The sequence below is a fragment of the Corynebacterium striatum genome (assembly GCF_016728105.1).
GTDB classification, from domain to species: Bacteria; Actinomycetota; Actinomycetes; order Mycobacteriales; family Mycobacteriaceae; genus Corynebacterium; species Corynebacterium striatum.
On the sequence record NZ_CP068158.1, the window covers coordinates 1,255,758 to 1,311,525 of the forward strand.

The following is a 55,768-nucleotide window of genomic DNA, read 5'->3' on the forward strand; positions in this document are numbered from 1 at the left end:
TCTATTTTTACTTGCGGCGGGTTCTGCTTCCAAAATTCGGTTTCCACTTCGACTGGGGTTCGGTATCCCAAGCTTTGGTGAAGCCTCGTCTCGTTCCACCATGACACCCACTCGAACGTCGCGATTTCTACCTCGACAACGTCATTCCATCTGCGAGCATGGATCAGCTCGTTGGTGTAGGAGCCGTTAACGTTTTCAGCCAGAGCATTGTCATAGGAGTCGCCAACTGTCCCAGTAGAAGCGGCAATCCCGTGCTGGGCAAGGCGCTCGTTGTAGACAACGCTGACGTACTGCGAGCCATGATCCGAATGGTGAATGAGACCTGTTGTTTCCTCAGCACACACGATCGCCTGATTGAGAGCTTGCAGCGGCAACGCTTGAAGTGCGCATGGAGTCTGATAACGCCCACCCAACGATCCGCCGGGAATAAACGTCGGTGACAAACGCGGCATACACAAAGCCTTTTTTCGTGCGCACATACGTAAATGTCAGCCACCCACAACTTGTTCGGACCCTGGGCTTTGAATTCACGCTCGACCAAGTCTGGGCGCAGATCAGGCACGTTAGGCTTACGGGTTGTGATTGGTGACCCGCCTTTGCCTTTGCCAGAAACACCGGCCAAGCGCATTAAACGGGCAGTTTGTTCACGACCGATATCAATTCCGTCACGGTGAAGAGCATGCCACATCTTCCGCACACCGTAGACACCGTAATTATCCCGATGAATAGAACTAATACGTTCAACCAGCACAGCATCGCGAAGGCGACGAGCACTTAACCCACGGGCCTTGGACTGGCGATAACCACGTGAGGTGATGAACCCACCAGCGCGGTTATTCTTCAACGTCTTACAGATGAACTCGACAGAGAAACGATTCCGGTATTTATCAATGAACCGGATCATTTCTTAACGTTTTGGGTCGAGTTCTGACGCGAAAAAAGCTGAGGCCGCCTTCAGCAGCTCATTAGTGTCGCGTAACTCTTGATTTTCACGGCGTAGCCTCGCGTTTTCCGCGGCCAAGTCTTCAGGCACAGGTTCTGGGATGTTTCCCGAACGGCGGGCCTGCTGGGTCCATTGACGAGCTGTGTGCCATGAAACCCCCAGCTTTGGGGCTACTGCCTGGCACGCGGCTTGCATCGACATATTTTCCGCCAAGATGCGGTCCTCAACGAGACGGACCACGCGGTCCTTCGCATCCTGGTTAAATTTTCTTGGCATATTCCAGATTTTTCCATCTACTCAAACGGAACAAAACCTGGGGCACTTCAGTCTTGGTAGCAGATTGTGTTCTATCGAATACCTCTAATGTCTTCAACCGCTGGGCATCCGTGTATCGCACATTAGTCATACGGGAAATCCTCCAAGATTTCGTCCACATCCCCTTTTTTGCTACTTAGCCCCCTACCACCTATCCGGAAAACCCCGACCAACTACGCGGATTGCCCCTGCCAACTACGCCGAAACGGCAGCCCAACGAGTGCAGCAAGGCGGGAGTAGTGGTTGGGCTGTGTCAAGGACCTCAATATCTTGTGCCACGCCCGAACCCCCGGCGAACTAATCAATGCACTCTAAAACCGGAAGAGCCATTTTACAGTGATTTTCCCAATCCTGATTGGATCACCGTGATTGCGAGACTGAGTCTTGAGGTTACGCCGAAACATGCGATGAGATGTGAGACGTGCTTTTTTACTGTCGCTTCGGAATACTTCATCGCAGAAGCTATTTCAGCATTGGATAGCCCTTGGCATATATATTGTAGGACGTGTGTCTCTGCTTTGGTAAGCCTTTCGTACACTGGGGAAAGGTTCGTTTGGGGAAATGCTGGTGTGAGAACTTTCCCCGGTATGTACTTAATGAGTCTGTTTAAGGCCTGCGGGGAAACTGTTGTGCCACCGGTCATCGCCTCTCGGACCGCAGTGATAATTGCCTGTGGCCGTGAGCTTTTAATGATGTAGCCGGCACCGCCACCTGCCAACACCTTGAGCATGGTTTCGTCGCTGTCAAGCGCGGTGATGGCTACGAATACAGGAGGACTCAGTCGACGTTGGACTTCCTGCAGTAACGTTACCCCGTCCATCTCCGGCATGTGGATGTCAGCTAGAACGATATCGACGTTGACACTGTCGATCGCAGTGAGTGCCTCGATTCCATTGTGTGCTTCCGCTACAACACGGATGTCCTCAGTGGTAGCGAAATATTGTCGAAACGAGTGCAGGACCAGCGGGTCATCATCGACAATAAGGACCCGTTTTTCCATGTCATGCTCGCTCATTGTTGGCAACTTGGTTGCACCACGGAAGGGCTGGATGATGTTTGCAAGAAAAGATATCGGTAATACTGCCGAGTGTTGTAATAACGTGACTTTCCGTGTGCGGCTCTTGAACTTGGGGAATCTGCGATATCGGGAAGGTCGGTTCAGCCGTTGCGGAAGGGGCGACTGTCAAAGTTAGGAGCGTCGCCGCTGTGAGGGGGGCAATAAGTTGAAGGTATCGGAAAGGTGACATTTCCTGTCCTCTTCTATATCTAGGGGCCATCTCAGACATCTTATTGTCTCGTACTCGCTATTTAATCAAGCATTTTTCATTGAGGATTGTAGACGAAAGTGCCCACCTCATTGGGGGGGGTGTTCCTATCTAGTTAGTCAAGTCCGCGGGTGGAATTTTCAGGGGTGTCCGCGGTGCTTGACTCTGTCTGACATACTTCGTGCTGGCATCCACATTACTTTGAGATCTCACACCAACTAGTGGCGTGCATCAGGTTCCTATTAGCAGTTGGAGTATGTCACTGCCTTCGGCGGCATCACCCCCCCCGGATCATTTTCTTAACAGGGAGAATAAGAGCCATACCGAAGCCAGCGACTAGTTCCTCCAGTCCCGAAGGGAATGAGGGAACGGAGTAAACATAACCCGCCCCGATTAGAGGACTACGTAATGAATCCTCGGAGCCCTCCGGTGGAACTACTTAGAACGTAATGGGCTGTAAAGCTTCTACTGCGGTTTCCGCATCTTGGTCTCCCATTGGACGGAACTCGAGACCGTACGAATGGACCCTCCGAGATTTTCGGCTAGCCGTGAAATAGTCGGAAGGCTCAGCCCGGTGGCCAGACGTAAGTTCTGAGTGCTGCTACTGACAGCATTTACAAAACTAATGGTTACATGGCCTCCATGGTCCTCTATAGTGAGGTTTACTGTAGATCTCGGCTCGGCGTATTTGATGATATTGGTGGCTGTTTCAGTCGGTATCTCCCGGAGGATAACCAGGCTATCGGCGCTAAAGAGGAGGGAGGGGCTTGCGCCTGCCGTTTCTACCGTAAAGCCATGTGTTTTTAGGAAGTTGGCTATTTGGTAAAGCTGGTTGGCCACAGATGGTTCCGAATCACTCGAACGCGGAGGGGAATCGTTGTTGAGGATACGCAGTAGATCGCGGACGTGACCCCTGTTTGGTAGACACCTGATATCCAGCCCGGTTGGGTTGGGAAGAAAGGTAATCTACCACCATGCCTAGGTACTCCGAACAGTTCAAACGTGATGCTGTGGCCCTCTACGAAAACAATGAGGACCTTTCACTTCACGCGGCTTCAGCAGAGCTTGGAGTCAATCGTTCCTCGCTTTTTCCTGGCTTCAGCAGTACGGCACCGGCAAACGTGCCCGCATTAAAGCCGTGCATGATAAAGCCCAAGCGGCGACTGATTCCGAGCGGATCCGCCAGCTGGAAAAAGAAAACACGAAGCTGCGCGAAGAACGCGATATCCTGCGCAAGGCCGCGAAATATTTTGCCGAAGAGACACGCTGGTGATCCGCTTCCAGTTTGTCTATGACCACCGAACCGAGTACTCGGTCAAGCGGATGTGCAACGTGTTAAAGCTCAATCGCTCCTCGTTCTACAAATGGCTCAACACCCGTGAAAAGCGTAGGTTAAAGACGTGTTCGGATGCTCTTATTGGTGCAAGAATCAAGAGCATCTTCGATGATGAGAACGGGGGACCTGACCCCTGTTTGGTAGACACCTGATATCCAGCCCGGTTGGGTTGGGAAGAAAGGTAATCTACCACCATGCCTAGGTACTCCGAACAGTTCAAACGTGATGCTGTGGCCCTCTACGAAAACAATGAGGACCTTTCACTTCACGCGGCTTCAGCAGAGCTTGGAGTCAATCGTTCCTCGCTTTTCTCCTGGCTTCAGCAGTACGGCACCGGCAAACGTGCCCGCATTAAAGCCGTGCATGATAAAGCCCAAGCGGCGACTGATTCCGAGCGAATCCGTCAGCTAGAAAAAGAAGTCTCGAAGCTTCGTGAAGAACGCGATATTCTACGTAAAGCTGCTAAATATTTTGCCGAAGAGACACGCTGGTGATCCGCTTCCAGTTTGTCTATGACTACCGAACCGAGTACTCGGTCAAGCGGATGTGCGATGTGTTAAAGCTGAATCGTTCCTCGTTCTATAAATGGGTCCAAACCCGTGAAAAGCGCAGGTTAAAGATGTGTTCCGATGCCCTTATTGGTGCAAGAATCAAGACCGCTTTTGATGATGAGCACGGGCTTTATGGTGCTAAACGCATCGCTGCAAGCCTCAACGACGATAAGGACTTTCCTCCGATCAATCACAAGAAGGTCGCACGCATCATGAAATCCATGGGGCTAAAAGGCTTTAGCAAACAACGTCGATGTATCACCACCAGGCGCAAGCCTGGACACCGTGTCATGCCAGATTTAGTAGGCCGCAAATTCACCGCTGATAAGCCGAACCAGGTCTATGTAGGCGACATCACCTACCTGCCGTGTAAGGGCGGCAAGAACATGTACCTTGCCACAGTCATCGACGTCTACTCTCGCAAACTTGTCGGTCATGCGCTCGCCGATCACATGCGGGTATCGCTGGTTATCGAGGCTTTGTCCCATGCCAGCAAGGTTTGTCAGATGCGGGTTTTGGGTACCGGTGTTCCGGAGACCCGGTACTGCCGGGTTCCGGGTAGTTGGTACCGGGGCCGGGCCGACGGAGTCGGCCCGGCTGTTTGCTTTATTCGTCCGGTTCTATTGGGGCGGTGGCCTTGCGCATGTCGAAGTCTCCGATACGGATTCGGTGGCCGTTGTTGAGGCGGCTTACGAGTGAATCGGCTCCGACTCTGTCTGGCAGTGTTTCAACCCAATAGGCGGCAGCTGATTGGGAGGAGATCAGTGTCGGGAGCCGACCGTCGCGGTCGAATATGATCTTGGTTAGGTCTTCTTGCCCGCGCTGGTTGATGCTGATGGTCATAAAGTCGTCGATGATAAGGACATCGACGTTGATCAGTTTCCGCATCTTATCGAGGTAGTTTTGGTCAGTCGGTGAGAAGACCGCCAGCATGTCTACAAGTTGATCCAGCCGGTAGTACGCCACGGAGTATCCAGCCTTGCACGCGGCGATACCGATGGCGCAGGCAATGTAGGTCTTGCCTGTTCCCGTCGGGGCGAGGATGTGAATATTGGTCGGGTTTTCCCGCCAGTTAGTTGCTGCGATTCGTTTCAGCTGGCGCATGTTGATACCGCGTTGTTCTGCCTGGGTGATTTCAGCCAGGCTTGCATCCGGGTATCGGACTTTAGCCTGGGTTATAGCCTTGGCAATGTTGCGTTGTTGGCGTTGTGTGTAGGCTTCTTCGACTGCGGCGAGGAAGATGTCTTCTGGTAGCGCATCCGCATAGGCCTCGTCGTTGACAACCTCGTAGAAGATGTCAGCGAAGGTTGATACGCGAAGCTTGCGCATTTTCGCCCGCACAATTTCGTCGTCGATGCTGCTCATGGTTTCACTCCTTATTGGCGTTTACCCACACACCGAAGTCAGTGTGGACCAAAGTCTGGTCGAATAACCCCACCGAACGGCTCAATCGCGAGATCCGCCGGCGCACTGATGTTGTCGGGATCTTCCCCCACCGTGATGCTGTGATTCGCCTAGTCGGGGCCGTCCTTGCTGAGCAGCATGATGAATGGATTCAACAGAAACGCTACATGTCGTTGACAAGCCTAGAGCAAACCAAAGCGTTGATCACAGCCAATGTCCTCGACACCGACACCACCACCCCGGCAGGCAAGGAGATTGCAGCCTAATGACCAACCACGCCCAGGCCCGTGCCGGACCCGATCCCGGCTAACCGATCACCGACGATTCGAAAGAACTCATACACCACATCCGCGGACTTGACCGTATGGGCTGACCGCGACGAACAATGACGCCTTGAATGCGGTATCACCACTGGCCTGATCCGTCACTGGCACTTTGTCACCGGCCCAGTCAACGTAAAGCTCTTGGCCTGGCTCATGGGTGATAACTTCAACGAGATCATTGGCACGCAGAAACTCATTGAGCCCACTGCAGAACTGGGAGTACTGGTACTTTGTCTTGTCCGTCGGACACGGCTGCGATAAGTAGTCCATCCACAGCTTATGCCTGGTCACATGCTTTGTACTTTTCAGCTTGCGTGCAAGAGCGTGAAAATCAGGCTGGTCGTAGGACATCGTCCGCTTACTCCGGCCGTCGCTGAATCGATCATCGAACCATCCCGGTGGAAGCTGACGGAAACGCTCTGGAGTTAGTGCCTCATCGTTGATGACTTGCTTTGCGCGGGATACTTCTCGTCGTGAACATCCCAATGCGTGTGTGATCTGCGCGTAGCTAGCACCATCAAGGCACATCGCGATGATCTGTTTGAAGTTGGCCACAAGGACCAGCTCCTTCCAAGTAGATGTTGACGCAACACCAGCGGATCGTGGTGCCGCCAACATCAACTATGAAAGAAAACCCCCTTGCAGTACCGGGTACGTGGAACCCCGGTACCAACTACGCGGACTCGCGGTACCAACTACCCCAAATCGACAAGGTTCGCGGAAGCCTTGACGGGGCTATTTTCCATTCTGATCATGGAAGTGTGTACACCTCACAGGCGTTTAGGGACCACTGCGCCCGGCTTGGTGTACGCCAATCCATGGGAGCGGTGGGTACAAGTGCTGATAATGCCCTGGCAGAGTCCTTTAATGCCGCCTTAAAGCGTGAAGTCTTGCGTGATAGGAAAGTCTTTGACAATCCGATCGCCTGCCGCCAGGAAGTCTTCCGGTGGTGCATGCGCTACAACACCCGCAGACGACACTCCTGGTGCAACCTTCTAGCCCCCAATGACTTCGAAGCACTCACATCAGCTACACTGACCCAAGCAGCATAGCTAACCCCCCGACGTGTCTACTTTCCGGGGGTCAGGCCCTTCGGTGCGCATCGAATCCGACAGCGCCCATCCGACGATCCTCCGGGAGAATACATCGGTCACGAACGCGGTGTACACAAAGCCTTTCCTGGTGCGCACGTAGGTAATGTCCGCTACCCACAGCCGATTAGGGCCAGGGGCCTTAAAATCACGATTGACCAAGTCAGGGCGAAGATCCGGGTCTTTGGGTTTGCGCGTTGTGATTGGTGCCCCACCTTTGCCCTTGCCAGACAGGCCAGCGCTGCGCATCAGCCGGGCTGTGTGCTCGCGGCCAATGTCAATGCCCTGGCGTTGCAGCACGCGCCACATTTTCCGCACACCGTAGACACCGTAATTATCCCGATGAATAGAACTAATACGTTCAACCAGCACAGCATCGCGAAGGCGACGAGCACTTAACCCACGGGCCTTGGACTGGCGATAACCACGTGAGGTGATGAACCCACCAGCGCGGTTATTCTTCAACGTCTTACAGATGAACTCGACAGAGAAACGATTCCGATGCTCATCGATGAATCGGATCATTTCCGACGTTTTGGGTCGAGTTCGGATGCGAAAAAAGCTGAGGCGGCTTTTAACAACTCGTTGGTGTCTCGCAGCTCTTGATTTTCTCGACGCAACCGTGCGTTTTCTGCAGCAAGGTCCTCAGGCATTGATTCCACAACACGTCCTTCGCGACGAGCAGCCTGCGTCCATTGCCTCGCCGTGTGCCACGAAACGCCCAGTTTGGGTGCCACGATCTTGCAGGCTACTTGCATGGAAATGTTCTCCGCCAGGATGCGGTCTTCCACGAGACGGACCACACGGTCCTTCGCATCCTGATCAAATTTTCTCGGCATGTTCCAGATTTTCCCATCTACTCAAACGGAACAAAACCTGGGGCACTTCACCACAGCAGGATAATCCCAATTGTCGCCGCCGTAGTGTGGCCACGGTAAGCGACAATTGCAGTAGTCACGGGAGTGAAGAAGGTAAAGGCTATAACTCGGATACCCGGCTGCATCGATAAAAGAAGGAACAGTACGAGATAACCAGCCCAGGTAGGAAGCGGGAAACGGGGCGCTGCCATGAGGGATACGAGATTCAAAGCCGCTGCCGGAATCGCCCAGGGATTGGCGAAACTGTCAGGATGAAGGAAAAAATTTGCTGCCACTGCCAGGATTCGGATGAGCCCAGTCCACTAGGGCAGAGGGGAAGGTGATTGCGTTAGCTTAGCCCACGTGCTTATCAATAATACTGGCTTTCTAGACATTTGTTTCCCGAAATTTGTCAGCGCTCGCAATCAGCATAACGGCGCGTCAGCTAAGCTTCTAGGGACACTTCAAACACGGGGGTGTAATACTCCAGCACGGTAGGGCTAGAGTTTGCGCAAACCCCATTCACTTCAACCCATTCAGTCCACTCTGATTCGCTCTGATCTGGATAGCTCCGGCGTGCGATAATGATTCGGCACTCGATATCCTGTTCAGAAAACTTAGTAATAACGTATTGAGCTAGTGCCTCATCAAAGTGGCTCCCCTCGATTTCTGTAAGTAGATTCCGAGTAAAACGTTTTTGCCGTTTACTTATAGGTGAAGGGAATCTAAAAGAATAAGGGTCAACTCGCAGGCCTTCTTTCATGATCTATCTCTTTCTTTTAACCAAGTTACCATCCGATGATGAACGCCATTTGTCGATAAGCATGCGTAACCATGGGATGTCCCCCCTACTTGAATTAGAGCCACATCTCCTCGCTCTGACATGGTTCGTAAGAAAAACCCCCACGCGTCCAAGAACGGGGTCGAAGGATTGAGATCTTGTGTTCCATGACAAACAAGTAAGTGGTGGCGGTTATCGACCGTGACCCCCCTCCAGTCGAACCAGGGGGGAGTGGGATTCAGTGAGGTTTCTAAACTTGGCGAAGGGGTAATAGAAAACGGGCTACCAAATGGTGTTCGGGCACGATCGAAACAAGCTGATACCACCACAGCGTTGATCGGGGTATCGAGGGTGTTGTTCAGCATGAACCTGATTACACCGCAGCTTTCGCTAACCCCTATCATGTTGACGGAAATTGTGGCTCCCGCTGGCTTAGGCTCCTGTATTTCAATAAGCCTCTCCATAATGGCGTTAGCGCACTTTGTTGCCACGGAGGCTGAGGAGAGCGAGGAATTCGGAAGGCTAATGATACATGGTCTGACCATGATCTCATCGTGGCCATCTTTTTCAGTATCGATAAATTTAATATCAGGGTCATTTTCAGAAGTGAAACCCGCAAATGAAATTATAAATAATTCAATCATCTTTTTTCCAGCAACTTTTTAGACATATCGTCCATTGTGACAACTTCAATATCATTATCTCTTGTTGTATCTGCTACGCAATAACCGCTCAAGAGCAGATCGTTAGTTCTATGGTCAACGATATCTACAAGCATGCTGCGGGACACTTGAGACAAAACATTATTTATTGTTGATGTTCTAGCGTCAAGTTCTATGAAACTGGGTATGGCGGCATGTTTGTTTTGTCGCAAGGAAACGAGTTTCCCGTTCCATCCCCACGGTCCGTACGGGTCTGGAAGGTGGGAGCTAGTGCATAACAGCGCAGAGGTGGTTAGACGTTTTTCGCTATCAAGGCTGGAAGCTATCTCCATAAAGTCATTGATAAACCTGTCACTCACCCAGCTATTTGTCTCGGCAAAAAAAGAATAAGAAAGAACCCTAAAAAAAGGTAGCATTAATCCCCTCTGAATTCTATGGTTTGATCGGGTCGGTCGATTACGCCACCTTGGTGACTGACCTCTACGAAGGACTTTTTTAATGAAAGGTCGGAGAGCAGTTGCTTGGCACATTTCACATTGTCTTCGTCGAGACCATTTAACGGTTCGTCTAGCGCTATAACCAGGGGCTTCCCAATGATTGCCCGAGCCAGAGATATTCTGCGAGCTTGGCCCCCGGATATATCGGCGCCATTTCCGTCAATGAGCGCCTGTGAACCACCTCGATCCCGAAGTTCTGAGGTGATGCCAAGGGCATCTAGAAACTTGTCGACTTCTGCGGGAGATATATCCCGCCCCATTGCCACGTTCTCTGCGATCGTGCCATCTAGGAAGACATTGGATTGGGGGCAGTATCCTACTTGACCAGAAAATTTTCTATCTAGGTCGAGGATGGCAGACTTTAGATACGTACTTTTTCCGCTACCAGACGGCCCGGTTAGTCTGACTAGGCTGTTTGGGGATTCAAGCATTTCGTGGCAGTCACGCACCGGTTGAAAATCTCTTCTACGGAACAGCGAACCAAGCGTCTCTCGTGCTAGGGTTCCTCTCTTCACGATTTCGAAACAGTCTCCTAGGCTCGATAGTGGGCGAGCGACTAGAGAAGCAAAGGTCATTATAGCCACTGTTGATGCAACATCATCCTGTTGGTCGAAGTAGAGGTACCAGAGAAGGATGAAAGCGGGTGAAAGATGGTTGATCAGAGAGGGGACGAACGTCGCGATACTGGAATAGCAAGATTGACGGACTGAAGTTCGAAAATAACTGTTGCCGCTGTCCCGTGTTCGCTGATTCGCCCACGGCTCGGTGGCAGCAGCTTCTACAACATCTGCGAAATCAGGGACAAAACGTTGACGCATTGTTTTTGAGAAATGGGCAAGGCAGTCCATGTTCTCCCGCCAAGCTAGAGAGGATTTTCCGGCCAACCATTTGGAGCTGAGGATTGCGCATAAGGATGTCGTGCTGATGATGACCATAGCGTCGACTGTCATATTGTCAAGGACAACAAATGCGCCCGTGAATGCCGCGATCGATGACAGGATGGTGTTTGGCAAGCTCCGCCATGTGTCAATAAGGGCGCCTCCATCGTTCATTAACCGGGATTGAAGTTTATCTGGATCAGGTCGCGCCGCTCCTCGTGAGGACAGTACTTCTAGGGCAGTGGAGAACATGGAGCTTAAATGAACGATGTTTGCTTTCAACGTGACGAGCTGTCCGATGAACAGTGAGGCAGGTCCGGCGACAGTGAATGCGATGAACAAGATGATGTCCTCGGTGTCCAGGTTTCCTTGGGCGTACCCGCCTAAAGCCAGCTCCAAGCCTTTAGCTGGAAGTACCATTAAGAGACCTTGGAGGAAAGACACTCCCCAACTAAATATCGCCCAAGTCAGCGCTGGCTTTCCTAAGCCGAAAGTCCAAGAAACAGGCTGGCCGAAATGTTGTTCTCCCGCTTTTCTCTGTCCCATTTACCTTTGCCCCTTCGCAAGGAACCCGATGATCTCGGTAATGCCATTCAGCTGTCGACTTTGAGGGGGCGCGGAGTTCTCATGGAAATAGACCAACGCAGTGGGAAAACTGGCAATCCGGTGAGCGCGAGCCAAGTCACTGTGTTTTTCATCCTCAAAGACGAGTGGGACGAAGAAGTCTCGATCCTTGATAATGCTCTTCAACACACGGCAGGAGTTGCATCCCTGCTGTGTGAGAATGGTGATTTCGGAGACTCCTTCGAAATCTATTTCCCGGCCATCGGGTAAAGAATGCTTAAATTTAGGTGGTCTAGATGTTCGCTTACGCTGCCACATGGTTAGAATGAAACCGCCTGCCAGCAGTCCTAGCAAGACCGAACCGGTTGAATGTGAAGGATCTGTCACCAATATCGATACTAGGTTTGTAGACGAAATAATGGCTAGTAGCGAGAGATGTAATGTGTCGATACTATTTTCGGATATTCCGAAACAATTACACTGTGTCCCACGGAGTAGAGAAGCAACCGTCAACAATGCTAGGAAATAGAGCCCTATCAGCAAGTTTGAGTAGGGAAACGGAATCCATACCCCAATCCCTATGACAATGAACTCTGTCAGGATTACTAACCAGTCAGCGATTTCTAACCCGGCTAACTTAGTTCGTCCCGTCCGAATTGTTATATTTGCCCAGAGCTTCTTTATCGCTGAGATCGCAAGAATTACTATGCCTGCGGTCAGTATGACAGAAGGCATGCTAGTCAACGCCGTCATTGGATCCACCGTTCGATTTCCTCTCTCACCTCAGGCGAAACCCAGTGACTGATGTTTTGTTCGCGCGTAAGGGGGGACTCCATTGCTTTTACCTCTAAGTAAACTTCATGGGGAATTTCATAGATTTCCCACTGGGAGAGGCTAAAAAGGAAAAAATTCTCCTCGTTTTTTGCTACGCTCGCTTTTTTAGCCACAACTCCAACTCCAGACTCCGAAAAATAAAAAAGCTCTCCTGTGCTACATTTCGGGGGTTTTTAAAGGTTTCCCCCAGCAGATCTTCATCAATGATGCCTTCGGAAATGAGATATCCGCCGCGTAGTTCGGAGAAGATGCGCGGAGAGTTGGACATGACGAAATGATGCTCTTCTTGGCTCCGTGTCGCAGAACCAGTTACGCCATTGAGCGCATGGCCCGAGAATCCGACCGGAACTTTCGTTACAATGTTTCGAAAACTGTCATATCTCATCCGAGAATAATCAGGCGTGCCAATAACTGATTTCAGGAAGTGTTCATCGGTGACCGCGAAATCGAGGACGTGCCCCATTCCCCACGCCACTTTCTGAAGGATGGTCAAGCGGGGATTCATTTTTTCCCACACGACGGCGCTCGCCATTTTAGGAAGTTCTTTGAGAGCGCTGGTCCAAATAGCAGTGGAGCGTAACGCTTCTTCTTGACATAATTTGAGAGCCGAATCAGTCCAGAAGGTCGGCATCCGGAACGACGTACGACCTCCGAGCGGGGTATCGTCTCTAGAACTATTAGCTTCGCTTGTTTGTCCCGAATTTCTTTTTGTTCCGAGCGTTCTTCTTTGAAGAAGCTCTAGCACGGATGGCTTGTAATGATCTTGCGTACTGATAGACAAGAGACCCCGAACTCCAAGAAATGAAATGAGACGATGCTCGTCTTCCCTGGCCAAACGACTGATTGCTAAGATGGAACCGTCTTCCCGATAATTCATCGGAAAATCTGCGAGGGAAAAAGCTGTTGAGTTAAGCCATTCCTCTATTCTGATTCCGCGATGGTTCACAGACCGATTGGCGGGACTGAAACCTGTCGAGACGCCACCTGGGTTAGAGGACACCAAGAACAGGGATTTCCGTTCTGCTGCCCAGGCGTCGATGGATCGCTTGTTGATCACCCTCCGGCGCGGGGTTGAGTCTTCAATATGGGAGATACCCTCTTCCACTAACGCTGAAATCATTTCCAGGTCACTTAGCTCAGGGTGAGTGACCTTGTCGGTAGTGCGAAGCCCCACCAGCTGGACTAACCATGCGGGGTTAATCATATGCGCCATCCGTTCTGCGAAGCTGAATTTCGGTGATGATGGGTACTGCAATGATGTAAGCCGCCAATATCCCTAGTGCATGGGGAGTGAAAGCATCCCATGGATTTAGGCTTGATACTTGCGCGACTGCAGCGGCTAGAGCAGTGCCACCGATACAACCAAATAGCACGAAGGGAAGCGTAAGACTGATAGTTTCGATGCGGATCAGCTTCTTGGCCACTGCATGTTGAACTCCACGTAGAGTGAGAACCTTAATTAGCTTAGCCCGGTCTCGGGTCGCTGCAATAGCGATTCCGCTCACTGCAGCTAGACCGAAGAGCAGAATACTGAGTGTCAACGCAGATGCCGCTTCACGGTACCCGGATGACATTGCAGAGTTGACATTGTCGATTCTTTCCTGCGATGTCAATCCGGTCTGGGTTTGTGTGACTGCAGACAAGACAACGTCAGGAGGGAGTTGTTCCAGATCCGCGTATAGATATCTGCCTGCACTGTTGATTTCTTTATTGGACGTTGAAATGAGAATTTCCGTGAGTCCAGGAACTTCTTGGATTTGTAATGGCGGCAGTTGTAGCTCGGTATCCGTGGCTGGGATAACAAATTGAGAGGATAAGGCTGCTGAATCCGTTCCCTCTGGGATCAGCAATGATTCGGAGTCATTGGCTGGGCATTTAGGGTCGTCAGTGGCCAGCTCTGCATATTCATAGCAGGGCATAACGAACGCGTTTACTGAGCGTTGGTTCTCTCTCATAATCCGGCCTTGGCCAAAAGTTCCTATTATTCCCGGTGCAGCAAATTCTTCGTAGGCATCTTTAATATTGGCGTCATTGCGAAGAGCTCCCCAGTGAATTCCCGGCTTCCAGTAACTCGTCCCCGAACTTACTTGCCCTAGTCCGGCGTTTGCTAAACCAACTGTCACAGTGGATACGGCGCAAATGCAGAATAAGAGCACCACACTCAAACCTATGGAAGTGGAACGGTAGCGAAGGGAGGACGAGATTAGAGTTCCCTGGATCCCTCCGCCGAAGAGCTTTTCATAACACCAGCCGGCACTGATAGCGAGAAAAGGTGCAAGATACACTAATCCAGCAATGATAGGGAGGAAAGCTAGAGGGACCAAGATTGGTAGGGAAAATATCTCGGAGAAGATGACCATCACGAATGCTAGAACTATGCCAGCCGGAAAGGCGACTAATCGCCATTTATACAGTTTCCGCAAAGAGCTTCATCCTCCTCAGATACGTCGCCACCCCGACCATGAGGGTGATGAGAACACCACAGCTAAACGCTCCTATTAGACCCGCGAGAGCATCTTCGGGGAGGAACCCACGGCCTTCCCAGATAACTCTTTCGAGAATACGAGATACGAGATACAGGGGGACGGCTGAAAATACAACGCTGATGAGGAGGCCGGCCAGAGGCGCAGCCGACAACAGGATGGCCGCAGTCCCTTTTCTCGCTCCTCGAAGGGTAAGAATGCGAGCAGTTTCTGCCCACTTAGGGTCGAAAATCTTGGAAACATTCCAAAAACACACCAAGCAGGGAATCACAACAACAATAAGATAGACTAGAACTATGTACATGACGGTCTGATCTACCGCGGGTGCTGAATCCTTGGTCACAGTGTCACTGCTTTCCATCGATTCATCTGTGGGCATAACAATGCTTACCGTTCGGGAGTCCGTGACCGCTGAATCTTTGAGTGAGGAAGTACAGTCCAGAGCTTCCATGTAGTGAATGAACCTGATAGGCGCGTTGTCTCCTGCTCCTGTGGCGCAGTCGAAAGGCTGCGTCTGATCCTGAAAAGGAATTTTGCTGAGTCGAGCAGTAGTAACGGATGTCAGTTCCAGAACCCCATCGCCGGAAGCGATTGACCATGTCGACAAGTTCTGCTGGTTAGCGGTATCATCCGGAGATTGCCAGTGGGTACGTTCATCTGCATTAACGAGCATCATTACTCCCATGAGCGGAAGAAGAAAGATCACTAGCAGCGCCAGGTTAAAGAAACCTACGACGAAAACTTCGCTTGTATTCCGCTTCGCTAAGTCACCGAGATACACGAGAACCACCGATCTCGTAGACGGCGGAGGCATTTCTGGTTACTCGGGCATCGTGAGTAACCACTACCACCGGAATCTGGAACTGCTGAGCTAGCTCTAGAAATAGATCCATCACAGTCCTGGCAGCTTCATCGTCGAGGCTGGAAGTTGGTTCATCCGCAGCAATTAGTGAGGGACGGTTAGCGAGCGCACACCCAATACTGATGCGCTGACGTTCGCCTCCTGAGAGAGAGCTCGGGTGACGGTCTTCATACGATCTCATGTTTAATCGTGTGAGAATTTCCCTCGCTGTAATGAAACTCTGCTTTCTCCCCCCTCTGGACATCTCAGCAATTAGCCGGATATTATCGCGGCAGGTCAAATCCTCTATTAGATGGTTCTCTTGATCTACCACGCCAATATTCTTGAGACGAAAGTCTCGGCGTTTTTGCTCAGGATACTTTGAGAAGTCCTTTCCTGAGAGTGAGATCGTTCCAGAGTCTGGTTGGTCGATTCCTATGATGCATCTAAGCAGGGTAGTCTTGCCACTTCCAGAAGGTCCAGTGATAGCAATTAATTCGCCCTGGCCCACGGAAAGGTTAACCTTATCTAGGATAGATTTCCCTGAAATGCTCCTGCTGATGTCGCTAACTTCTAGCATGTGTTCCGTGCTCCTAAAATAAATAATGTGTCGCCGATATCGGCGACACACTATTCAGTCTTTCTTTTACACGCAGACGCAGCGCAGATCGAGGAATCCCTCGCAGTAACCGCCGGCAGAGTTGTAGTTGTCTCGACAGTAAGCCGCACAGCGGCCTTCCGAAGGGCAGCCACAGCATTCTGCCGGAGCGGTGGTGGCGTGCAGGTTTAGGTTCCGGGCGGACTCAGTAGACTCAGTGCGAAGTGCGAATCCAGGCATCATTTCTCCTTCTTATCTGGAGCATAGCTGATTTGCTATGCACTGTAGAGGTTAGAGGAACTTGTTCGATCACCAAGGAAAAGAAGGAAACAGGATACAAAAGTTACCACCCCTTCGAGGGGTTGAAGAAAAGCAAGAAAACGGGTTGGGCCGTCGAAGTAGCCGAGGATGCGCGTATAGACGAGTTGGACGGCACGTTCTACAGCGGCCTTATCCCGAGGTTTTCCAGGCCGGGCAGGAACAAGCAGGATGTCGTAATAGTCGGCGAAGTCCGCGTAGCGTTCTTGGATGCGTCGGCCGGGGTTGTTCTTCACCGGCCTATAGCTGGCTGTTGGTGCGTTATCGGGCACGATGATGCCAGGGCGTTTGCCGAGGTAGTTCAAGACTTTGACGTGGCAGGAAATCCAGTTGTCCATTGTCCTGAGCTTGCCCGGGTTTGATGGAGGGTAGGAAGTAACGGAAGGATGTTTCCTATGCCAGCTAAGAAGAAGTACCCGGATGAGCTCCGCCAGCGTGCCATGCGCTTGGTGCTAGAGGCTCAGTCTGATCCTTCCACTGCGACCGGGGCTCTTGCCCGCGTCGCCGAGCAGCTCGGGATCAACAAGGAGACCCTGCGCGGGTGAGTCGACCAAGCCAAAGTCGATGCCGGTGAGAAGCCGGGAACACCAACCTCGGTTGCCCAGCGGTTGGCACAGTTGGAGAAAGAAATCCGGGCGCTACGACGAGCTAACGCTATTTTGAAGTCGGCATCGGCTTTTTCGCGGCGGAGCTCGACCGCCCCTACCAGTGGTAATCGACTACATCACCGGGCATAAAGATACCTTCGGCGTCGAGCCGATCTGCCGGAGCTTGAAAGAAGCTGGCATTAAGATCGCGCCGAGTACCTACTACGCCCGCATGGCTCATACCCATTACGTTCTAAGTAGTTCCACCGGAGGGCTCCGAGGATTCATTACGTAGTCCTCTAATCGGAGCGGGTTATGTTTACTCCGTTCCCTCATTCCCTTCGGGACTGGAGGAACTAGTCGCTGGCTTCGGTATGGCTCTTATTCGCCCTGCTTGAAAATGATCCGGGGGGTGTTCCACAGCACACCGCAAAGCATCACAAAGGCCCTGCTTATTCTTCCTCCTCAGGAATGCGATAAGCAGGGCTTTTCTCTATGGCGCAGATTGGGCTTAGGGCTGCTAGCCAGCCACACAGTTGCCGGTATCTACGGGCCGGCTCAGCTGGGTGATGTCACCGATGTGCTTGTTTACCTCGTCAGCGGTCAGTGCGTAGCCGGTCTCCGAGTCTTCGACGGAAGCACCAAACACAACGCCGAGGACTTGGCCATCGGTATTGACCAGCGGCCCGCCCGAGTTGCCCTGGCGGATGCTGCCGCGGACCGTGTAAGCATCGCGCTCCACGCGGCCCTTGGAATAAATATCAGGTCCCGCAATGGTGATGCGTTCGCGCACGCGTGCCATCCTTGCCGCGAAGGGGCCGGAGTGCGGGAAGCCCATGACCATAGTGTCGTCACCAGTATCAGCTGGAGTCGGCGCCCAATCGAGAGGGCTGATGCCCAGATTGTCGCTGTGCAAGACGGCGATATCCACGTTGGGGTTGTAATAGACCACCTCTGCTTGGCGCAGGCCAAGGACCGTATCCAGATGGACCTTCTCGGTACCGGCAACTACGTGCGCGTTAGTGATCACGTAGTCATCGGCTGCTACGAAGCCGGAACCCATGAGGCGGCGGGAGCAGACCTCGGCGTCGCCAAGCACGTGAATGACCGAAGGTCGCAGGCGTTCCACCAGAGCAGGGTCATTAACGTCCTGTGCTGGGGCCGCCACCTCGACGGCTGTGCCGGAATTCTGCCACGGCGAAACCAGCGGCGGCAGTCCTGACTCGTTGAGTACGGCCGCAACGCCATTGGGCAACGACGCCAATTGCGTTGGTGCAGCCCCATTGAGCACGCTCAAAATATGTGATTCCCGCAAGGCACGGCCTGGCGCGCCGCCCACGTTCGAAGCCAAAGGCAAGGAGATCAGCCAAATAACGAAGACCGCGGCAACGGCCTGAAATCCCGCGCCGATGAAAGAATCCACCCGCTGTTTCTTGCGGGTGCGCATCCTATCGCGCAAACGGGTACCGATACTCGCACCGATTAGCTGACCAATGCCCACCATCATGATGAGCACACCGATGGCGAGCAGAAAACGCAAGGCAGCCTGGTCTGTCAGCCGTATGGCGAATTGCGCTAACACGGTACCCAACACAACGCCGGCTACGATGCCAATAAATGACAAGACAGCAGAAATCGCGCCCTGGCGCCAGCCCGCCCAGAGGGCAAGCAAAACTGCCACCACGATGAGGATGTCTAATACGAGGGTCAGGGTCACGGGGCAAGGTTCTTTCTTCGGTAAACGCGCGGCCCACTTAGAGCACAAACGCGAAGGCCATTTTAGCTAGGTCATCTTCTCATTATTTCGCGAGCGCTTGAGTGCGCCGTGCAGATCATGCACCGAATTGTTATCCCATTCGCTCTCCCAGCCAGCGTGCTCCAAGATGGCTGAGAGAATCCCCCCAGTAAAACCCCAGATCAAATAGTCGTTGGCGCGAAATGCCGGCCCCTTCCACGGGCCAAAGCCCACCATCAAGCGATTAGTGGGTTCCGCCAGTTCGCGCAGCGGAAAGGTGAATACGTCGTCGGTTTCATCGGGGCTCGCCGCCCACACCTTTCCAGGAGCGTGCCAAAAGGCGGTAACGGGGCTTACCGGGTTACCGGTGGCTCGAATCTGCAACTGGTTCCATTGCTCCAGCGGCGTGACCGTGGAGCTATCCAGGCCGGTTTCCTCCCACGCTTCGCGCAAGGCAACGTCGACAAGCGTGGCGTCCTCGGGATCGCGGCGCCCACCTGGGAAAGCGATTTGTCCGGAATGCGAGCGCAGCGACGGCGAACGGTGCGTCAGCAACACCTCGCCATCGTCGAAGGACGTGCCCTTAAACAGCACCAACACCGCAGCCTCCTTGCGCACCGGCGGCAGGTCCTTCACGAACTTCGTAGCGTGACGGTTACCTATGCGCTCCTGCACCGCCGCTGCATCCACACCCATGGCAGGGCGTAGCCACTGCGGCGCCAAGTCTGGTTTCAGCCTACTCATGCCAGGGCCTCCTCCACTGCTTTCTCAATGTCTGCGGTGGACTCGAAGGGCTTTATGTACTGCTTCTTCACCTCGCCCTTGTACACAACGAGCGTAATGGGAATAACCCCTGGGAGCCCAAGCTGACCAGCAAATTTATTGGAAGCATCTTGGTAACTCGGCAGGTCAATGCCAATGTCCTGGAGGAAAGCGGCGCCATTCGCAGCGTTGCCATCCGCGTGGACTCCCACCACGTCCCAGTCGGGATGCGCCGTGGCTACTTCCTGCAAGTACGGCAGTTCCGCACGGCACGACTCACACCACCAGGCCCAGACATTGACCACTTGCACGTCCTTGGCAGCACTTTGTGCCTGCGCGCCCAAACATTCGAGGTCCACGCCCGCTACTGCGCCCTCCGGACACGCTGGGCGCTTGACGACGTCTCCCTCCCCCGCCTGTGCAGACGCACTCGCCGCGGCATCGACGCCGCGTTCAGGCTCCTGCCCGCCACTGCCAAGCAGGTTGCGCGCACCAACGAAAGCCAGCACGGCGACGACGATGGCCGCGATGACTGAACCGACGATGTACGAGGTGAGCTTATTCATGCCGTTCAGCCTACTTCCCGCCTCGGACATCGGTCTTCCTTACGCCTTGAGCTGCTAAAACTCCGGTTGGGCACAACTTCCGCACCACGCATACTTCGCACTCCGGCTTGCGCGAATGGCACACGCGGCGCCCATGGAAGATGATGCGATGGGAAAACATCGTCCATTCCTGTTCCGGCAGGAGTTCAGCGATGTCTTTTTCAATCTTGAGCGGAGTCTTGCTCTGGCTTAGCCCCATCCGCTGCATAAGTCGGCCGAAATGAGTATCCACCGTCAAGCCTGGGAGCCCAAAGGCGTTACCGCGCACTACAAGTGCCGTCTTGCGTCCCACGCCAGGCAGCTCCGTGAGCTCCTTGATGTCCTGCGGAACCTCACCTCCATAATCGGCCATGAGTTTCTCCCCGATGCCAATAAGATGCCCAGCTTTAGCGCGCTGAAATCCCAACGGCCGGAGAATTGCCTCCAAGTCGCTTCGCGACGCCGCGGCATAGTGTGCCGCATCCGGGTACTTGGCAAAGAGCTCGGGAGTTACCTGATTGACGCGCGCATCAGTGCATTGCGCTGACAACACCGTGGCCACGAGAAGCTCAAGCGGGTTGGTGAAGTCGAGCTCGCACTCAGCATCCGGGTATTCTTGAGCAAGCAGCTCATTGATGCGCGAAGCACGACTAACAGGCGATGAGTCAGACATTCTCTTGAGCTTAGTAGGATACTGATTATGCTTTCATTGATCGTCGTTGTGCCCCTAGCCCTCGCACTGTTTGCGATCCTCATGGAGAAGCTGGAGTCAAAGGTCTTCGGGGACTGATAAATTTCCCCGCACCCTTTTCTGACCTCCATAGAAGTGTGACAATTTTTCACAGGGTTACATAAAGTGACAAATTACACTGTAGGATGAGATTCGTTGCATAGGGGCGCGCGCCTGTCTCGCTAGAAAACTTCTGGTTTTTCGATACACACGCGTCAGATGCTCGGAAAGACTCCGGGCATTTCTTCACCACTACCCCGCCAACTTCAAGGAGCAAAACGTGGAAGGCGTACAGGACATTCTTTCTCGGGCTGGTATTTTCCAAGGCGTTGATCCCGTCGCAGTACAGAACCTCATTGAGCAGATGGAAACCGTGCGTTTCCCTCGTGGAACCACCATCTTTGAGGAGGGCGAGCCAGGTGATCGTCTCTACATCATCACTTCGGGCAAGATTAAGCTTGCCCGCCACGCGCCGGACGGCCGCGAGAACCTCCTGACTGTGATGGGCCCGTCTGACATGTTCGGCGAGCTGTCCATCTTCGATCCGGGTCCTCGTACCTCCTCCGCGGTCTGTGTGACCGAGGTCCAGGCCGCAACCATGAACTCCGAGATGCTCAAGCAGTGGGTCTCTGATCACCCTGCTATTGCACAGCAGCTCCTGCGCGTTCTGGCCCGCCGCCTGCGCCGCACCAACGCTAACCTCGCGGACCTCATCTTCACCGACGTTCCGGGCCGCGTTGCCAAGACTTTGCTGCAGCTGGCTAACCGCTTCGGTGTTCAGGAGGGCGGCGCCCTCCGCGTGAACCATGACCTCACCCAAGAAGAAATCGCCCAGCTCGTTGGCGCTTCCCGTGAGACCGTAAACAAGGCGCTCGCCACCTTCGCACACCGTGGCTGGATTCGCCTCGAGGGCAAGTCCGTCCTCATCGTGGACACTGAGCACCTGGCAAAGCGCGCTCGCTAAAGCCTAAATCCATAAATAAAGCTCCTGGGAATCACTTCCGATTCCCAGGAGCTTTACTCTTAATTCCTATTTCTGGTCAGCCAGATACTTCAGCGCAGTACGGGTGGACTGCTCTGCGGCATGGCGCAGAACTGGGTCAACGTCGTCATACATCTCATCCACCAGAGTCTTCAGGTCAACGTCCTCGCCCAAGCGTGCGTGGACTTCCTTAATCTGCTCAAGGCGGTGGTGGCGGCGGTCAATGTACTTGCGTGCGACCTGCGAAACATCGTCCAAATCAGGGCCGTGACCCGGCATCAAAGTGATGTCCTTGCCGCGCTCTTCCAGCATGTCCAAAGTCTTAAGGTACTCCGCCAAGTCACCATCCGTCTCAGACAGCAGGACCGTGTGACGGCCAGCGATGGTATCGCCGGTGAGGATACCCTCGAGCTGGGAATCCTTAGCCACACCAGACCAAACAAAGAACGAGGTCGAATCAGCGGTGTGGCCTGGGGTGTGGACAACCTCCAACTGCGGGGTGATGCCGTCAACGGTGATAATTTCGCCGTCGACAAGCGCTTCTGCCCCATTGCAGTAGTTCGGGTCAAAAGCTCGAATTGGCGCGCCGGTAAGCTGGCGCAAACGCTGCGCTCCAGACGCATGGTCGTCATGACGGTGAGTAACAAGAATCAACGCCACTTCACCCGCCTTCGCGGTGACGACGTTGAGGTGACCTTCGTCCTCCGGACCTGGGTCAACGACGATTGCCTTTGAATCTTCGTTAGCACGAACGATCCACGTATTAGTTCCCTCGAGCGCCGTGTAGCTAGGGTTGTCGCACAAGACAACGCCTACGGACGGGGTCACGGGACGCAATTGGCTATATGCAGGATGCTCCATGAGTATTAAGCCTATCCGATCACTTAGAAAGTTCCACGATAACTTCCACCTCAACGGGGGAATCCTTCGGAAGTACAGCCACGCCCACTGCAGAACGTGCGTGCGTGCCAGCCTCGCCGAAAACCTCCCTGATGAAATCGGAAGCACCATTAATAACTTCAGCCTGCTCAACAAAGTCAGGTGCAGAAGAAACGAAACCCACGACCTTAACTACGCGGGAGACGTTATCGAGTCCACTAAGAGAGTCGATCGCTGCGAGAGCATTCAGCGCGGCAGTGCGTGCATAGCCCTGTGCGTCTTCGATCGAGACGTCCGCACCCACTTTGCCCGTGGCTGGCAGAACGCCCTCAACAACGGGCAGTTGCCCGGAAGTCCATACTTGGTCGCCTACGCGAATAGCCGGAACATAGGACGCAAGTGGCTTCGCAACCTCCGGGAGAGAGTATCCAAGTTTGGCGAGTCGCGAAAGATGACTCATTACTGTTCCACCTCACGCTTGAAGTAAGCCACAACGTTCTCTGGATTCATACCAGGAGTGATGGTGACAAGCTCCCAGCCGTCTTCACCCCAGGAATCCAGAATCTGCTTGGTCGCGTGAGTTAGTACTGGCGCGGTAGCGTATTCCCATTTAGTCATAGACCACATACTACCGGGTTAAGGTCTGCGGGGTCACCGCCTGCGGTACCTACTTGATCAACGTCTACGGCCAGGACGGCAGCGTACTGCTTGGTGGTGAGCATGGCGTACTCGCACCGTCCTAAAGCATCAGTCTCGAAGCGATACATACGCGGCGAGTTCGTACCGTCAGCGTTGCGTCGATAGGCCTTTTTAAAGTCTCGTGTGACTGAACCGTGGAGTACCTCGCGGCCTAGATGATCGCGTAAAAGGTCGCGGTCACTGGCAGATGCTGGGGCGTTATCCAGTCCACCACGGTCGCGCTCGACACGGGTCGGTGTTTTAATATGCGCGTTCTGCGCATGAGTCTGTAAACTCATGACTGAAGCGTCCTGGGTTTAGTTCCGCTTCTTTTACGGCCCCGTGTTGATGGGCTCGGTGAGATAGTACTCGGTTTCTACTTCCTGTGGGGTAGCGTAGTCCAAAGCTTCATGAAGCCGCTTGGTGTTCCACCAATGCACCCACCGCAAGGTGGCCAATTCGACTTCTCCGACCGACGTCCACGGGCCCCGGGCATGAATCAGTTCAGCCTTGTAGAGACCATTGACTGTTTCGGCTAGAGCATTGTCATAAGAATCGCCGACTGTTCCCACACTCGGACGGATTCCGGATTCGGCTAGCGCAGTGGAATACTTCAGTGACACATACCGGCTGCCCCGATCACTATGGTGAATTAACTGGTTTCCATGAATTCGCCCTGCAGTCGTTAACGCATGCTCCAAAGCCTTAATGGGCAGCGCATCGGTACACATCGTCGAGCGTGTAGCAACACCAACAATTTTTCGGCTAAATACATCCACGACAAACGCGGTATAGGCGAATCCTGACAGGGTACGAACGTAGGTAATGTCGGCAACCCACAACCTGCCTGGTGCCTGCGCACGGAAGTTTCGGCGGACAAGGTCTGGGCGATGATCCGGTGTCTTCGGGTTAATTGTTGTTACCGGGGTTCGCCCACGTCGGCGGCCGGAAACACCTGCTAGCTTCATCAGGCGTGCAGTCTTGTCGCGGCCGATATGAAAGCCTTCACGGTTCATCGCGTGCCACATTTTGCGGATGCCGTAGACCGAGAAATTCTCCGCATGCACACGCTGTACCTCTGGGATAAGCAGGCTATCGCTTAAGGCCCTTGCGCTGGGAACACGAATGGTCGCCTTGCGGTAGCCACGAGAGGTGATGAATCCACGAGCTGCCTGTTTTAGAACCCTGCAGATGGGCCCGGGCCCCAAACTGATCTTTGTACGCGTCGATGTAGGAGATCATTTGGTCGTGGGTCGGACCTGACCCCTTTTTGGTGGACACCTGATATCCAGCCCGGTTGGGTTGGGAAGAAAGGTAATCTACCACCATGTCCAGGTACTCCGAACAGTTCAAACGTGATGCTGTGGCCCTCTATGAAAACAATGAGGACCTCTCGCTGAACGCAGCATCAACAGAGCTCGGTATCAACCGTGCCTCGCTTCATTCTTGGGTCAAGAAGTACGGCACTGGAAAGCGTGCGCGCATTAAAGCTGTGCATGATAAAGCCCAAGCGGCGAATGATTCCGAACGGATCCGCCAGCTCGAAAAAGAAGTCTCGAAGCTGCGCGAAGAACGCGATATCCTGCGCAAGGCCGCGAAATATTTTGCTTAAAGAGACACGCTGGTGATCCGCTTCCAGTTTGTCTATGACCACCGAACCGAGTATTCGGTCAAGCGGATGTGCCACGTGTTAAAGCTCAATCGCTCCTCGTTCTACAAATGGCTCAACACCCGCGAAAATCGCAGGTTAAAGATGTGTTCCGATGCCCTTATTGGTGCAAGAATCAAGGCCATCTTTGATGATGAGCACGGGCTTTATGGTGCTAAACGCATCGTTGCAAGCCTCAACGACGATACGGACTTTCCTCCGATCAATCACAAGAAGGTCGCACGCATCATGAAATCCATGGGGCTAAAAGGCTTTACCAAACAACGTCGATGCATCACCACCCGGCGCAAGCCTGGCCACCACGTCATGCCAGATCTAGTAGGCCGCAAATTCACCGCTGATAAGCCGAACCAGGTCTATGTAGGCGACATCACCTACCTGCCGTGTAAGGGCGGCAAGAACATGTACCTTGCCACAGTCATTGACACCTATTCACGAAAACTTGCAGGTTATGCACTCGCAGACCACATGCGTGTCTCACTGGTCATCGAGGCTTTGTCCCATGCCAGCACAGTCCGCGGAAGCCTTGACGGGGCTATTTTCCATTCTGATCATGGAAGTGTGTACACCTCACAAGCATTTAGGGACCACTGCGCCCGGCTTGGTGTACGCCAATCCATGGGAGCGGTGGGTACAAGTGCTGATAATGCCCTGGCAGAGTCCTTTAATGCCACGCTCAAGCGGGAAGTCTTGCGTGATAGGAAAGTCTTTGACAATCCGATCGCCTGCCGCCAGGAAGTCTTCCGGTGGTGCATGCGCTACAACACCCGCAGACGACACTCCTGGTGCAACCTTCTAGCCCCCAATGACTTCGAAGCACTCACATCAGCTACACTGACCCAAGCAGCATAGCTAACCCCCGACGTGTCTACTTTCCGGGGGTCAGGCCCAGAGTCGGAGCCGATTCACTCGTAAGCCGCCTCAACAACGACCACCGAATCCGTATCGGAGACTTCGACATGCGCAAGGCCACCGCCCCAATAGAACCGGACGAATAAAGCAAACAGCCGGGCCGACTCCGTCGGCCCGGCCCCGGTACCAACTACCCGGAACCCGGCAGTACCGGGTCTCCGGAACACCGGTACCCAAAACCCGCATCTGACAATCCGCAGTTTTAGGGATATGTCTCGTCGCCCCTTAGTTCAAGTTGAAGTGATTAGCTGGCGTGCGCAGGGTTTTCATCAGCTTCTCGCTGATCTCGTTGCCCCTCGCCGGGTCATGGCTTTTCTTCGGTGACACCGTAGTCATTATCGGTGAAACTCCTTCTAGATCAGAGCCACACACAAACTTCCTGACACCACCGGCTGGGGACTACCTTGCAAGCCCACCGTCACGCGCGGCTAACGCACACGAGTCCACCGGCCGATAAAAATCGCCCAGTACACGTGTCCATCATGCGCGTGCCGGGCGACTTTCACTTTCAGTGTTTAGGATGCTGCGAGCTTTTGGGCGCGCTGGTAAGACACTCCGAGGACTGTTCCCATATCTCGCACGGTCATTCCAGCGTTTCTCATTGCAACAGCGAGGTCATGAGTGCTTGCCTGTGCCGCAGCGGTCAGTCGTGCCGCTTCTTCGCGTTCTTTTTCGGCGCGAGCTTTCATTTCCGCAAGGCCCGGTGGGAGAACAACATCAACAACAATGTTGAGTTCGTCTGGGTCTAGGCCTGCCTGAAAGGCCAGTGCTTCGCGCATCTCGTCGGCAGCATTAGCCAGCCGCTTAGTTTGGGACACTGCCCCAAGTTCGGCGCATTCGAGTACCCATACTCCGCTGGTTCCGCGTTCTGCGGTTACTGTGTATGTCGTGGTCATTACCTCCACCAGCCTTTCCCTAATTCTTGGGCGTATTGGTCGAAAAACTTCTTGACTGTCACATCGTCAATCTCACGGTGCCTACCTAAGGTTCGGGTTGTGTTGCCTACCCGATAAGCGTCATGGCGCGATAAGGCGATTTCCTCAAATTCAAGACCGCGCCGCCTGGCTTCCGCTTTCAATTTCTTGATGACGGCGTTTCGCTTCATAACAGTAGTCTACCGACGGGAGACTAAACAAGTCAACCACGGGTAGACGGTTTTCTTGATTATGTTCCTTCGTCAATTGAACTGGGGACTACCTTGCAAGCCCACCGTCACACGCCGCTAATCCCGTGCTCTGGTTAGGGGCGATCCCACAGCTCCACAGAGACCGGGTTACGTCAGGCCTTACTGGTTGAGGTACTTATACAGTGTGGTGCGCCCAATCCCGAGTCGGCGGGCAACCTCCGCTTTCGGAATACCAGCGCTCACCCACCCGCGCGCCTGCGCTACTTGTTCCTCATTGAGGACTTTCGCACGCCCCTTATAAACGCCGCGCGCCTTGGCTTTCGCGATACCTTCGGCCTGGCGCTCACGAATAATCGAACGCTCAAACTCCGCCACCGACCCGAGTAGGCCAAGCATGAGCTTGGCCACCGGACTGGAATCTAATGAATAGGTCTGTCCTTCTTTGAGGAACTTGACGGATACTCCGCGTTCGGTGAGTTCATCGACCAGGCGGTGCAGGTCGATAAGCGAGCGGGCAAGCCTATCCATACTCACCACAATGAGTTGATCGCCGGCACGAAGATAATTAAGCGCCCCATCTAAGCCGGGGCGCTGGGTGGACGAACCACTCACCGTGTCGGTGAAGACGCGGAAGACTTTTTCCTTCTTCAACGCCGCCAACTGTCGGTCGAGATTCTGGTCTTTGGAACTAACACGCGCGTAACCAATTTTTTGGCCCGCAACCACCTCTGGCTGTTCGGGAATGTCTAGAGGTAGTGACGGTTCTGTTTCATTACTTATAAACCCACCCTAGCGAACAGCGAGTTAAACACGATGGATGTAATTCTTAAACTGTTCGCTTAGAGTGTACCCCAGAGCGCGAATCAGCATGGACCTATAAAGCGACTATCCTATACCGGTCTGGCCACCGGCGGTGATCGCCCGATAGAGGTAGCACCACCTGCCGCCGACCCGGATATAGGTCTCATCGACCCGCCAGGAACTGGCCTGGCAGTCAGGTACCTGCCGGTACCACCGTGTTTGCTTGTCCAGCTCAGGGGCGTATTTCTGGACCCAGCGGTAGATCGTGGTGTGATCGACCGGCACGCCCCGCTGAAGTCATCATTTCCTCCAGATCGCGGTAGCTCACCCCGTAGCGGCAGTACCACCTACTGCCCACAGAATGATGTCACGGGGGAAATGACGACCGGAGAAGATACCCATGGCTGTGTGACTATTTCACGTCACTCTTCCTACTGCCCCAACTGTGCAACAGCACCAATAAACTGGCGCCCCGGTTATAAGTTGGGGCGCCAAGTCGATGTGCTCGAGTCGGGGGATGTTAGTGGCCGGTGTCAAGCCGGCCAGACAGTCGGTTCAGCCGGTCCTGACTGGGGCCGTCGAGCCCGATAATGGACACGGTTTTGCCTCTGTCCTGGAACTTCTGCGTAATCGCGTCAAAGGTCGCGACCGTGGAGGCATCCCAGATCTCCGCCTCAGTGAGATCAATAGTGATATGACGGGCAGAATCGGTGTAATCAAAGCGATAAACCAGGTCATTGCTTGATGCCCAAAACAACTGGCCATGCACCCGGTAGGTACGAGTATCAATCTCGCCATCGCCGTCGCCGTCGATATCGGAGACCTTTTCAATGGAAACGATATGTGCCACCCGACGGGCGAACATGATCATCGCGGTGACCACACCCAGCACCACACCAATGGCCAGGTTGCTGGTGGCTAGGGTCGCAATAATCGTCACGGCCATAACAATGGTCTCAGAGACCGGCATGAGTTTAAGGGTGCGTGGATGCACCGAGTGCCAGTCGATGGTGCCGACCGAGACCATGATCATGATTGCCACCAGCGCAGCCATCGGGATCATGCCAACGATGTCGCCCAGTGCCAGGACCAGGACCAGCAGGAACACACCGGCTAACAGGGTGGATAGGCGGGTACGTGCCCCGGATTCGCGGACGTTGATCATGGTTTGACCGATCATCGCACAGCCGCCCATGCCGCCGAAGAAACCGGAGGCAATATTAGCCACCCCCTGTCCCCAGGATTCGCGAGTTTTATCGGAATGAGTGTCGGTGATGTCATCGACGAGCTTGGCGGTCATCAACGATTCCATGAGACCGACCACGGCCATGGCCAGGGCATAAGGCGCGATGATCTGCAGGGTCTCCAACGTCCACGGCACGTTCGGAATAAACAGGGACGGTAAGGTCTCCGGCATCTTGCCCATGTCCGAGACCGTCGGGACAGTCAAACCGGCGGCAATGACCAAACCGGTGAGCACGATAATCGTGACCAGCGGGGCGGGGATCACACTGGTGAGCTTGGGGAAGAAAATCATGATCACCACACCCAAGCCGACGAGTGGGTAGACCATCCAAGGCACATCAATGAGGTGTTCGAGTTGGGCGGTGAAAATCATAATGCCCAGTGCATTGACGAAACCCAGCATCACCGATCGGGGGATAAAACGCTGAAGTTTCGCCACACCGAGGGCTCCGAGCACGATTTGTAGGACACCGCCCAACAAGACGGTGGCGATGAAATAATCTATCCCGTAACCACGCGCCACAGGAGCAATGACTAGGGCAATAGCCCCGGTGGCGCCGGTTATCATTGCCGGGCGGCCACCGGTAAAGGCGATCGCAATGGCCATGACTACCGAGGAAAACAGACCCATGGCTGGGTCAACACCGGCAAGGATGGAAAAGGCAATGGCCTCAGGGATCAGCGCCAGGGATACCGCCAGTCCGGCCAGAATCTCTATACGGATACGGGCGGGGGAAGAAAATGCGTAACGGAAGGATGCGATGATCCCGGTAGGGGCATCAGCGCCGTCTGGACTCAGGAGGGGGCGGGGGGCCGCCGTGCTAGTTTCAGTCATAGATGTCCAATCTTTGAGGGGATAGGTAACTGGGCGAACGCCCGAAAGGAATCCAACCCTCTAGTAACTTTAGGTTTGGTGATGGTGGTCATGGTAGCGGGAGTTTTACTCAACCGCCAACCCAGGCACAGGAACCCGTGGGCAACATCACCGTGAAGGAGAACAGGCAATGCAAAACAGTAATTTCAAGATCGGCGAGGTCGTTGACCAGACTGGGTTGTCGATTCCCACCTTGCGTTATTATGACAACGTCGGCCTGATTACCCCATCGGGGCGTAGCCCTGGTGGGTTCAGGCTTTATAGTGAGGCTGATGTACGTCGTGTTTTGCTGGTGCGACGGATGAAACCGCTGGGGTTTACTCTGGATCAGATGCGAGAATTCCTGGAAGCTGCGGAGATTCTTCATAGTTCAGATGGCGGGCAGGACAGTGATCCCGCACAGCAGGCACGGAGTAATGCCAAGGCCACCCTTGCCGACATTCGTGAGGAGACGCGCACCCGCTACGAAAAGCTACGCAAGCAAATTGCCTACGCTGAGGAATTCCTCGATCTGGTCAACACCCTGGCACCCTAAAGTGCCCCCATCCTTCGCAGGGAGAAAGAGACCATCCGATTGAATGCGCTCTGTCGAGTCGCGTTCCAGATGAAGTGGACGAACGCCCGCGGCCTCTCCGGAGTGGATGGCGATAGTGCAGAGGACTTCTGAAATCCGTGCAGACGACTCCTCAAAACGACACAGTCATCCAAGGTCACATAATCGAAAATTGTCACTTAACCCGTTATTTTACCTACGCGGTGCTGTTGCAAAGTTGGGCCAGGGTCGAAAAGCCTACCCTCAAGACATTAGTTGTCCTTGCTCCGGGGTGCTTAAGCTGTCTCGAATATCCGGCTGACGATCACCGCGTCTGGGTTCGGGTGCCCGTAGGTAAACATCGTGCCCTGGCCCAACTTTGCAACAGCGCCGTCTAAAAGTATGTTCATATCTCCTTGTTTAAGGATTGAAAACTGTAGTGTCTTGCTGTGGAGGCAGCAAGGTGGCGTATTGAGATGCCAAGTAAGTCCCGTCTTCCCACTTGGCTTTCAGCATCCTGGCGATACACATGACAGTGACATGGTGATCGCCTGCTCGGTGCAGAGATACCGCTTCTGATTGCGCACTGGCTCCGCTGACCCAAGTGTCCTCCACTAGCAGCACGTGCCGACCGGCGACTGCAGCAGGATCTATCACTGAAAAACGATCTGGGCTTATTGTGTGGGACGCGCCGGTGTTATCACCTGAAGATTCTAAAGCCGCTGGTGTGAGACGATTTCGGATATATGACCGAGAGCAGAATTGAGGGCACTAGCAAGTGCCCCACGGTCGCGTCCGGGACTGCGGTTGGTAGAGGGGACGTGAGTTATCACTTCTACCGGACTGACTGCTTGAGCAAGAGTTGGAAGATTATCTCGTAACGTGGTGTACCCTAACCGACTTAACTCAGTGTCCTAAATTGTTCATGACACGTGCAGTTTTATCAATCATGACCGCAACTTCGTGTTGCTCGTAAACAACATTTTGCATATTCCGGCCAAGGCTGACGTCTATCCACCCATTTGTGGCATGTTCTGACTTTGTCTCCGTTGCAGCTATGGCATCAATGATATTGCTTTGGTCTTTCCAACGGGCATCATTCAAAATGTAGACCACGGCCTTGTCCCAGGCCTGCTCAAAGCTTGGCTCCCTACCGTAGAAGAACGTTGTCTTTAAAGTCGGCGAATATACGCGAAATTCAAACATGTACCTTATTGTAAAAGTGGGGTGTGAGGTTACCCTCGTTTAGTGGACACCCTATTTGTACGGATCTTGTGTCCGTAAGAGAGGATGTTCACTGTGAGTCAACAGCGCAAGAAATACACGCCGGAGTACCGGCGTGAAGCCGCAAACCTGGTAATCGAGTCAGAGCGACCGATTCCTCATGTGGCTAAGGAAATCGGTGTTTCCGCCGGGCTTTTGGGCCGGTGGGTCAAACTCGAGCGTGAACGCCGAGGATCCTCAGATGGGATGAGTGAGTCTGATCTTCGTGCTGAGAATGCTCGTCTGCGCCGTGAGTTGGCAGAAGCCAAGATGGATAACGAGTTTTTGTCAAAAGCGACAGCCTTCTTCGCTTTGAGGCAACGCGAGCAGAAAAGTTCGAATTGATGCGGCAGGAGAAGGCGAACTACAGCATCAAGCGCATGGCACGGCTATTAAAAGTGTCTCGGTCTGGATACTACAAATGGGCCCATGCGCAGCAGAAACGACTATCCGGAAAGGATGATCGGGCAGCATTTTACGATGATGTTGACCGTAAGATTCATCAGATTTGGAAAGACTCTGATGAGGTTTATGGTGCTCCGCGGATCACCGCAGAGCTCGCCGAGCGCTACCGCATTTCACTTAACCGTAAGACTGTGGCGAAGCGGATGCGCATGATGGGCATTGAAGGGATTTCACCGCGTGCCTTTGTTCCGGTGACTACAATTCAAGCCAAGCGTAAGTCAACTCTTCCTGACCTGGTCAAGCGCATGTTTGATACTGGTGAGCTCAACCGAGTGTGGATGTCAGATATTACCTACCTACGTACCAGCGAGGGATGGTTGTACTTGTGCGCGGTCCGCGATGGTCATTCCCGCAGGGTACTGGGCTGGGCAATGGATAGCGTTCAAGACACACACCCGGTTGAACGGGCCCTGCGGATGGCGCATACACTGCGCGGTGACGTTCCTGATGGGCTGGTGTTTCACGCTGACCGCGGAACACAATTCACCAGTGAGAAGCTCTGGGAGGTCTGCCGCAACCTGGGCATCGCTCAGTCTGTGGGGCGCACTGGCGTGTGCTTCGATAACGCGATGGCCGAGTCGTTCTGGTCGACGCTAAAGACTGAATTCTATGACCGGCAGCGATGGCCTACCCGTGATGCCGCACGCAAAGCCGTTGCCTACTGGATTGAAGTCGTCTACAACCGTCGGCGCCGGCACTCTGCACTCGGGATGGTCAGCCCTGTCGACTTCGAGAACCACGCCGACGCAATCAACAGCAGAAAAGAAATAGCTGCCTAACCACTAGGTAGCTCCACTACGTGTCCACGATTTGCGGGCAACCCCAGGTGTACCGTTTTAGCCATAGTGAAGACTCATGCAATTTAACCAAAGTTATGCAGCCTAGTGAAATACGGAGTGTGAATTATGGCGGAAACGTGGAGTTCAGAAATTTTTTACCAGGAGATACGCCATTTACTAAAGAGGTATTTTCCCTCAGAAAATTGTGTGTCTCCCGATGATGTCGAAGTACGAGCTACCTGGAAAACGTCCAAGTACGCATATTGCGTATTTTCAGTTAAATCCGCGCAAGGACTTGCATATGTTGGCATGGAATTTGCGCTGATTCCACGACACACTCTTGAATCGGGTGAAAGCTACTCATCAGAGGGGAGAACCGCTGTTACGGGGTGGGGAGATCAGTTGGCAGGAAATGCTGTTGCCCCGTATTTAGATTACGGTTCCGACGATAAGATTGAATGGATTGGTGGCGAGAGAGACTACGATCCGAAGCATTTTACGGAACTAAAAAAAATGAAAAGCGAAGGGGCAGATATTTATCTACCCCTAGCCACTCACAACTAGTCAGACAGTGTTATGTCCATGAGGTTTTTGGACTTGGAGTCCAGCTACTTTGTGGACTCGGGGTCTCCTCGCTTTTTGGGCGGGGAGTCCACGGAGTTTTTGTACTGGTGCTAGCTTGGCTTCTTCCGGCGGCTTGGCCGTGGCCCAGAGAGGTTGGGCTTTAGCTCTGGGGGTTGTCGGTGCCACATGCCGACAACGTGGTTTATGTTGATTTGACCGCCGGGTGGACGCTGATTCAGTTGGATCGGTAGCGGAAATGAAAACAGTTTCTCACCGTCGTGATCAGTAAAAAATTCCGCATAGTCACCGGCTACGCTGCTGTAGATGGCTCGATTTTTAAAGCGCAGCCCGACGTAGAGGCCGTGTCCCATGACGCGGACCACCCCGCTTTTGTTGATCCACAGCTTGTCCGGGATAGGCCAGAGTGCATTTACACCGGTAGAGCTTGGCAGTACGGTTGAGGAATCGGCATGGGGTGTATCTTGCTGGATCGCCTTTGTGTCGTTACCTGGTGCCTTGTCTGAAGCTGCAACTTCAGCCAGGGCATTATCTGTCGCGACCACCGTGTCGGCTGCTAAGGCATCTGCTTGGTTGTCGGGGTGAATCCGGTGATATTGCTTCGCGATTTTCGTCCATAAAACATCTGGGTCAATCGGCTGCGTCGGTGGCTGGGCATGCGAGATAATCTCCCAGGCTTGGGCTGGGGTGATGTGCATCTTGCCCCTAAGAAGTCCTTGGTGGCGACGGCGTGTGTTGTAGAAGTCGCGGTAGTCGACAATCAACTGTTGGACCTGCGCCAGTGTCGTGGGGGTACGAGCATCCAAAAACCTGGTCATGGTTTGGTGCGATCGCTCGTCTTTGCCTTGCGTCGTGGGAGCAAAACCCGCACTTGATTGAACCCCCAGACTGGCGAGCCAGCGTTCGGTTTGCGACAGCCGGCCGCGATGGTAGGTAGCAAAGGCATCACCGTTGTCAGAGAGGACTTCTTGGGGAAGTCCATAAGCATCAATGGCTCCACGCAGCGTGATGCGGGCATCGGTGCCGTTTTCTGGAGTTCCAAAAGCTCGGGAGCCGACGTCGAAGCGGCTGGCATCGTCGATAACTTGGTAGATAGTCACTTGCGTGTGAGGCGCATCGAAGAGTCTGTAGACAAACGCATCGATCTGCCACAGTTCATTGACTTCGCCCCTGGCAAAGTGCCTGTAGGACTTACGCGGTCGTTTACGTGCATTGATGTCAGCGACGCCAGCCTCGTGCAACCATTGTGCGATTAAAGCTCGTGACGGTGGTTGTTCGTAGCCGAGTTCATCGAGGAAGAAGTAGAAGATTGACCATAGGCCGCAGTCTTGGCCGCGGGCTTGTAACGCACCGCGAGCTTGCAGGACCTGTTGTCGAATCTTGTCATCGTAGACCCGTCGCGGGTTCAGCGGTGCCGTGCTATCCGGCACGATGCCAGCCCGCCCGCGCTCGGCGATACGTGCTTTGATGTTGTAATACGTCTGCTTCGATACGCCGATGTTCTTGCAGAACTGCTGGACCGTGATGCCCTCACGGATGGGATCGAAATCCGCTATCTTCTTGCGGAGAGTAATCGGAATTGCCATCCCCACATTGTCAAGAAACCAGAGTCCAAAAAGTCATTAGACATCCTGTCCATAAACTTCCTAGACTCCGCGTCAAAAAACTAACTGGACTCCAAGTCCAAAAAGTCAATGGACTCCGAGTCCAAGAAGTCACTAGACATCACACAACTAGTCAGACAGACTAGCCCCTTCGTCTTTTAGTCGATATTGTGTTCCAAGTTAAACCACCGAGGAGCTACGTCACTACCACCATTGGAACCACGCAGCGGGAAAAGTGTCTTCAACCCACGGGTCTCTTGCGCACCTTCAATGTGAATAGTAGTTTCTACTATTCCCCGAAGTTCAAATGATCTTCCAGATCCAACCTTTTTTCCATCATTAGTGCGGACAGCTTCATAAATAGGAGCTTCATAAATGCGGTCCGCGTTTTCCATCCTGGCTTCGCACAGACCTTGAATGTATTGCCTAATCGAGTAAAGGTTCCAAATTCCATGTTTGTGCCGAATCTTGTCGTAACCCCAAGGGCCATATGGACGTGTTTTGGCATCAGGTTCATACCATCCCCGTCGTAGCACAACAGGAACCCCACATCGGTCATGCGTAGCCATCATCACCTGATCGGTATAATCATTGCCTCCAGCGATTCCACTGCCTTGTAGGGTAGGTGCATCTTGTTCGAGTCCTGCCCCAGGCATAAAGTCAGGAAAGAATTTGTCTAGTTGGCTACCGTGGATGCTGCCTTTTTCAAACTTTTGTTCCTTCCAACCGTCACTGTCACTTTCTCCGGGGTCACCAATAGGGTAGCCGACATCTCCATCAATAGCGCCTGAATACACCCATTGGAGTAGCACATCGCCTGTTATAGCGTGAGCGCCGAATTTGGGGTGCCAAACCATAATTCCTTTTTGGAAAAGGTTGTATCGCCCGATCCCGTCAGGTGTTTTTTCTTCGCTGCTGATAGGGAAACCTAAGGTACTCTTTTGGGCTCCCATGCCCTGCCATTTGTCATATATTCGCCCCTGAATTCCTGCTTGTACTGCAGGAATGGAGTTTCGTGTGTAGATGTAGCCACTGAAGCGTCCTGGGTTTAGTTCCGCTTCTTTTACGGCCCTGTGTTGATGGGCTGGGTGAGATAGTACTCGGTTTCTACTTCCTGTGGGGTGGCGTAGTCCAATGCTTCGTGAAGTCGCTTAGTGTTCCACCAATGCACCCACCGCAAGGTGGCCAGTTCGACTTCTCCGACCGACGTCCACGGGCCCTGGGCATGAATCAGTTCCGCCTTGTAGAGACCGTTGACTGTTTCGGCTAGAGCATTGTCATAAGAATCGCCGATTGTTCCCACACTCGGGCGGATTCCTGACTCAGCTAGCGCGGTGGAATACTTCAGTGACACGTACTGGCTGCCCCGATCGCTGTGGTGAATTAGTTGGTTTCCATGGATTCGTCCTGCAGTCGTTAACGCATGTTCCAATGCCTCCATGGGCAGCGCATCGGTGCGCATTGTCGAGCGTGTAGCAACACCAACAATTTTTCGGCTGAAGACATCCACGACAAACGCGGTGTAGGCGAATCCTGACAGGGTGCGAACGTAGGTAATGTCGGCAACCCAAAGCCTGCCTGGTGCCTGCGCACGGAAGTTTCGGCGCACTAGGTCCGGGCGATGATCCGGTGTCTTCGGGCTAATCGTTGTCACAGGGGTTCGCCCACGTCTGCGGCCAGAAACACCTGCAAGTTTCATTAGTCGTGCAGTCTTGTCGCGACCAATATGAAAGCCTTCACGGTTCATCGCGTGCCACATTTTGCGGATACCGTAGACCGAGAAATTCTCCGCATGCACACGCTGTATCTCTGGGATGAGCAGGCTATCGCTTAAGGCTCTTGCACTGGGAACACGTGTGGTAGCTTTGCGGTAGCCGCGTGAAGTAATGAATCCACGATCTGCTTGTTTAAGGACTCGACAGATGGCCTCGACCCCAAACTGATCTTTATACGTGTCGATGTAGGAGATCATTTGGTCGTGGGTCGGTCGAGTTCCGCTGCGAAAAAAGCCGAAGCTGTCTTAAGAATCCCGTTTGCTCGTTTCAGTTCGCGGTTTTCGCGGCGCAGACGCTTGAGCTCTTCTTCCATTGTTTCGCCGCCTGAAGCGTCAGAATTATCGCGTACTGAAGCGCTGTCACGGTACCAAGCCCGCAACGTGTGGTGAGATACTCCAAGGAGCTCGCCGACCTCCGTGTAGGCGCGTTGCAGTGAGCAAGATTCCAGGCGGACCATTTCGATGATCTGATGGACCGCCTTGTCCTTGAACTCGACGGAATACTTTCTAGGCATAGTTCAATCCTTCCTTAGCTGAGGTAGGAACTAAACCCAGGACGCTTCACACCTTGGTATTTCTGCTTATACCAACCCTCTCCGAGAGCGATATCATTAGTCATTGGGTACCCGAAGTGTCCGCGTTCCCAACCATGCTTTGCCCACACGACGGTTGCAGGAATGCTAACAGTATGAGCGCCTGTCTTTGGATGCCAATAGATAAACCCGTTGACGAATTCGGACCTTTTACCAATACCGTCAGGATTAGTTAGTTCGTTGCTTTTAGGAAACGTCAGAAAGCTTTTCGGTCCGCCAATGGAATCATAAAGTTCCCGGATTGCACCGCATACTTCAAAAGGAGAAGGCCAGTAAACTTTGCAACCTGGGGCAGAATTTAGGGTCGGATTATCTTCTTCTTGCAGCTGTGCTTCTTTTGTTTCTGCAAGATCCGCCTCTTCTTTGGTGAAATCACCCGGTATTTCTTCCCTATCGCTACGCATTTCTCCAGGGCGTACAGTAGATTTAGGAGATTTCGTCGGAGTCCACTCGGAGACTTCTTCCGGTGAAAGTTCAGTTTCTACAATTTCAGACGAGGCCCCCTTAGCCCACTCTGGCAGTACTGGAGTGGGGTATTCATCTGACGTTTCCTTATTGTCGATTGCCTCTACGGTATTTTCACTAGGATCAGCAGGAAAAGTATCCTGTGACACTGATGACGATAATGAATCAGAAAAAGATGATTGCGCGACTGCAGTACCGGGAGTGGTACTGATTAATAAGCTTGCTGAGACGAAAGCAAGTAGTTTGCGTGAGAGAGCTTTCATTGGCGGTCCTTAGATGAGAGTGAAACAAGGAGTTGTTCTACTAGGTCAGCTTATAGCTTGGTGGCAGGCTACGCTGGTTAAGCGAAAAAGTTCTCCTTTCTAATCTCGTCGGGTAACCATGAAAATAGCTAAAACCAGTCTTATAATCCTCACCTGCGCATTTACCGCACTGGGTGCTTCTCCTGCTGTAGCCCAGGACGCCAATGGTGATTTCGCTTCTCTACAAGCAAGTAGCACAGTACCGGTAAACGATAACCGGATTGCTGCTTTATGGTCAGCAATCCCAAGCCTGGATAATCCACAAGAACCCCGCATTCGACGCGACTGCACCGCAAGCTATCTAGGAGATAGCTTCTGGCTCACGGCACATCACTGCGTATCTAACGCACCGTTTATGGACGGTTTTCTCCGTCAATCAGATGGTGAAGTAGCAGGTATCGCTGCTATCTATACCAAATCATCAAACGATGATGTTGCCCTAATCAAAGTAGGCGAAGGAATCCACGCAGATGCCTTCACTTTCGCTAATGAGCCGTTAACCATTGGAGATCAAGCCGTACTTACCGGGTACGCGCAACCCCATGATTATGCCTCTTCAGCGTTGACAGTCATTTCTGAAAAAGTTAACTCCCTGAATTTCGGGAACGTTACATACACCGACCTTTTCAAAGGAACATCCTCAACTACTTCACGTTCCTGTGGCGGAGACTCAGGAGCCCCCATCTACAAAGACAACATCCTCTACGCGGTGCACACCGCCGGCGGATTCAACCCAGAATGCAATGATGGGAAAGGCCGCCCCATGTGGCACACCAACATTGTCTCAAGGATCCCCTGGATTAAAGAAACGATGCAAAGCAATTCGAGTTTCACAGACCAGGAAAAAGCCAAATCAAACACGGGCCTGAAACACGCAGCTACCCTTTTCCCAGATGTGAGCAACCCGAAAAATCCGCACAATGATTCCTCCCCAGAAAAGAGCTCATTTAGTCTCTCTTCTCTATCAAGCACACAGCAGTAGCAAATTATTAGCGACCAGAGAACCAGATCCCCTATCTTCTCCAAGGTTTTCTTCAAGTGAGTTTTTATCTAACTGCCTAACGACAGGGGAACCGTATATTGCTTACGGCCTGTCCAGTTTTTTAGTGCGCCCTCGCGGTAAAACAATCCCTGCGTCTTTCACAGCTCTACGCACAGTTTTTTCGGACACGTTAAACTCGCTTGCGGCTTCTTTGACCAACGGCCATGCCTTCGTTTGTGCATATGCGGAGTAAAACCAGGCAGCAATCTGAGCCTTCGACGCCTTGCCTGAGATAGTCCTGACTGCGTTTGCTTCGGTTAGTTTCTTGCGCTCAGCTTGCGCATATTTACCATCAGGGTCTGTTTTCCAGCGTTCTGCTGCTTTCTTGCCGCCTCTGCGTCCCATGGTGGCTAGTGCTTTGCGTTCGCTGCTGGTGGCTTTACCTGGCGCGCTAGAACCGCTGTAGGTCTCACTCTTGGACTGGGTGACATACCCGCGCACGCGCCTAGCCATAGTTTGACGGTCGCGCATCGGCGGCATCTCATTGTCGCGGCCTGCACCGCCGTGGGTGTGTGCGACGTTGTAGGCGTGCTCATAGGCGTCGATAATTGCTGCGTCTGTCAGGCGTTGGCCTTGCTGGCGCAGACGGTGTCCAGTCTTAAGCGCATGCCTAAAGGCGGTTTCGTCGCGTGCTGCGGTGCCTTGGGTAATCCAGAGCACACGCACACCGTCGATAAGTTCCGGGTCGTACTGGTCGAGTCCACCGGCAATTTCTGCGTCTACATCCTGGGCAAGCGCTTTAAACGCCTGGGCTTCCTCACGGCGGGTCTTAACCGCGTTAATGAGTTCATGGCCAGAGCTGAATTGCTGGCGTGGAGTGGGGTCGAACTGGTCGTGTCCTGCCATATCCCTCACCTGCTTTATCAAATCTCCAAGACGCATCACCCGGTTGTGCTGCCTATACCAACGATAAGCGGTAGGAGCCTTGCCGGTATAGAACGGGTGGCGGCTAAAGCGATGGGAAAAGTGCGGGTCATGGTCTAAAAGCTCACCCAGCACACGCGTAGTCGCCGCCAGCAACTTCATCTGCACAGATTTACCGTTACGGTCAGCGTAGACAGGGTCAATAATCCATATGAACTGGGCTTTTCCGTTAGTTGGGTTAATACCCACCCATGCCGACCCGACGCTATGAGTAATCAGTGAGCGCACCACGTCGCGAACGTACGGTTTAACAGCCAAAATGACGCGTAAATAACGCTCTAGGTTTCCCTAGATTCCGATGAGTTCGCCGCCCTCAGCCAAGTAGTGCGCCCAGCTGGTAATGTGCGGATTCTTGCGCAGGAGTGCACGGCGCTGACGCTCCGTCAGACCGCCCCACACTCCGAATTCAACACGGTTGTCTAGTGCATCTGCGCGGCATTCATTAAGCACTGGACAATGGCGACAAATGACCGCGGCCTTACGCTGCTCGGCGCCACGCACGAAGAGTGCGTCTGGGTCACCGTTGCGGCACTTAGCTTGAGTTACCCATTCACCACGCTCGGTTGCACTTACCGACTTGGCTGGACCCGTCACCTTCAGGCTTACGGTCATGGCTGGGTAGCTCCTTCCTCTACTACCTATCCCGCTAATCTTGCGAACAATTTTGACGAAATACCATACGCGCGACATATCGCTCGTTGTATGATGTTTCATCAGGCGGAATATTATGTAACAACGGTAAGTGTATTCACACGCGTTAGCACTTGTCTAACACGTCACACTTTAGGGGGGAGTCTGCTATTCCCCGCTCACAGTTTCACCACGTAGGGTGTTCAACGTGACTGTCATCAAATCCTTGGCAAAAATTGCCCTCTCCACGGTCCTCGCGGGAGTTCTCATCGCCGTAGTGATTGCCCCCTTTGCGGGGCTTTCTGGCGTGGCGGTTGCCCGTACCAACGACACCATGCAGTCCGACTTACAGGATCTCACTGCTGGTGACGCCCCAGGCGTAACCACCATTCTGGATACCAAAGGCAACAGCCTTGCCTATCTTTTCGAGCAGCGCCGTCACCCGGTGAGCCCCGACAAGATTTCCGATCCCATGAAGAAGGCCATCGTGGCTATCGAGGATCGTCGCTTCTACGAGCACGAAGGCGTGGACTTCCAGGGCAACTTTCGCGCGCTGTGGAGCAACCTAGCAGCAGGCGGAGTCTCCCAAGGCGCATCCACGCTTAACCAGCAGTACGTCAAGAACTATCTCTTACTGGTTAACGCCAAGACCGATGAAGAGCGCGCCGCGGCAACCGAGCAGTCCATTCCCCGTAAGCTGCGCGAGATGCGCATGGCGACCGACCTCGATGCGGAGTTGGACAAGGACGAGATCCTCACCAACTATCTAAACCTCGTCCCCTTTGGCAACCACTCCTACGGTGTAGAAGCCGCGGCACGCACATACTTTGGCATCCATGCCTCTGAGCTCACGGTGCCCCAAGCGGCGATGCTAGCCGGAATGGTCCAGTCTTCCGAGTATCTGAACCCTTATACCAACGAGCAGGAGGTCATTAACCGCCGCAACGTGGTCCTCCAGTCGATGGTGGATAATGGCGCTCTCGAACAGGCCGAAGCTGATGAGTACAGCAAGCAGGACTTGGGCGTGCTCGATAGCCCTTCCCTCCTCCCCAACGGCTGCATCAGCGCAGAAGACCGCGGCTTCTTCTGCGACTACGTCATCGAATATCTAGAGAGCAAGGGAATTTCCCGCGAGCAGCTCACACGCGGTGGATACACCATCAAGACCACTCTCGATCCTGATGTCCAAGACCAGGCGCTCAACGCAGTGCGATCCCAGACAGACCCTAAGACCCCGGGTGTCGCTGAGGTCATGAACGTAGTCAAGCCCAGCACGTCCACTCGCGAAGTGCTCGCTATGGTCTCTTCTCGCAAGTACGGTTTGGACCTCGACAACTACGAGACCATGCTCCCGCAGACCCACTCATTGGTGGGCAACGGTGCCGGCTCGGTCTTCAAGGTCTTCACCGCGGCAGCCGCGTTGGAATCTGGCTACGGCATCAAGAACCAGCTCGACGTCCCCACTCGCTATGAAGCAGAGGGACTCGGCTCCGGCGGCGCGGCAGGCTGCCCGGCTAATCGCTACTGCGTTGAGAACGCAGGCAACTATGCCGCAACCATGACGATGCAAGATGCGCTGGCTTATTCACCGAATACCACCTTCATCAAGCTCATCGAACAGGTGGGCGTGGAGCACGTGGTGGATATGTCGGTTAAGCTCGGTCTGCGCTCTTACGACGAAAAGGGCAGCTACGACGAAGAGACGTCGATCGCTCAGCACATCAAGGAATCCAACCTTGGCTCCTACACCCTCGGCCCTACCGCAGTGAATCCGCTTGAGCTTTCCAACGTGGGCGCTACGTTGGCCTCAGAAGGCATGTGGTGCGAGCCCAACCCCATCAAGCAGATCACGGACAAAGACGGCAATGAGGTCTACCTCAAGGTGCCGAATTGTGAGCGCGCGCTGAACAAGAACATCGCTAACGCATTGGCCAACAACATGACTGCGGACACCATCAAGGGCACGGCTTCTGCTTCCGCCAAGATGATGGGCTTTAGTGGCCAGGCAGCCGCCAAGACGGGAACCACCGAGTCCAACCAGTCCTCCGCATTCTTGGGATTCAACTCCGGAATCGCTGCGGCTCCCTACATCTACAATGACGGAACCACCACGACTTCACTGTGCACCAGCCCAGTCCGCCAGTGCGGTTATGGCGACCTCTTCGGCGGCCTCGAGCCTGCCCGCACCTTCTATTCCATGGCTTCATCCGTCGCAGCCGCGGCCTCAGGCACGGTCCCCGATTACGACAAGGCCTATGACGACGGCAAAGTCAACTCCCTCCTCGATGGCCTCCGCGGCAAGTCTGAGAGCGAGGCTCGCTCCAAGCTCGAATCCGAGGGCTACCAAGTCAAGGTTTCGCAGGTCCAGGGCAACGGGGTTCCCTACCGCCGCGTGGTCCGCGCCATCACGGGTCCAGACGGGCTAAAGAAGGGCTCGGAAATCACGCTGCAGCTTTCCGACGGCACTTCTTCCGCACCACCGCCTTCCTCTAACGGTGGTGGCCGAGGCGCGGAGACCGATCAAACCAGTGGCGATCAGCATGCCCCGGATCCTTTCGGTAACCAGCGGCAAGGCAATCCCCCGCCGCTCATTCGCCAGGAGGACATCGACGCCATTGCCGACAGCGTGCGCGACCTCTTCGGCCTCTAGGCACACGCGCATTGAAAATCCCGCCGTCTCCTCTGCTTAGTGCAGGAAGACGGCGGGATTTCTTTTTGCGTCTTAGGCGAGCTTGGCCTTGACTGCGCTGGATAGGCGCTTGCCGTCGGCGCGGCCAGCAGCCTTGGCGGTGACAACCTTCATGACGTTGCCCATCTGCTTGATGGTGGCAGCCTCGCCGGAGTCTGCCTCGACCTCGGCGATGGCCTCGCTGACGAGGGCGTCTAGGGCGGCGTCGTCAAGCTGCTCCGGCTGGTACGCCTCGAAGAAGGGGACGTCGACAAGCTCGGCGTCCGCCAGCTCCTGGCGACCATTTTCTGCATAAACCTCGGCGGACTCGCGACGCTTCTTGATCTCGCGGGCGATTACCTTAAGTACGTCCTCGTCGGTGAGCTCGTGGCGGGAACCGTTGGTTTCCTCGGCCTGAATGGCGGCGAGGAGCGAACGGATGGCGCTGGTGCGCTCCTTCTCACGGGCCTTCATGGCGGTCTTCAGATCTGCACGAATGGTTTCTTTAAGCTGGCTCATATTCTTCAATCTACGCCAGGTAGGCTGTGTGGGGTGAAGATACTCCCGATTATCGGTGGCATTGCTGCCGCCGGCCTAGGCACCCTGGCGTGGGGTTACACCGAACTGACCAAGTTTGAGCTGAAGGAATACACGCTCCCGCTACTCCCAAAGGGGACGCTGCGTGGGAAAGAAGAATTCCGCATCCTGCACATCTCGGATCTGCACATGATTCCGGGGCAAGAAAAGAAGATTGAATGGGTCTCAGGCCTTGATTCCTTGGACCCAGACCTGGTGGTGAACACAGGCGACAATCTCTCCGACCAAAGTGGCGTACCGGATACTCTCCGTGCGCTCGGCCCGCTGCTGAGCCGCCCGGGCTTGTTTGTCTTTGGTACTAACGATTACTGGGCACCGCGCCCGGTCAACCCGTTTAAGTACTTGTTTGGAAAGAAACGCGAGCCCTCCTATGTTGACTTGCCTTGGAAGGGCATGCGTGCGGCGTTTATTGAGCACGGCTGGCACGACGCCAACCAGGCCCGCGTGGAGTTCAAGGTCGGCGATGTAAAGCTGGCGGTGGCGGGTGTTGATGATCCGCACCATGACCTGGATGATTACTCCGAGATTGCCGGCGCACCGAACGAGGACGCTGACCTGGCATTGGCGCTGCTGCATGCTCCGGAGCCGCGCGTGCTAGAGAAGTTTGAGGCTGATGGCTACCAGCTTTCGCTGTCTGGCCATACGCATGGCGGGCAGATCTGTCTGCCGGGCTCCCGCGCACTGGTCACTAACTGCGGCATTGACCGTGCCCGCGTCCAGGGCCTCCACGACTTCGGCAGAATGAAAATGCACGTCTCGAATGGCCTGGGCACCTCGAAGTTTGCGCCAGTGCGGATATTCTGCCGCCCCTCGGCAACCCTGCTGCGTATCACCGAACGCTAGGTGGCGTTCAACTGGCGTTTTGTGGTTGACGCTCAGGCTGCGTTAAAGTATTCGGGTACCGATTAAAGCGGTTTTCCGGGATATGGCGCAGCTTGGTAGCGCGCTTCGTTCGGGACGAAGAGGTCGCAGGTTCAAATCCTGTTATCCCGACCATCAGCCTGGCTAGGTTTCTAGTCGGGCTTTTTCTTTTGCGCTTGGACTGCGGGCTTGGACTGCGGGCTTGGACTCCCGGATCTGCATAACTGACAACGAAGCACGCCCGTAGGCAAGAAATGACACCCTCGTTGTCAACTACGCAGATAGGCCACAGATCCGAGTGGACGCAACCGCATCCCAGCGAACGAAAAGCCCCCAGAAAGCAATAAAACGGGAAACGACGCGGCGCCCCTACAGCAGCCGCGTCGCCCCTATTCCCTATCACTCACAACGGATTGGAGAAACCGTTTGCCTACCCCCTAAGTAGGCATTGTGAGCAATTTTACCCTAGCACTGATTCATCATGGAACGTTAACCAAACCAAGACATTCACAGAAATCTCTGAACCAATACCTATTTGGACTACATTTTCATAGACCAAAAGGGTTCGCCACCTGGGACTTTTAGATTTCAGAACTTTCAGTTGGGCGCTTCATAACACCTAATGAGAATGCCGAAACTACACCAAGTACCCCCAACGCCGTCCACAGCAGCATGTGGTCGCCACCGTTACCCGCCACGGTCAGAGCCGAGGTAGTCCAATGCAGCGGAAGCAGGCCCATAACAACCTTCCAGGCTCCTCCCACCACAGCTGCCGCCACAGCGGACTTCCAGAACCAGCCCACCGCAGCAATCTGTACCAGACCAAGCACAACTGCCAGGCCCGCGCCCACCTTGCCAAAGTAGCGCAGCAGGGCCGTCGTCAGCCCCGCCGACGCAAGGCTCGTCACCACTGCGGCTAGGCCAACCCACAGCGCGGCCTCACCAGTCGGACCCGTAGCCAGCAGGAAGAACATTATCTCCGCTAAAACTGCCAACACCACTACTCCACCGAACAACGGCAACCACGGACTGCGACCCGAGCACACCACAAAAGCCCCCAGACAAGCGCCACCCAGCGTCAGCACTACCGCAATCAACATGGCCACCACGGGGCTTAGCAGCCGCACGTCTTGGACTCCGCCCGTCGGCGCAGGCAGCGCGCGCTGCACCTCTTGTACTTTCGACTGGTTCTGCTTTGCCATCCCGTCGACCTTTTTCGCGCCATCATCAAGCTGCTTTACGCCGCTCAGCGCCTCATCGACCTTGGCATCGAGCTGCTTCGTACCATCGTTGAGCTGCTTTGCACCTTCGACAGCCTTGTATACACCGTCGTGGTAGCCATAGCCGTTTACAGCCAACTGGTTGGAAATCTCACGCGAGCCCTCCTTCAGCCTGGTCAGCTGGTCCGTTAGATTCTGATCCAGCTGGAAGTTGTTTACTTGGACACGCAGGTCAGCCAGCTGCGACTTGATATTGCGCGCCTCTGCGGAGTTATTGCCTTCTAGATCCTTAACGGTGCCATCGATGGCCTGTAACAGCTGGCCTTGCACCACCTTTAGCCCCACAATCTGGTCCACCGCAGCACCCACACCGTTTGCCACTTCCGTCGCGCCGTTGCCGAGCTGTGCCGTGCCGGATTGCAATTGAACCAAGCCGTCGTAAAGCTCCTGCGAGCCGGAGCTCAGCTTGTCGACGCCCCCTCCAAGTCCGTCCGCCCCCTCCTTCAGCTTGCCAGTTCCTGTCGCGAGCTGGCCAGTACCGGACTTAAGAAAGCCGGCTTGGGCTTGGGCTTCGCTGGCGGCGCGGGCGGCGTCGCCAAGCGCTGCGGAATCAGCGTTAGCGGCAGAGGGCGCACCCGTGCCCTCACTCGACCAGGCACGGGCCGGATCCCAACCCGTGACGCCAGCAATAGCCGCGCCCGCCAGTAACGGCAGAATGAGGAGAATGCACAACAGGATTCCCCGCGTGCGGGAGGGGCGGGAAGTCGATTCAGCGAGACGCGAGTTCATCCTTTCAAAATATCGCCACCACCACGGCAAACAACGCAGGCGCGCCGTTTTAAGCCGGGCAAAGATACAGAATTCCCAAAACTTCAGCCCACTGATTCTCCCACTAGCCGTACTTCTTCCTCTCACCGCTTGCTCCCCCAAAGACACTGCAGAAGGTGAGCTGCAGTTCGCTGCCGCCGAATCCAACACGGCCGCAAAAGAAACCGCCACTAGCGAGACCACTAGTAGCGGCATGCAGGGCCCCTGCTATGACGTCGAAGGCATGAAATCACGAGGCCTGAGCGACACTATGGCAGTGCACGCTCAGGCCTGTGATTAGGAGGTTGTATTACATGCTAGTTCTTCTCAGCGAAGAGCTCACGAACGCGCTTTTCTAGGCGTGGGGAAACGGCGCCCCAGTAGGCGTAGACGCGCTCCTCAGTCTCTGGGGAAACACCAGCCATTGCATTGGTGATGTTGTCCGCCAGGCGCTCCTTCTCGTCATCGTTGTAGACGTTCTCATACAGGTCAGTTGCCTGAACCGTATCGGAGTCTTCAGCGTGGTGCACGTACGGCGCACGGACAAGGTCCAAGCCAGCTGGGTCCGGGTTCACGTAGAGGTCCGGAGCGGTGACGGTCTCCTGCACCGAGCGGTCGTTGACGTCGCCATCCAGGTAGCCGCCGCCCTTTGCGTGGCGGTTCGGGGAATAGACAGGATCCTCAGGAGCGTTGAAGAGGAACTGCATGTTGCCCTCATGCTCGTAAGTGTTGACCTTGTCTGCGTTGAGCGGCTGGTTTACAGGCAGCTGCTTGTAGTTCGGCCCGATGCGGTAGCGCTGCTGGTCAGCGTAAGCAAAGACGCGAGCCTGCAGCATCTTGTCCGGCGAAAGGCCGATGCCGGGAACGAGGTTGGATGGATCCAGAGCAACCTGCTCGATTTGGGCGAAGAAGTTACGCGGGTTGCGGTTGAGCACGAAGTATCCAACGTCAACCAGCGGGTAATCCTTCTTGGACCAAACCTTGGTGAGGTCAAACGGATTGAAGCGGTATTCAGCTGCCTCAGCGAGCGGCATGATCTGCACCTTAACGTCCCAGATTGGGTAGTCGCCTTCTTCGATGGCGTTGTAGAGATCCTCGCGGTGGTAGTCGGCGTTCTTGCCGGCCATCTCACCTGCCTCCGCGTCGGTGAAGTTTTGCACGCCCTGGCGGGTCTTGAAGTGGTATTTAACCCAGAAAGCGTCGCCTTCCTCGTTGACCCACTGGAAGGTGTGGGAACCGTAACCGTTCTGGTGGCGGGTGGTCTTCGGGGTACCACGGTCACCCATCAAGTAGGTGACCTGGTGGGTGGACTCTGGGTTGCGGGTCCAGAAGTCCCACTGCATGTCCGCATCGCGCAGGCCGTTGACACCAAGGCGCTTCTGGGAGTGAATAAAGTCCGGGAACTTCATACCGTCACGCAGGAAGAAGACTGGGGTGTTGTTGCCCACGATGTCGTAGTTGCCATCCTCGGTGTAGAAGCGCAGGGCAAAGCCATGCACATCGCGCCAGGTATCCGGGGAGCCCTGCTCACCAGCAACGGTGGAGAAACGGCCCATCATCGGGGTGACGGTGCCAGGCTGGAAGAGCTTTGCCTTGGTGTACTTGGAAACATCGTTGGTGATATGCAACTCACCGAAGGCACCATGCCCCTTAGCATGCGGCGTGCGCTCTGGCACGCGCTCGCGGTTGAAGTGGGCGAGCTTTTCGATCAGATGGATGTCATTGAGAACAACAGGGCCATTCTGGCCGGCAGTAATGCTGGTGTTCTCGGTCGCAATCGGCTGACCGGAGGGGCTGGTGGTGTTTGGGCCGCCCGCTGGGCGCTGACCCTTGTTGAGCACCTTGTCAGCTTCGGAGTTAGTCATGGAAAGCCTCCTAAAAGAAAATAGTTGATAATTGGGGTCGATTATCAATCACGGACAAGTAATAGTCTACCCCGCTTAATAGGTTGCTGCAACAGAAATTTCCAAATTGATAAGTATTGACAGCAAAGTCTGAATCAACTGTCATACTGGTAAGTTCATGGTGGTGAAACACCACTCCGAACATGACGACGCACGCGTCACCGACCTTGCCCTCAGGGCTGGTCGTGGCGACCGCGCGGCGCTAACGGAGTTCATCAAATCCACGCAGGACGACGTGTGGCGGCTACTCGCCCACCTAGGCGGCCCGGAAATCGCCGATGACCTCACACAAGAGACCTATTTGCGGGTCATTGGTGCCCTCCCCCGCTTTGCTGCGCGTTCGTCGGCACGCACCTGGCTCCTATCCCTGGCACGGCGGGTCTGGGTGGACAACATCCGGCACGACATGGCTCGCCCGCGCAAGTCCGCCACGGAGTATGAGGACGCGGCGGCCCAGGCCCCAGCAATCGAGAATTCAGGCACGTGGAGCGATTGGATCGACGCACGTGCGCTTATCGACGCCCTCCCTGCCGACCGCCGCGAAGCCCTCATCCTCACCCAGGTCTTGGGCTACACCTACGAAGAAGCAGCCAAGATCGCCGGCGTGCGCGTCGGCACGATTCGCTCGCGCGTGGCTCGCGCTCGCAAGGACCTTATTGAAGGAACCGATCCTTCCACAGACTAATAGCCTGCGGTCACAAGGTGAACACACGTAGACGGTGGCCGCTGCCTACCACCTACGAGAAGGGCTGCACACACAACGGCGCTTGTTACTTAACCACCGCTGGAGCTTCACAGGATTCCCAAGTACAAGGAAATCGTTATCTACTAGTTATCAGCACCGCGATATGGCCATAAAGCCTGCGCTTTTGGGACTGAATACTGAACGGATTTCATAATTTTTCACGAAATAACCACTATTTGGCTGGCAGTTCCCAGGCAAACGAAAGTAACCTGGTTAAAGACACACGTGACAAATCGACAGTCGACCCGACCCAGCGCGCGATAAGACGCGCGCATTTCTTTTGCTCGGCGCGTGTGGGAATGCGAGAAATCTCCTCATGCTGAAACGTGCATTGGCTATCTCCATGGCGTTTATTGGCGTCATTGTTGGCGCAGGCTTTGCATCCGGCCAGGAAGCGATGCAGTACTTCGTAGCCTTTGGAAACCAAGGATTCTGGGGCGTCGCCTTAGCCGCAGGTTTGATGCTCATCACGGGTATCGCCATTTTGCAGTTGGGCTCCTATTTCCAGGCCTCAGAGCACACCGCAGTGTATGACAAAATCTCGGGACCGATTACATCCAAGATTCTCGACTGGTCCACCATTGCGACCCTTTTCTCCATCGGCTTCGTTATGTTTGCTGGTGGCGGCTCAACCATCAGTCAGCAGTTCCCCGAGGTCAAGCTGTGGATCGGCGCGACCATCATGTTGGTGCTGGTTCTTCTCGTGGGCTTACTTGACGTCGACCGAGTCACTACCGTCATCGGTACCATCACGCCGTTCGTCATCTTTTTCATTGTGTTGGCCACCGGCTACACCATCGCGACTGCTGACGTTGACTTCGCACAGCTCAATGACTTTGCCGTCAACAACGTCGACACCAGCCTTTCTCACTGGTGGCTTGCTGCACTGAACTACACCGGCCTGAACGTTATGTGTGCTGTGTCCATGTCCATCGTCATTGGCGGCAACATCCTTGATAACCGCGCAGTAGGAATTGGCGGCTTTATTGGCGGCATCATCTACCTCATCCTGCTCACCCTTTTGGTTGTCTCCTTGTTCATGGTGGCGCCGCAGGTCAATGGTCAGGATCTACCGGTGCTTGCACTCATCAACACTCTTAATCCGTCGCTCGGTTACATCATGACGTTCGTTATTTACGGCATGGTATTCAACACCGCGGTCGGAATGTTCTATGCGCTGGGCAAGCGACTAACCCGCAAGAAGCCAAAGCTCTTCTACCCTGTTTATGCCGCTTCCTGTGTAATCGGCTTTATTTTGTCTTTCATTGGTTTCCAGTCCCTGGTCAGCAATGTCTACCCAGTCCTGGGTTACTTGGGATTGCTCATGATCGCTGTGATGGTGTTCAAATGGATCACCAATCGTGACAAAATCACGTCGGAGAGCAAGCGCCGTCATCGTGCGCACATCTTGGTCCAGCGCAAGCTAGACCCGCGTCAACGATTCACCAAGAAGAATCAGAAGGAGCTCGCAAAGCTCGCGGCCGCTTCCAATATGAAGACCGACGAGTTTGAGGACGCCATCGCCGAAGAAATCCACGAGGAGCTCGAGGCAGATGAAGAGCTCGAATACGACCGTGAAGATCCTGATCCTTCCGTGGTCTTCGTCGAGCACACCAAGCCGGAAGTTCCACGAGACTAATACAAAGCTCTCTCCTCTTCCTGCTTAAGCAGACCTTTCCAAGGCGTATGAGTTGGCCTAACCCAGCTCATACGCCTAATGTTGTACAACGCACACGTGATAAATCGAACGTCGAACCGGTATTGCGCCACCATGGCAGCAAACGCCTCGCACACAAACTGCACGCCTGCAAAATGATGAGCGCGGACTTACCCTCCCGGCGCGTGTGAGATAGCGAGACTCCCCCACACCTTATGTTTAAACGCGCAGTGGCCATCTCTATGGCCTTCATTGGCGTTATGGTCGGCGCTGGTTTTGCCTCCGGCCAGGAAGCCATGCAATATTTTGTTTCCTTCGGCACGCTTGGATTGTGGGGGATGGCGCTGTCCGCCGCCCTCATGATCGTTGCTGGCATCGCCTTCCTACAGCTTGGATCCTATTTCCAGGCTTCGGAGCATACCGCCGTCTACTCCCAAATCACCGGGCCGATCACCTCGAAAATCCTTGACTGGGCCACCATTATCACGCTTTTTGCGGTGGGCTTTGTCATGTTCGCCGGCGGCGGCGCCAACCTCGCCCAACAATTCCCTTCCCTGGCAACGTGGGTGGGCGCCTTGATCATGCTGGTGTTGGTGCTCATCACGGGGCTTCTCGACGTCGATAAAGTCACCGCTGTCTTAGGCCTTATCACGCCTTTTATCATCGTCTTCATCGGCTTCGTCACTATCTACAGCTTGGTAACGAACCAGACGACCTTGGAAGAAGCAAACAACTACGCCATCCACAACGTAGATCCCGCAATTGCTAATCCGTGGATCGCCGCCCTTAATTACACCGGCCTAACCGCTATTTGCACCGTTTCGATGGCCATTGTGATTGGTGGAAACTTCCTAGACAACAAAACCGTCGGCCTAGGCGGTGTTATTGGTGGCGCTATTTTCCTGTTCATGCTGGCGTTGCTGGTCTGCGCCCTATTCTTTGCCGCACCGCAGGTAAATGGCCAGGCAATGCCTGTCCTAGCGTTGATTAACACCATCCACCCCGCTCTGGGTTACGCAATGACCTTTGTCATTTACGGCATGGTTTTCAACACCGCAGTGGGCATGTTCTACGCGCTGGCTAAACGCCTGACGCGCGGCCATGAGAAGCGCTTTTACCCCGTTTACCTCATTACCTGCCTCATTGGCTTTGCGCTGTCCTTCGCTGATTTCAAGGAGCTCGTCGGACTGATTTATCCAATTCTCGGCTACGGCGGCTTGGTGGTCATTGCCACCATGCTCTTTGGCTGGGTTAAAAACCGCGGCAAGATGGTAAAGGAATCAGACCGCCGCACGCGTGCTCGTACGCTGGTCCAGCGCCGCCTTGATCCGCGTGAGCACTTTACCAAGAAGAATGAAAAGGAACTGCGCACCTTGGCCACGGCCTCCAACATGGAAACTGCGGAGTTTGTCGATGCCGTCGAAGAAGAAATCCACGAGGAGCTCGAGGCAGATGAAGAGCTCGAATACGACCGTGAAGATCCTGATCCTTCCGTGGTCTTCGTCGAGCACACCAAGCCGGAAGTCCCAAAGTAAGAATCCGAAGTAAATAACTAAAAAGGAGCTTGTACATCCGTTTATTGGATGTACAAGCTCCTTTCTGTGTTTTATGGCTTTGTATTAGGTCCGCGCGCTAGACCAACAACTCAGCAATCTGAATCGTGTTCAAAGCCGCGCCCTTGCGAAGATTATCGCCGGAGACAACCAGCACGAGGCCCTTGTTGTCATCCACGGACTGATCCTGTCGGATGCGGCCCACCAGGGACTCATCGATGCCTGCAGCAGCAAGCGGGGTTGGAACGTCGACGACCTTGACACCGGGGGCGTCGGCAAGCAGGCGGCGTGCCTCGTCCGGGGTGATTGCCTTGTCGAACTCCGCATGGATGGTCAGGGTGTGGCCGGTAAATACCGGGATGCGCACGCAGGTGCCAGCAACCTTGAGCTCAGGAATACCCAGGATCTTGCGCGACTCGTTGCGCAGCTTCTGTTCCTCATCGGTTTCCTCAGAGCCATCATCAACCAAGTTGCCAGCAAAAGGCAGCGCGTTGAAGGCAATCGGAGCAACATATGGGCCAAGCTCATCCTCAGAGACCTCCAGAACAGAGCCATCATGGACGAGCTCTACGTTGCGATCTCCAATCTCGGCAGCCTGCTTGGCCAAGGCCTCAACGCCAGCCAAGCCAGAGCCAGAAACTGCCTGATAAGAAGACACGTGCAAACGGTTCAGGCCAGCAGCATCGTGCAAGACTTTAAGAACCGGCATTGCGGCCATGGTGGTGCAGTTCGGGTTAGCAATGATGCCCTTCGGCGGATTCTTTGCCTCCTCCGGGTTTACCTCAGACACGATGAGCGGGACCTCAGGATCCTTGCGGAATGCAGAAGAGTTATCCACTACAGTTGCACCAGCAGCGGCGAAGACCGGGGACCAATCGCGCGAGGTAGCGCCACCGGCGGAAAACAGAGCAATGTCTACGTCAGCAATGGAGGCCTCAGTGACCTGGGAGAGATCTTCAACCACGATCTTTTCACCACGGAACTCCAGCTCCTGGCCAGCAGAGCGCGGTGACGCAAAGAAGCGCACCTTATCCGCAGGGAAGTTTCGCTCTTCAAGGATGGAGCGCATTACGCGTCCTACCTGGCCGGTAGCTCCTACGACTGCAATGGTGGTCATGAAAATTTCCTTCTTTCCCTGAAATGTTTTTAGCGGCCCGTACCAGCGTAGACGGTAGCTTCTTCTTCGCCCCCCAGCTGGAACTTCTCGTGCAATGCCACAGCCGCCTTATTGAGGTCAGTCTCGCGGACGAGCACGGAGATGCGGATCTCGGATGTGGAGATAAGCTCCATGTTGACGTCGGCGTCACGCAGCGCTTCGGTGAAGTCTGCGGTAACACCCGGGTGAGACTTCATGCCTGCACCGACTAAGGAAACCTTGCCCACTTGGTCGTCGTAAAGCACGTTTGCCCAGTGACCCTCGTTCTTGAGCTTGGTCAAGATCTCCATCGCGCGCGGGCCATCGGCACGCGGGCAGGTGAAGGTGATGTCGGTGGTGCCGGACTCCAGGGAAGAGACATTCTGCAGGACCATGTCGATGTTGATCTCGGCCTCGGCGATGGCGCGGAACACCTTCGCTGCCTCACCCGGGCGGTCCGGGATGCCCAAGACGGTAACCTTGGCTTCAGAGTTATCGGTCGCGATGCCAGTGAGTACTGCTTCTTCCACAGGGATATCCTCCATTGAACCGGCGATCAAGGTGCCGGGGTCGTTTGAATAAGACGAGCGAACTCGCAGGGGTACGTTGAATGCGCGGGCGTATTCCACGCTGCGCAGGACAAGAATCTTGGAGCCGACGGCCGCCATCTCCAACATCTCTTCGAAGGAGAGCTTCTCCAGCTTCTGCGCATCCGGCACAATGCGTGGGTCCGCGGTATAAACACCATCGACGTCAGAGTAGATCTCACAGACATCGGCTTGCAGCGCCGCCGCGAGGGCCACGGCGGTGGTGTCGGAGCCGCCGCGACCCAAGGTGGTAACGTCGCGGCTTTCCTTATTAACGCCCTGGAAACCAGCGACGATACAAATCTTGCCCTGTTCCAGAGCCTCAGTAATGCGGCCCGGCGTGACGTCCACGATGCGCGCGTTGCCGTGGCGCTCAGTGGTAAGCACGCCGGCTTGGGAGCCTGTAAAGGACTGGGCCTCCGCGCCAAAGGACTCTACGGCCATGGCCACCAAAGCGTTGGAAATGCGCTCACCCGCAGTCAGGAGCATGTCCATCTCGCGCTGCGGCGGCACTGGGTTTACTTGGGCTGCCAGATCCAGCAGCTCATCGGTGGTGTCCCCCATGGCGGAGCAGACAACAACCACGTCGTTGCCCGCCTTCTTGGTAGCCACAATGCGCTCGGCGACAGCACGGATGCGCTCCGCGGTTTCGAGGGATGAGCCTCCGTATTTTTGAACGATCAGGGCCACGTTGGGATATCCACCTTTCACTGTGCGTTTCCCGCGACAGGCTATAGCCACAGGGCCGATAAGCCCTGCTATACCTGTCGTGCATTAGTCAGTTGTCCATGCTACCCCGGCGAGGTACTTTCTTTCACAATATGTGAAGGGGATCAAAGTGTTTTTATTCACCAATCATGCATTGCGCCGTATTTTTAGCGCCGCTCCGCCACCATAACGCAGCAACCCCGCAGCTGCCCGCAAATACGGAAATCACTGCACACGCCTGAATCATTCGTTATATTCACGGCGCC

Annotated in this window: 57 protein-coding genes, 1 tRNA gene, 8 pseudogenes and 1 other annotated feature (1 of these 67 running past the window's edge); of the genes and pseudogenes, 20 read left to right on the forward strand and 46 right to left on the reverse strand. The window is 54.3% G+C overall.

The window, feature by feature from the left end:
• The 5 genes and pseudogenes from I6I72_RS13905 to I6I72_RS05885 form a co-directional block, all read right to left on the reverse strand.
• A protein-coding gene (locus I6I72_RS13905) for an integrase core domain-containing protein (RefSeq protein WP_201807675.1) crosses the window boundary here: on the reverse strand, positions 1-452 show its 5' portion. Its footprint begins 19 nt before the window's first position; 452 of the gene's 471 nt are visible here — the first part of the coding sequence; the start codon lies at positions 450-452; its stop codon lies off the left edge, out of view.
• A complete protein-coding gene (locus I6I72_RS13995; RefSeq protein WP_366556955.1) occupies positions 334-615 on the reverse strand; it encodes a DDE-type integrase/transposase/recombinase in 282 nt (93 codons plus the stop codon). Before I6I72_RS13995 ends, I6I72_RS13905 begins: the two co-directional genes overlap by 119 nt.
• A 46-nt stretch (positions 616-661) precedes the next feature.
• Positions 662-904 (reverse strand): annotated as a pseudogene (locus tag I6I72_RS13910) (IS3 family transposase); the annotation flags it as partial.
• A 3-nt stretch (positions 905-907) separates the two neighbouring features.
• A pseudogene (locus I6I72_RS13915) lies at positions 908-1,265 on the reverse strand (transposase).
• 324 nt (positions 1,266-1,589) lie between these two features.
• Positions 1,590-2,273 carry a response regulator gene (locus tag I6I72_RS05885; protein ID WP_236592680.1) on the reverse strand — a complete coding sequence of 228 codons (684 nt, stop codon included), beginning with the start codon at positions 2,271-2,273 and terminating at the stop codon, positions 1,590-1,592.
• A 1,388-nt stretch (positions 2,274-3,661) separates the two neighbouring features.
• On the opposite strand from I6I72_RS05885, the gene I6I72_RS13825 reads away from it, so the two are divergent.
• Genes I6I72_RS13825 through I6I72_RS05900 form a run of 4 tightly spaced genes read left to right on the forward strand, consistent with a single transcriptional unit; the run spans position 3,662 to position 5,093 of the window.
• Positions 3,662-3,796, forward strand: coding sequence for a hypothetical protein (locus I6I72_RS13825; protein ID WP_265342604.1), 135 nt, complete (start codon positions 3,662-3,664; stop codon positions 3,794-3,796).
• Positions 3,793-4,011: a hypothetical protein gene (locus I6I72_RS05890; protein WP_201807678.1), complete on the forward strand. Its 219-nt coding sequence runs from the start codon at positions 3,793-3,795 to the stop codon at positions 4,009-4,011. The genes I6I72_RS13825 and I6I72_RS05890 overlap by 4 nt, the downstream gene beginning before the upstream one ends.
• A gap of 42 nt (positions 4,012-4,053) precedes the next feature.
• On the forward strand, positions 4,054-4,353 hold the full coding sequence (locus I6I72_RS05895) for a transposase (protein WP_201807681.1): 300 nt from the start codon (positions 4,054-4,056) through the stop codon (positions 4,351-4,353).
• A complete protein-coding gene (locus I6I72_RS05900) occupies positions 4,350-5,093 on the forward strand; it encodes an IS3 family transposase (protein WP_201807684.1) in 744 nt (247 codons plus the stop codon). Before I6I72_RS05895 ends, I6I72_RS05900 begins: the two co-directional genes overlap by 4 nt.
• Here the strand turns inward: I6I72_RS05900 and I6I72_RS05905 are convergent.
• Positions 5,017-5,775 carry an ATP-binding protein gene (locus I6I72_RS05905; protein WP_201807687.1) on the reverse strand — a complete coding sequence of 253 codons (759 nt, stop codon included), beginning with the start codon at positions 5,773-5,775 and terminating at the stop codon, positions 5,017-5,019. The two genes, I6I72_RS05900 and I6I72_RS05905, sit on opposite strands and share 77 nt — an antisense overlap.
• 11 nt (positions 5,776-5,786) lie before the next feature.
• Between I6I72_RS05905 and I6I72_RS05910 the strand changes: the two are divergent.
• A pseudogene (locus I6I72_RS05910) lies at positions 5,787-6,080 on the forward strand (transposase); the annotation flags it as partial.
• 69 nt (positions 6,081-6,149) lie between these two features.
• On the opposite strand, the gene I6I72_RS05915 reads toward I6I72_RS05910, so the two are convergent.
• Positions 6,150-6,692 (reverse strand): transposase, encoded by a 543-nt coding sequence (locus I6I72_RS05915; RefSeq protein WP_236592681.1) that lies wholly within the window; start codon positions 6,690-6,692, stop codon positions 6,150-6,152.
• Positions 6,693-6,853: 161 nt separating this feature from the next.
• On the opposite strand from I6I72_RS05915, the pseudogene I6I72_RS05925 reads away from it, so the two are divergent.
• Positions 6,854-7,189, forward strand: a pseudogene (locus tag I6I72_RS05925) (transposase); the annotation flags it as partial.
• Here the strand turns inward: I6I72_RS05925 and I6I72_RS05930 are convergent.
• The 6 genes from I6I72_RS05930 to I6I72_RS05955 all read right to left on the reverse strand — a co-directional run bounded on the left by I6I72_RS05930 (position 7,190) and on the right by I6I72_RS05955 (position 11,449).
• Positions 7,190-7,753: an IS3 family transposase gene (locus tag I6I72_RS05930; protein ID WP_201807690.1), complete on the reverse strand. Its 564-nt coding sequence runs from the start codon at positions 7,751-7,753 to the stop codon at positions 7,190-7,192.
• Positions 7,750-8,067 carry a transposase gene (locus I6I72_RS05935; protein WP_049151677.1) on the reverse strand — a complete coding sequence of 106 codons (318 nt, stop codon included), beginning with the start codon at positions 8,065-8,067 and terminating at the stop codon, positions 7,750-7,752. Before I6I72_RS05935 ends, I6I72_RS05930 begins: the two co-directional genes overlap by 4 nt.
• A 47-nt stretch (positions 8,068-8,114) precedes the next feature.
• Positions 8,115-8,381, reverse strand: a complete 267-nt coding sequence (locus I6I72_RS05940; RefSeq protein ID WP_201807898.1) for a hypothetical protein — start codon at positions 8,379-8,381, stop codon at positions 8,115-8,117.
• Positions 8,382-8,844: 463 nt separating this feature from the next.
• Entirely contained in the window at positions 8,845-9,510 is a 666-nt protein-coding gene (locus I6I72_RS05945) for a hypothetical protein (protein WP_152908295.1), read from the reverse strand.
• Entirely contained in the window at positions 9,507-9,740 is a 234-nt protein-coding gene (locus tag I6I72_RS05950) for a hypothetical protein (RefSeq protein ID WP_157420823.1), read from the reverse strand. Before I6I72_RS05950 ends, I6I72_RS05945 begins: the two co-directional genes overlap by 4 nt.
• Before the next feature lie 203 nt (positions 9,741-9,943).
• The gene (locus I6I72_RS05955) at positions 9,944-11,449 is read right to left on the reverse strand and encodes an ABC transporter ATP-binding protein (RefSeq protein ID WP_049147202.1); all 1,506 of its coding nucleotides are present in this window, start codon (positions 11,447-11,449) and stop codon (positions 9,944-9,946) included.
• Here I6I72_RS05955 and I6I72_RS05960 point away from each other — a divergent pair.
• Positions 11,420-11,737 carry a hypothetical protein gene (locus I6I72_RS05960; protein ID WP_152908297.1) on the forward strand — a complete coding sequence of 106 codons (318 nt, stop codon included), beginning with the start codon at positions 11,420-11,422 and terminating at the stop codon, positions 11,735-11,737. The genes I6I72_RS05955 and I6I72_RS05960 overlap by 30 nt on opposite strands.
• Before the next feature lie 655 nt (positions 11,738-12,392).
• Here I6I72_RS05960 and I6I72_RS05965 read toward each other — a convergent pair.
• The 6 genes from I6I72_RS05965 to I6I72_RS05990 form a co-directional block, all read right to left on the reverse strand.
• A complete protein-coding gene (locus I6I72_RS05965) occupies positions 12,393-13,505 on the reverse strand; it encodes a hypothetical protein (RefSeq protein ID WP_152908298.1) in 1,113 nt (370 codons plus the stop codon).
• Positions 13,498-14,664, reverse strand: coding sequence for a hypothetical protein (locus I6I72_RS05970; protein WP_152908299.1), 1,167 nt, complete (start codon positions 14,662-14,664; stop codon positions 13,498-13,500). Before I6I72_RS05970 ends, I6I72_RS05965 begins: the two co-directional genes overlap by 8 nt.
• A 43-nt stretch (positions 14,665-14,707) precedes the next feature.
• The gene (locus I6I72_RS05975) at positions 14,708-15,490 is read right to left on the reverse strand and encodes a hypothetical protein (protein ID WP_152908300.1); all 783 of its coding nucleotides are present in this window, start codon (positions 15,488-15,490) and stop codon (positions 14,708-14,710) included.
• Positions 15,491-15,551: 61 nt separating this feature from the next.
• On the reverse strand, positions 15,552-16,205 hold the full coding sequence (locus I6I72_RS05980) for an ABC transporter ATP-binding protein (protein WP_049147213.1): 654 nt from the start codon (positions 16,203-16,205) through the stop codon (positions 15,552-15,554).
• A 66-nt stretch (positions 16,206-16,271) separates the two neighbouring features.
• A complete protein-coding gene (locus tag I6I72_RS05985; RefSeq protein ID WP_152691457.1) occupies positions 16,272-16,463 on the reverse strand; it encodes a hypothetical protein in 192 nt (63 codons plus the stop codon).
• Positions 16,464-16,498: 35 nt separating this feature from the next.
• Entirely contained in the window at positions 16,499-16,879 is a 381-nt protein-coding gene (locus I6I72_RS05990) for a hypothetical protein (RefSeq protein WP_236592682.1), read from the reverse strand.
• A gap of 57 nt (positions 16,880-16,936) precedes the next feature.
• On the opposite strand from I6I72_RS05990, the gene I6I72_RS05995 reads away from it, so the two are divergent.
• The gene (locus I6I72_RS05995; RefSeq protein WP_162837385.1) at positions 16,937-17,086 is read left to right on the forward strand and encodes a hypothetical protein; all 150 of its coding nucleotides are present in this window, start codon (positions 16,937-16,939) and stop codon (positions 17,084-17,086) included.
• Between the two features lie 127 nt (positions 17,087-17,213).
• Positions 17,214-17,342, forward strand: a sequence feature (AL1L pseudoknot).
• A 306-nt stretch (positions 17,343-17,648) separates the two neighbouring features.
• Here the strand turns inward: I6I72_RS05995 and I6I72_RS06000 are convergent.
• From I6I72_RS06000 to nth, 4 genes are all read right to left on the reverse strand, one after another.
• Positions 17,649-18,845, reverse strand: coding sequence for a MarP family serine protease (locus tag I6I72_RS06000; RefSeq protein WP_049147215.1), 1,197 nt, complete (start codon positions 18,843-18,845; stop codon positions 17,649-17,651).
• A 66-nt stretch (positions 18,846-18,911) separates the two neighbouring features.
• Positions 18,912-19,607, reverse strand: coding sequence for an NUDIX hydrolase (locus I6I72_RS06005; RefSeq protein WP_005531263.1), 696 nt, complete (start codon positions 19,605-19,607; stop codon positions 18,912-18,914).
• Positions 19,604-20,191: a TlpA family protein disulfide reductase gene (locus I6I72_RS06010; protein WP_034657457.1), complete on the reverse strand. Its 588-nt coding sequence runs from the start codon at positions 20,189-20,191 to the stop codon at positions 19,604-19,606. The genes I6I72_RS06005 and I6I72_RS06010 overlap by 4 nt, the downstream gene beginning before the upstream one ends.
• A 10-nt stretch (positions 20,192-20,201) precedes the next feature.
• The gene (nth, locus tag I6I72_RS06015; RefSeq protein ID WP_049147216.1) at positions 20,202-20,882 is read right to left on the reverse strand and encodes an endonuclease III; all 681 of its coding nucleotides are present in this window, start codon (positions 20,880-20,882) and stop codon (positions 20,202-20,204) included.
• A gap of 337 nt (positions 20,883-21,219) precedes the next feature.
• Here nth and glxR point away from each other — a divergent pair, with 337 nt between their 5' ends.
• Positions 21,220-21,903, forward strand: coding sequence for a CRP-like cAMP-activated global transcriptional regulator GlxR (gene glxR / locus I6I72_RS06020; protein ID WP_005531269.1), 684 nt, complete (start codon positions 21,220-21,222; stop codon positions 21,901-21,903).
• A 66-nt stretch (positions 21,904-21,969) separates the two neighbouring features.
• Here the strand turns inward: glxR and I6I72_RS06025 are convergent, their stop codons facing one another.
• The 5 genes and pseudogenes from I6I72_RS06025 to I6I72_RS06045 all read right to left on the reverse strand — a co-directional run.
• Positions 21,970-22,782 carry an MBL fold metallo-hydrolase gene (locus tag I6I72_RS06025; protein ID WP_005531271.1) on the reverse strand — a complete coding sequence of 271 codons (813 nt, stop codon included), beginning with the start codon at positions 22,780-22,782 and terminating at the stop codon, positions 21,970-21,972.
• A gap of 19 nt (positions 22,783-22,801) precedes the next feature.
• Positions 22,802-23,260 carry a RidA family protein gene (locus I6I72_RS06030; RefSeq protein ID WP_046645715.1) on the reverse strand — a complete coding sequence of 153 codons (459 nt, stop codon included), beginning with the start codon at positions 23,258-23,260 and terminating at the stop codon, positions 22,802-22,804.
• Positions 23,260-23,418 (reverse strand): DUF4177 domain-containing protein, encoded by a 159-nt coding sequence (locus I6I72_RS06035; protein WP_086892235.1) that lies wholly within the window; start codon positions 23,416-23,418, stop codon positions 23,260-23,262. The genes I6I72_RS06030 and I6I72_RS06035 overlap by 1 nt, the downstream gene beginning before the upstream one ends.
• The gene (locus I6I72_RS06040) at positions 23,415-23,777 is read right to left on the reverse strand and encodes a hypothetical protein (protein ID WP_034657447.1); all 363 of its coding nucleotides are present in this window, start codon (positions 23,775-23,777) and stop codon (positions 23,415-23,417) included. The genes I6I72_RS06035 and I6I72_RS06040 overlap by 4 nt, the downstream gene beginning before the upstream one ends.
• Positions 23,778-23,810: 33 nt before the next feature.
• Positions 23,811-24,744 (reverse strand): annotated as a pseudogene (locus I6I72_RS06045) (IS3 family transposase); the annotation flags it as partial.
• A 61-nt stretch (positions 24,745-24,805) separates the two neighbouring features.
• Here I6I72_RS06045 and I6I72_RS06050 point away from each other — a divergent pair.
• Positions 24,806-25,999 (forward strand): annotated as a pseudogene (locus I6I72_RS06050) (IS3 family transposase).
• 575 nt (positions 26,000-26,574) lie between these two features.
• Here I6I72_RS06050 and I6I72_RS06055 read toward each other — a convergent pair.
• The 5 genes and pseudogenes from I6I72_RS06055 to I6I72_RS06075 all read right to left on the reverse strand — a co-directional run bounded on the left by I6I72_RS06055 (position 26,575) and on the right by I6I72_RS06075 (position 30,066).
• Entirely contained in the window at positions 26,575-26,955 is a 381-nt protein-coding gene (locus I6I72_RS06055; protein WP_005532314.1) for a hypothetical protein, read from the reverse strand.
• Positions 26,955-27,164 (reverse strand): hypothetical protein, encoded by a 210-nt coding sequence (locus I6I72_RS06060; protein ID WP_049146468.1) that lies wholly within the window; start codon positions 27,162-27,164, stop codon positions 26,955-26,957. Before I6I72_RS06060 ends, I6I72_RS06055 begins: the two co-directional genes overlap by 1 nt.
• Before the next feature lie 180 nt (positions 27,165-27,344).
• On the reverse strand, positions 27,345-27,965 hold the full coding sequence (locus I6I72_RS06065; protein ID WP_049146471.1) for a recombinase family protein: 621 nt from the start codon (positions 27,963-27,965) through the stop codon (positions 27,345-27,347).
• A 117-nt stretch (positions 27,966-28,082) separates the two neighbouring features.
• A pseudogene (locus I6I72_RS06070) lies at positions 28,083-28,388 on the reverse strand (IS6 family transposase); the annotation flags it as partial.
• Between the two features lie 118 nt (positions 28,389-28,506).
• The gene (locus I6I72_RS06075) at positions 28,507-30,066 is read right to left on the reverse strand and encodes a SulP family inorganic anion transporter (protein ID WP_039676327.1); all 1,560 of its coding nucleotides are present in this window, start codon (positions 30,064-30,066) and stop codon (positions 28,507-28,509) included.
• Positions 30,067-30,235: 169 nt separating this feature from the next.
• Between I6I72_RS06075 and I6I72_RS06080 the strand changes: the two genes are divergently transcribed.
• Positions 30,236-30,640: a MerR family transcriptional regulator gene (locus tag I6I72_RS06080; protein ID WP_005531126.1), complete on the forward strand. Its 405-nt coding sequence runs from the start codon at positions 30,236-30,238 to the stop codon at positions 30,638-30,640.
• Between the two features lie 293 nt (positions 30,641-30,933).
• Here the strand turns inward: I6I72_RS06080 and I6I72_RS06085 are convergent.
• A pseudogene (locus tag I6I72_RS06085) lies at positions 30,934-31,011 on the reverse strand (IS6 family transposase); the annotation flags it as partial.
• A 532-nt stretch (positions 31,012-31,543) separates the two neighbouring features.
• The gene (locus tag I6I72_RS06090) at positions 31,544-31,843 is read right to left on the reverse strand and encodes a hypothetical protein (RefSeq protein WP_201807693.1); all 300 of its coding nucleotides are present in this window, start codon (positions 31,841-31,843) and stop codon (positions 31,544-31,546) included.
• An 84-nt stretch (positions 31,844-31,927) separates the two neighbouring features.
• On the opposite strand from I6I72_RS06090, the gene I6I72_RS06095 reads away from it, so the two are divergent.
• Positions 31,928-33,144, forward strand: a protein-coding gene (locus I6I72_RS06095; RefSeq protein ID WP_201807696.1) for an IS3 family transposase whose coding sequence is annotated in 2 segments (ribosomal slippage) — positions 31,928-32,189 and positions 32,189-33,144 — 1,218 coding nt in all. Because the reading frame shifts where the segments join, the coding sequence is not laid out codon by codon here.
• 309 nt (positions 33,145-33,453) lie between these two features.
• Positions 33,454-33,708 (forward strand): hypothetical protein, encoded by a 255-nt coding sequence (locus I6I72_RS13680; protein ID WP_049147221.1) that lies wholly within the window; start codon positions 33,454-33,456, stop codon positions 33,706-33,708.
• A 110-nt stretch (positions 33,709-33,818) separates the two neighbouring features.
• Here I6I72_RS13680 and I6I72_RS06105 read toward each other — a convergent pair whose 3' ends face one another.
• From I6I72_RS06105 to I6I72_RS13685, 4 genes are all read right to left on the reverse strand, one after another.
• Positions 33,819-35,312: a DDE-type integrase/transposase/recombinase gene (locus tag I6I72_RS06105; protein ID WP_201807699.1), complete on the reverse strand. Its 1,494-nt coding sequence runs from the start codon at positions 35,310-35,312 to the stop codon at positions 33,819-33,821.
• Positions 35,313-35,488: 176 nt separating this feature from the next.
• On the reverse strand, positions 35,489-36,283 hold the full coding sequence (locus I6I72_RS06110; RefSeq protein ID WP_236592683.1) for an LGFP repeat-containing protein: 795 nt from the start codon (positions 36,281-36,283) through the stop codon (positions 35,489-35,491).
• Between the two features lie 110 nt (positions 36,284-36,393).
• Positions 36,394-37,619 (reverse strand): IS3 family transposase gene (locus I6I72_RS06115; protein WP_201806497.1). Its coding sequence is split into 2 segments (ribosomal slippage): positions 36,394-37,340 and positions 37,340-37,619, totalling 1,227 coding nucleotides; the frame shifts between segments, so codons are not numbered across the junction.
• A gap of 14 nt (positions 37,620-37,633) precedes the next feature.
• Positions 37,634-38,425 carry an LGFP repeat-containing protein gene (locus tag I6I72_RS13685; protein ID WP_236592684.1) on the reverse strand — a complete coding sequence of 264 codons (792 nt, stop codon included), beginning with the start codon at positions 38,423-38,425 and terminating at the stop codon, positions 37,634-37,636.
• A 118-nt stretch (positions 38,426-38,543) separates the two neighbouring features.
• Here I6I72_RS13685 and I6I72_RS06125 point away from each other — a divergent pair, with 118 nt between their 5' ends.
• A complete protein-coding gene (locus I6I72_RS06125; protein ID WP_080548630.1) occupies positions 38,544-39,446 on the forward strand; it encodes a trypsin-like serine protease in 903 nt (300 codons plus the stop codon).
• A 102-nt stretch (positions 39,447-39,548) separates the two neighbouring features.
• On the opposite strand, the gene I6I72_RS06130 is transcribed toward I6I72_RS06125, so the two are convergent.
• Together I6I72_RS06130 and I6I72_RS06135 are read right to left on the reverse strand one after the other, a co-directional pair.
• Positions 39,549-40,661: a replication initiation protein gene (locus tag I6I72_RS06130; RefSeq protein WP_239294874.1), complete on the reverse strand. Its 1,113-nt coding sequence runs from the start codon at positions 40,659-40,661 to the stop codon at positions 39,549-39,551.
• Positions 40,662-40,718: 57 nt separating this feature from the next.
• The gene (locus I6I72_RS06135; protein WP_034657256.1) at positions 40,719-41,042 is read right to left on the reverse strand and encodes a WhiB family transcriptional regulator; all 324 of its coding nucleotides are present in this window, start codon (positions 41,040-41,042) and stop codon (positions 40,719-40,721) included.
• Between the two features lie 226 nt (positions 41,043-41,268).
• Between I6I72_RS06135 and I6I72_RS06140 the strand changes: the two genes are divergently transcribed.
• Complete coding sequence (locus I6I72_RS06140; protein ID WP_070508825.1) at positions 41,269-43,710, forward strand: transglycosylase domain-containing protein; 2,442 nt, start codon at positions 41,269-41,271, stop codon at positions 43,708-43,710.
• Between the two features lie 72 nt (positions 43,711-43,782).
• Here the strand turns inward: I6I72_RS06140 and I6I72_RS06145 are convergent, their stop codons facing one another.
• Positions 43,783-44,247 (reverse strand): GatB/YqeY domain-containing protein, encoded by a 465-nt coding sequence (locus I6I72_RS06145; protein WP_049145407.1) that lies wholly within the window; start codon positions 44,245-44,247, stop codon positions 43,783-43,785.
• Positions 44,248-44,280: 33 nt separating this feature from the next.
• On the opposite strand from I6I72_RS06145, the gene I6I72_RS06150 reads away from it, so the two are divergent.
• Positions 44,281-45,168, forward strand: coding sequence for a metallophosphoesterase (locus tag I6I72_RS06150; RefSeq protein ID WP_049145410.1), 888 nt, complete (start codon positions 44,281-44,283; stop codon positions 45,166-45,168).
• A 76-nt stretch (positions 45,169-45,244) separates the two neighbouring features.
• A tRNA-Pro gene (locus tag I6I72_RS06155) sits at positions 45,245-45,321 on the forward strand.
• Between the two features lie 446 nt (positions 45,322-45,767).
• On the opposite strand, the gene I6I72_RS06160 is transcribed toward I6I72_RS06155, so the two are convergent.
• Together I6I72_RS06160 and I6I72_RS06165 are read right to left on the reverse strand one after the other, a co-directional pair.
• A complete protein-coding gene (locus I6I72_RS06160) occupies positions 45,768-47,195 on the reverse strand; it encodes a YhgE/Pip domain-containing protein (RefSeq protein ID WP_049145413.1) in 1,428 nt (475 codons plus the stop codon).
• 335 nt (positions 47,196-47,530) lie between these two features.
• Positions 47,531-49,078 carry a catalase gene (locus tag I6I72_RS06165; RefSeq protein WP_049064490.1) on the reverse strand — a complete coding sequence of 516 codons (1,548 nt, stop codon included), beginning with the start codon at positions 49,076-49,078 and terminating at the stop codon, positions 47,531-47,533.
• 157 nt (positions 49,079-49,235) lie between these two features.
• Here I6I72_RS06165 and I6I72_RS06170 point away from each other — a divergent pair, with 157 nt between their 5' ends.
• From I6I72_RS06170 to I6I72_RS06180, 3 genes are all read left to right on the forward strand, one after another.
• Entirely contained in the window at positions 49,236-49,802 is a 567-nt protein-coding gene (locus tag I6I72_RS06170; protein ID WP_049064492.1) for an RNA polymerase sigma factor, read from the forward strand.
• 376 nt (positions 49,803-50,178) lie between these two features.
• A complete protein-coding gene (locus tag I6I72_RS06175; protein WP_049145415.1) occupies positions 50,179-51,501 on the forward strand; it encodes a YkvI family membrane protein in 1,323 nt (440 codons plus the stop codon).
• A gap of 233 nt (positions 51,502-51,734) precedes the next feature.
• The gene (locus I6I72_RS06180) at positions 51,735-53,054 is read left to right on the forward strand and encodes a YkvI family membrane protein (RefSeq protein WP_049145418.1); all 1,320 of its coding nucleotides are present in this window, start codon (positions 51,735-51,737) and stop codon (positions 53,052-53,054) included.
• Positions 53,055-53,151: 97 nt separating this feature from the next.
• Here the strand turns inward: I6I72_RS06180 and I6I72_RS06185 are convergent, their stop codons facing one another.
• Both I6I72_RS06185 and I6I72_RS06190 read right to left on the reverse strand, forming a co-directional pair.
• On the reverse strand, positions 53,152-54,189 hold the full coding sequence (locus I6I72_RS06185) for an aspartate-semialdehyde dehydrogenase (RefSeq protein ID WP_005530335.1): 1,038 nt from the start codon (positions 54,187-54,189) through the stop codon (positions 53,152-53,154).
• 29 nt (positions 54,190-54,218) lie between these two features.
• Positions 54,219-55,484 carry an aspartate kinase gene (locus I6I72_RS06190; RefSeq protein WP_049064497.1) on the reverse strand — a complete coding sequence of 422 codons (1,266 nt, stop codon included), beginning with the start codon at positions 55,482-55,484 and terminating at the stop codon, positions 54,219-54,221.
• Between the last annotated feature and the right edge of the window lie 284 nt (positions 55,485-55,768).

What these genes read in the sequence shown, in the direction of transcription:
- I6I72_RS05885 (WP_236592680.1), bottom strand. Translation starts at nt 2,273, where the DNA reads ATGAGCGAGCATGACATGGAAAAACGGGTCCTTATTGTCGATGATGAC.
- I6I72_RS05895 (WP_201807681.1), top strand. Translation starts at nt 4,054, where the DNA reads ATGCCTAGGTACTCCGAACAGTTCAAACGTGATGCTGTGGCCCTCTAC.
- I6I72_RS05905 (WP_201807687.1), bottom strand. Translation starts at nt 5,775, where the DNA reads ATGAGCAGCATCGACGACGAAATTGTGCGGGCGAAAATGCGCAAGCTT.
- I6I72_RS05930 (WP_201807690.1), bottom strand. Translation starts at nt 7,753, where the DNA reads ATGATCCGATTCATCGATGAGCATCGGAATCGTTTCTCTGTCGAGTTC.
- I6I72_RS05935 (WP_049151677.1), bottom strand. Translation starts at nt 8,067, where the DNA reads ATGCCGAGAAAATTTGATCAGGATGCGAAGGACCGTGTGGTCCGTCTC.
- I6I72_RS05945 (WP_152908295.1), bottom strand. Translation starts at nt 9,510, where the DNA reads ATGATTGAATTATTTATAATTTCATTTGCGGGTTTCACTTCTGAAAAT.
- I6I72_RS05960 (WP_152908297.1), top strand. Translation starts at nt 11,420, where the DNA reads ATGTTGTTCTCCCGCTTTTCTCTGTCCCATTTACCTTTGCCCCTTCGC.
- I6I72_RS05955 (WP_049147202.1), bottom strand. Translation starts at nt 11,449, where the DNA reads ATGGGACAGAGAAAAGCGGGAGAACAACATTTCGGCCAGCCTGTTTCT.
- I6I72_RS05965 (WP_152908298.1), bottom strand. Translation starts at nt 13,505, where the DNA reads ATGATTAACCCCGCATGGTTAGTCCAGCTGGTGGGGCTTCGCACTACC.
- I6I72_RS05980 (WP_049147213.1), bottom strand. Translation starts at nt 16,205, where the DNA reads ATGCTAGAAGTTAGCGACATCAGCAGGAGCATTTCAGGGAAATCTATC.
- I6I72_RS05985 (WP_152691457.1), bottom strand. Translation starts at nt 16,463, where the DNA reads ATGCCTGGATTCGCACTTCGCACTGAGTCTACTGAGTCCGCCCGGAAC.
- I6I72_RS05990 (WP_236592682.1), bottom strand. Translation starts at nt 16,879, where the DNA reads ATGGACAACTGGATTTCCTGCCACGTCAAAGTCTTGAACTACCTCGGC.
- I6I72_RS05995 (WP_162837385.1), top strand. Translation starts at nt 16,937, where the DNA reads ATGCCAGCTAAGAAGAAGTACCCGGATGAGCTCCGCCAGCGTGCCATG.
- I6I72_RS06005 (WP_005531263.1), bottom strand. Translation starts at nt 19,607, where the DNA reads ATGAGTAGGCTGAAACCAGACTTGGCGCCGCAGTGGCTACGCCCTGCC.
- I6I72_RS06010 (WP_034657457.1), bottom strand. Translation starts at nt 20,191, where the DNA reads ATGAATAAGCTCACCTCGTACATCGTCGGTTCAGTCATCGCGGCCATC.
- nth (WP_049147216.1), bottom strand. Translation starts at nt 20,882, where the DNA reads ATGTCTGACTCATCGCCTGTTAGTCGTGCTTCGCGCATCAATGAGCTG.
- I6I72_RS06025 (WP_005531271.1), bottom strand. Translation starts at nt 22,782, where the DNA reads ATGGAGCATCCTGCATATAGCCAATTGCGTCCCGTGACCCCGTCCGTA.
- I6I72_RS06030 (WP_046645715.1), bottom strand. Translation starts at nt 23,260, where the DNA reads ATGAGTCATCTTTCGCGACTCGCCAAACTTGGATACTCTCTCCCGGAG.
- I6I72_RS06035 (WP_086892235.1), bottom strand. Translation starts at nt 23,418, where the DNA reads ATGACTAAATGGGAATACGCTACCGCGCCAGTACTAACTCACGCGACC.
- I6I72_RS06040 (WP_034657447.1), bottom strand. Translation starts at nt 23,777, where the DNA reads ATGAGTTTACAGACTCATGCGCAGAACGCGCATATTAAAACACCGACC.
- I6I72_RS06055 (WP_005532314.1), bottom strand. Translation starts at nt 26,955, where the DNA reads ATGACCACGACATACACAGTAACCGCAGAACGCGGAACCAGCGGAGTA.
- I6I72_RS06060 (WP_049146468.1), bottom strand. Translation starts at nt 27,164, where the DNA reads ATGAAGCGAAACGCCGTCATCAAGAAATTGAAAGCGGAAGCCAGGCGG.
- I6I72_RS06075 (WP_039676327.1), bottom strand. Translation starts at nt 30,066, where the DNA reads ATGACTGAAACTAGCACGGCGGCCCCCCGCCCCCTCCTGAGTCCAGAC.
- I6I72_RS06080 (WP_005531126.1), top strand. Translation starts at nt 30,236, where the DNA reads ATGCAAAACAGTAATTTCAAGATCGGCGAGGTCGTTGACCAGACTGGG.
- I6I72_RS06090 (WP_201807693.1), bottom strand. Translation starts at nt 31,843, where the DNA reads ATGTTTGAATTTCGCGTATATTCGCCGACTTTAAAGACAACGTTCTTC.
- I6I72_RS13680 (WP_049147221.1), top strand. Translation starts at nt 33,454, where the DNA reads ATGGAATTTGCGCTGATTCCACGACACACTCTTGAATCGGGTGAAAGC.
- I6I72_RS06105 (WP_201807699.1), bottom strand. Translation starts at nt 35,312, where the DNA reads ATGGCAATTCCGATTACTCTCCGCAAGAAGATAGCGGATTTCGATCCC.
- I6I72_RS06110 (WP_236592683.1), bottom strand. Translation starts at nt 36,283, where the DNA reads ATGGGAGCCCAAAAGAGTACCTTAGGTTTCCCTATCAGCAGCGAAGAA.
- I6I72_RS13685 (WP_236592684.1), bottom strand. Translation starts at nt 38,425, where the DNA reads ATGAAAGCTCTCTCACGCAAACTACTTGCTTTCGTCTCAGCAAGCTTA.
- I6I72_RS06125 (WP_080548630.1), top strand. Translation starts at nt 38,544, where the DNA reads ATGAAAATAGCTAAAACCAGTCTTATAATCCTCACCTGCGCATTTACC.
- I6I72_RS06135 (WP_034657256.1), bottom strand. Translation starts at nt 41,042, where the DNA reads ATGACCGTAAGCCTGAAGGTGACGGGTCCAGCCAAGTCGGTAAGTGCA.
- I6I72_RS06145 (WP_049145407.1), bottom strand. Translation starts at nt 44,247, where the DNA reads ATGAGCCAGCTTAAAGAAACCATTCGTGCAGATCTGAAGACCGCCATG.
- I6I72_RS06160 (WP_049145413.1), bottom strand. Translation starts at nt 47,195, where the DNA reads ATGAACTCGCGTCTCGCTGAATCGACTTCCCGCCCCTCCCGCACGCGG.
- I6I72_RS06165 (WP_049064490.1), bottom strand. Translation starts at nt 49,078, where the DNA reads ATGACTAACTCCGAAGCTGACAAGGTGCTCAACAAGGGTCAGCGCCCA.
- I6I72_RS06170 (WP_049064492.1), top strand. Translation starts at nt 49,236, where the DNA reads ATGGTGGTGAAACACCACTCCGAACATGACGACGCACGCGTCACCGAC.
- I6I72_RS06175 (WP_049145415.1), top strand. Translation starts at nt 50,179, where the DNA reads ATGCTGAAACGTGCATTGGCTATCTCCATGGCGTTTATTGGCGTCATT.
- I6I72_RS06180 (WP_049145418.1), top strand. Translation starts at nt 51,735, where the DNA reads ATGTTTAAACGCGCAGTGGCCATCTCTATGGCCTTCATTGGCGTTATG.
- I6I72_RS06185 (WP_005530335.1), bottom strand. Translation starts at nt 54,189, where the DNA reads ATGACCACCATTGCAGTCGTAGGAGCTACCGGCCAGGTAGGACGCGTA.